42 protein-coding genes and 2 tRNA genes (1 of these 44 cut by a window edge) are annotated in these 57,671 nt (G+C 69.9%); 8 read left to right on the forward strand and 36 right to left on the reverse strand.

Features of this window, described 5'->3' with window-relative positions; translation table 11 throughout:
• Together ACFY16_RS01070 and ACFY16_RS01075 are read left to right on the forward strand one after the other, a co-directional pair.
• Nucleotides 1–3,298, forward strand: a 3,298-nt coding sequence (locus ACFY16_RS01070; protein WP_390644966.1) for a HAMP domain-containing protein, incomplete at its 5' end; no start/stop codon positions are given.
• Entirely contained in the window at nucleotides 3,295–3,870 is a 576-nt protein-coding gene (locus ACFY16_RS01075; RefSeq protein WP_390644967.1) for a two-component system response regulator, read from the forward strand. The genes ACFY16_RS01070 and ACFY16_RS01075, both read left to right, overlap by 4 nt.
• Before the next feature lie 96 nt (nucleotides 3,871–3,966).
• On the opposite strand, the gene ACFY16_RS01080 is transcribed toward ACFY16_RS01075, so the two are convergent.
• Both ACFY16_RS01080 and lepA read right to left on the reverse strand, forming a co-directional pair.
• A complete protein-coding gene (locus ACFY16_RS01080) occupies nucleotides 3,967–5,841 on the reverse strand; it encodes an AMP-dependent synthetase/ligase (protein WP_390644968.1) in 1,875 nt (624 codons plus the stop codon).
• A 278-nt stretch (nucleotides 5,842–6,119) separates the two neighbouring features.
• On the reverse strand, nucleotides 6,120–7,994 hold the full coding sequence (gene lepA, locus ACFY16_RS01085; protein ID WP_390644969.1) for a translation elongation factor 4: 1,875 nt from the start codon (nucleotides 7,992–7,994) through the stop codon (nucleotides 6,120–6,122).
• Between the two features lie 230 nt (nucleotides 7,995–8,224).
• Here lepA and rpsT point away from each other — a divergent pair, with 230 nt between their 5' ends.
• Entirely contained in the window at nucleotides 8,225–8,491 is a 267-nt protein-coding gene (gene rpsT, locus ACFY16_RS01090) for a 30S ribosomal protein S20 (RefSeq protein WP_019074070.1), read from the forward strand.
• A gap of 471 nt (nucleotides 8,492–8,962) precedes the next feature.
• Here the strand turns inward: rpsT and holA are convergent, their stop codons facing one another.
• The 8 genes from holA to leuS form a co-directional block, all read right to left on the reverse strand.
• Entirely contained in the window at nucleotides 8,963–9,952 is a 990-nt protein-coding gene (gene holA, locus ACFY16_RS01095) for a DNA polymerase III subunit delta (RefSeq protein ID WP_390644970.1), read from the reverse strand.
• Nucleotides 9,953–10,126: 174 nt separating this feature from the next.
• The gene (locus ACFY16_RS01100) at nucleotides 10,127–10,372 is read right to left on the reverse strand and encodes a hypothetical protein (protein WP_390644971.1); all 246 of its coding nucleotides are present in this window, start codon (nucleotides 10,370–10,372) and stop codon (nucleotides 10,127–10,129) included.
• The gene (locus ACFY16_RS01105) at nucleotides 10,365–10,532 is read right to left on the reverse strand and encodes an arylamine N-acetyltransferase (protein WP_390644972.1); all 168 of its coding nucleotides are present in this window, start codon (nucleotides 10,530–10,532) and stop codon (nucleotides 10,365–10,367) included. The genes ACFY16_RS01100 and ACFY16_RS01105 overlap by 8 nt, the downstream gene beginning before the upstream one ends.
• 60 nt (nucleotides 10,533–10,592) lie before the next feature.
• Nucleotides 10,593–13,190 carry a ComEC/Rec2 family competence protein gene (locus tag ACFY16_RS01110; RefSeq protein WP_390644973.1) on the reverse strand — a complete coding sequence of 866 codons (2,598 nt, stop codon included), beginning with the start codon at nucleotides 13,188–13,190 and terminating at the stop codon, nucleotides 10,593–10,595.
• Nucleotides 13,187–14,269 (reverse strand): helix-hairpin-helix domain-containing protein, encoded by a 1,083-nt coding sequence (locus ACFY16_RS01115; RefSeq protein WP_390644974.1) that lies wholly within the window; start codon nucleotides 14,267–14,269, stop codon nucleotides 13,187–13,189. The genes ACFY16_RS01110 and ACFY16_RS01115 overlap by 4 nt, the downstream gene beginning before the upstream one ends.
• A 116-nt stretch (nucleotides 14,270–14,385) precedes the next feature.
• Complete coding sequence (locus ACFY16_RS01120; protein WP_390644975.1) at nucleotides 14,386–15,231, reverse strand: DegV family protein; 846 nt, start codon at nucleotides 15,229–15,231, stop codon at nucleotides 14,386–14,388.
• Between the two features lie 72 nt (nucleotides 15,232–15,303).
• On the reverse strand, nucleotides 15,304–16,035 hold the full coding sequence (locus tag ACFY16_RS01125) for a hypothetical protein (RefSeq protein WP_390644976.1): 732 nt from the start codon (nucleotides 16,033–16,035) through the stop codon (nucleotides 15,304–15,306).
• 154 nt (nucleotides 16,036–16,189) lie between these two features.
• Nucleotides 16,190–19,072, reverse strand: coding sequence for a leucine--tRNA ligase (gene leuS, locus ACFY16_RS01130; RefSeq protein WP_390644977.1), 2,883 nt, complete (start codon nucleotides 19,070–19,072; stop codon nucleotides 16,190–16,192).
• A gap of 398 nt (nucleotides 19,073–19,470) precedes the next feature.
• Between leuS and ACFY16_RS01135 the strand changes: the two genes are divergently transcribed.
• Nucleotides 19,471–20,775, forward strand: a complete 1,305-nt coding sequence (locus ACFY16_RS01135; RefSeq protein ID WP_390644978.1) for a cytochrome b/b6 domain-containing protein — start codon at nucleotides 19,471–19,473, stop codon at nucleotides 20,773–20,775.
• On the forward strand, nucleotides 20,772–22,382 hold the full coding sequence (locus ACFY16_RS01140; protein ID WP_390644979.1) for an NADH-ubiquinone oxidoreductase-F iron-sulfur binding region domain-containing protein: 1,611 nt from the start codon (nucleotides 20,772–20,774) through the stop codon (nucleotides 22,380–22,382). The genes ACFY16_RS01135 and ACFY16_RS01140 overlap by 4 nt, the downstream gene beginning before the upstream one ends.
• A gap of 135 nt (nucleotides 22,383–22,517) precedes the next feature.
• On the opposite strand, the gene ACFY16_RS01145 is transcribed toward ACFY16_RS01140, so the two are convergent.
• Nucleotides 22,518–22,590: transfer RNA gene (locus tag ACFY16_RS01145), tRNA-Ala, on the reverse strand.
• A 182-nt stretch (nucleotides 22,591–22,772) separates the two neighbouring features.
• Between ACFY16_RS01145 and ACFY16_RS01150 the strand changes: the two genes are divergently transcribed.
• Nucleotides 22,773–23,933, forward strand: coding sequence for a glycosyltransferase 87 family protein (locus ACFY16_RS01150; protein ID WP_390646066.1), 1,161 nt, complete (start codon nucleotides 22,773–22,775; stop codon nucleotides 23,931–23,933).
• On the opposite strand, the gene ACFY16_RS01155 is transcribed toward ACFY16_RS01150, so the two are convergent.
• Both ACFY16_RS01155 and ACFY16_RS01160 read right to left on the reverse strand, forming a co-directional pair.
• The gene (locus ACFY16_RS01155; protein ID WP_003976229.1) at nucleotides 23,912–24,145 is read right to left on the reverse strand and encodes a hypothetical protein; all 234 of its coding nucleotides are present in this window, start codon (nucleotides 24,143–24,145) and stop codon (nucleotides 23,912–23,914) included. The two genes, ACFY16_RS01150 and ACFY16_RS01155, sit on opposite strands and share 22 nt — an antisense overlap.
• A 246-nt stretch (nucleotides 24,146–24,391) precedes the next feature.
• Nucleotides 24,392–25,750 carry an MFS transporter gene (locus ACFY16_RS01160; RefSeq protein WP_390644980.1) on the reverse strand — a complete coding sequence of 453 codons (1,359 nt, stop codon included), beginning with the start codon at nucleotides 25,748–25,750 and terminating at the stop codon, nucleotides 24,392–24,394.
• A 215-nt stretch (nucleotides 25,751–25,965) separates the two neighbouring features.
• On the opposite strand from ACFY16_RS01160, the gene ACFY16_RS01165 reads away from it, so the two are divergent.
• The gene (locus tag ACFY16_RS01165; RefSeq protein ID WP_390644981.1) at nucleotides 25,966–26,874 is read left to right on the forward strand and encodes a helix-turn-helix transcriptional regulator; all 909 of its coding nucleotides are present in this window, start codon (nucleotides 25,966–25,968) and stop codon (nucleotides 26,872–26,874) included.
• A gap of 54 nt (nucleotides 26,875–26,928) precedes the next feature.
• On the opposite strand, the gene ACFY16_RS01170 is transcribed toward ACFY16_RS01165, so the two are convergent.
• The 7 genes from ACFY16_RS01170 to ACFY16_RS01200 form a co-directional block, all read right to left on the reverse strand.
• Nucleotides 26,929–27,001 (reverse strand) — tRNA-Ala (locus tag ACFY16_RS01170).
• A 106-nt stretch (nucleotides 27,002–27,107) separates the two neighbouring features.
• Nucleotides 27,108–27,791, reverse strand: a complete 684-nt coding sequence (locus ACFY16_RS01175) for a histidine phosphatase family protein (protein WP_390644982.1) — start codon at nucleotides 27,789–27,791, stop codon at nucleotides 27,108–27,110.
• Nucleotides 27,788–28,234 carry a ribosome silencing factor gene (gene rsfS / locus ACFY16_RS01180; RefSeq protein WP_390644983.1) on the reverse strand — a complete coding sequence of 149 codons (447 nt, stop codon included), beginning with the start codon at nucleotides 28,232–28,234 and terminating at the stop codon, nucleotides 27,788–27,790. The genes ACFY16_RS01175 and rsfS overlap by 4 nt, the downstream gene beginning before the upstream one ends.
• 102 nt (nucleotides 28,235–28,336) lie before the next feature.
• On the reverse strand, nucleotides 28,337–30,070 hold the full coding sequence (locus ACFY16_RS01185) for a LytR C-terminal domain-containing protein (protein WP_390644984.1): 1,734 nt from the start codon (nucleotides 30,068–30,070) through the stop codon (nucleotides 28,337–28,339).
• Between the two features lie 16 nt (nucleotides 30,071–30,086).
• Nucleotides 30,087–30,833, reverse strand: a complete 747-nt coding sequence (nadD, locus tag ACFY16_RS01190; RefSeq protein ID WP_390644985.1) for a nicotinate-nucleotide adenylyltransferase — start codon at nucleotides 30,831–30,833, stop codon at nucleotides 30,087–30,089.
• An 80-nt stretch (nucleotides 30,834–30,913) separates the two neighbouring features.
• Nucleotides 30,914–31,078, reverse strand: coding sequence for a hypothetical protein (locus ACFY16_RS01195; protein ID WP_390644986.1), 165 nt, complete (start codon nucleotides 31,076–31,078; stop codon nucleotides 30,914–30,916).
• A 146-nt stretch (nucleotides 31,079–31,224) separates the two neighbouring features.
• On the reverse strand, nucleotides 31,225–31,386 hold the full coding sequence (locus ACFY16_RS01200; RefSeq protein WP_390644987.1) for a hypothetical protein: 162 nt from the start codon (nucleotides 31,384–31,386) through the stop codon (nucleotides 31,225–31,227).
• A 148-nt stretch (nucleotides 31,387–31,534) separates the two neighbouring features.
• Here ACFY16_RS01200 and ACFY16_RS01205 point away from each other — a divergent pair, with 148 nt between their 5' ends.
• A complete protein-coding gene (locus ACFY16_RS01205; RefSeq protein ID WP_390644988.1) occupies nucleotides 31,535–32,662 on the forward strand; it encodes a M48 family metallopeptidase in 1,128 nt (375 codons plus the stop codon).
• A gap of 189 nt (nucleotides 32,663–32,851) precedes the next feature.
• Here ACFY16_RS01205 and ACFY16_RS01210 read toward each other — a convergent pair whose 3' ends face one another.
• From ACFY16_RS01210 to ACFY16_RS01285, 16 genes are all read right to left on the reverse strand, one after another.
• Nucleotides 32,852–33,922: a hypothetical protein gene (locus ACFY16_RS01210; protein WP_390644989.1), complete on the reverse strand. Its 1,071-nt coding sequence runs from the start codon at nucleotides 33,920–33,922 to the stop codon at nucleotides 32,852–32,854.
• Nucleotides 33,923–34,010: 88 nt separating this feature from the next.
• Nucleotides 34,011–34,613 carry a hypothetical protein gene (locus ACFY16_RS01215; RefSeq protein WP_390644990.1) on the reverse strand — a complete coding sequence of 201 codons (603 nt, stop codon included), beginning with the start codon at nucleotides 34,611–34,613 and terminating at the stop codon, nucleotides 34,011–34,013.
• A gap of 182 nt (nucleotides 34,614–34,795) precedes the next feature.
• A complete protein-coding gene (locus ACFY16_RS01220; protein ID WP_390644991.1) occupies nucleotides 34,796–36,082 on the reverse strand; it encodes a glutamate-5-semialdehyde dehydrogenase in 1,287 nt (428 codons plus the stop codon).
• Between the two features lie 82 nt (nucleotides 36,083–36,164).
• Nucleotides 36,165–36,650, reverse strand: a complete 486-nt coding sequence (locus tag ACFY16_RS01225; RefSeq protein WP_390646067.1) for a hypothetical protein — start codon at nucleotides 36,648–36,650, stop codon at nucleotides 36,165–36,167.
• A gap of 138 nt (nucleotides 36,651–36,788) precedes the next feature.
• Nucleotides 36,789–37,895: a glutamate 5-kinase gene (gene proB / locus ACFY16_RS01230; protein WP_390644992.1), complete on the reverse strand. Its 1,107-nt coding sequence runs from the start codon at nucleotides 37,893–37,895 to the stop codon at nucleotides 36,789–36,791.
• 241 nt (nucleotides 37,896–38,136) lie between these two features.
• The gene (locus ACFY16_RS01235) at nucleotides 38,137–39,357 is read right to left on the reverse strand and encodes a glycosyltransferase family 2 protein (protein ID WP_390644993.1); all 1,221 of its coding nucleotides are present in this window, start codon (nucleotides 39,355–39,357) and stop codon (nucleotides 38,137–38,139) included.
• A 234-nt stretch (nucleotides 39,358–39,591) separates the two neighbouring features.
• Entirely contained in the window at nucleotides 39,592–41,697 is a 2,106-nt protein-coding gene (locus tag ACFY16_RS01240; RefSeq protein ID WP_390644994.1) for a hypothetical protein, read from the reverse strand.
• Nucleotides 41,698–41,886: 189 nt separating this feature from the next.
• Complete coding sequence (locus ACFY16_RS01245) at nucleotides 41,887–43,386, reverse strand: D-ribitol-5-phosphate cytidylyltransferase (RefSeq protein WP_390644995.1); 1,500 nt, start codon at nucleotides 43,384–43,386, stop codon at nucleotides 41,887–41,889.
• Nucleotides 43,387–43,611: 225 nt separating this feature from the next.
• Nucleotides 43,612–44,844, reverse strand: a complete 1,233-nt coding sequence (locus ACFY16_RS01250) for a hypothetical protein (RefSeq protein WP_390644996.1) — start codon at nucleotides 44,842–44,844, stop codon at nucleotides 43,612–43,614.
• A 105-nt stretch (nucleotides 44,845–44,949) separates the two neighbouring features.
• Entirely contained in the window at nucleotides 44,950–46,506 is a 1,557-nt protein-coding gene (locus tag ACFY16_RS01255) for an alkaline phosphatase D family protein (RefSeq protein WP_390644997.1), read from the reverse strand.
• A 236-nt stretch (nucleotides 46,507–46,742) separates the two neighbouring features.
• Entirely contained in the window at nucleotides 46,743–48,179 is a 1,437-nt protein-coding gene (obgE, locus tag ACFY16_RS01260; RefSeq protein ID WP_390644998.1) for a GTPase ObgE, read from the reverse strand.
• Nucleotides 48,180–48,294: 115 nt separating this feature from the next.
• A complete protein-coding gene (gene rpmA, locus ACFY16_RS01265; RefSeq protein WP_017944923.1) occupies nucleotides 48,295–48,549 on the reverse strand; it encodes a 50S ribosomal protein L27 in 255 nt (84 codons plus the stop codon).
• Between the two features lie 14 nt (nucleotides 48,550–48,563).
• Nucleotides 48,564–48,884 (reverse strand): 50S ribosomal protein L21, encoded by a 321-nt coding sequence (rplU, locus tag ACFY16_RS01270; RefSeq protein ID WP_007381993.1) that lies wholly within the window; start codon nucleotides 48,882–48,884, stop codon nucleotides 48,564–48,566.
• A 214-nt stretch (nucleotides 48,885–49,098) separates the two neighbouring features.
• Nucleotides 49,099–49,680 carry a hypothetical protein gene (locus tag ACFY16_RS01275; protein WP_390644999.1) on the reverse strand — a complete coding sequence of 194 codons (582 nt, stop codon included), beginning with the start codon at nucleotides 49,678–49,680 and terminating at the stop codon, nucleotides 49,099–49,101.
• A 68-nt stretch (nucleotides 49,681–49,748) separates the two neighbouring features.
• Nucleotides 49,749–56,621, reverse strand: coding sequence for a polymorphic toxin-type HINT domain-containing protein (locus ACFY16_RS01280; RefSeq protein WP_390645000.1), 6,873 nt, complete (start codon nucleotides 56,619–56,621; stop codon nucleotides 49,749–49,751).
• A gap of 146 nt (nucleotides 56,622–56,767) precedes the next feature.
• On the reverse strand, nucleotides 56,768–57,671 hold the final stretch of the coding sequence (locus ACFY16_RS01285; RefSeq protein ID WP_390645001.1) for a LamG domain-containing protein. It continues 2,714 nt past the right edge of the window; only the last 904 of its 3,618 coding nucleotides appear in the window; its start codon lies off the right edge, out of view — the gene reads right to left on this strand; the stop codon is at nucleotides 56,768–56,770.

The raw sequence follows: 57,671 nt of genomic DNA on the forward strand, positions 1-57,671 counted from the left end.
CGAGATCCTCGAACTGAAGTCGACGATCAACACGATGGTCGACCAGCTCTCCGCCTTCGCCGACGAGGTCACCCGCGTGGCCCGCGAGGTCGGCACGGAAGGCAACCTCGGCGGCCGGGCCCAGGTACGGGGCGTCTCCGGCGTCTGGAAGGACCTCACCGACAACGTCAACTTCATGGCGGACAACCTGACCTCACAGGTGCGCAACATCGCCCTCGTGTCCACCGCCGTCGCCCAGGGCGACCTCGGCAAGAAGATCACGGTCGAGGCGAAGGGCGAGATCCTCGAACTGAAGTCGACGATCAACACGATGGTCGACCAGCTCTCCGCCTTCGCCGACGAGGTCACCCGCGTGGCCCGCGAGGTCGGCACCGAGGGCAACCTCGGCGGCCAGGCCCAGGTACGGGGCGTCTCCGGCGTCTGGAAGGACCTCACCGACAACGTCAACTTCATGGCGCTGAACCTGACCTCCCAGGTCCGCAACATCGCCCAGGTGACGACGGCCGTGGCCAACGGTGACCTGTCCAAGAAGATCACCGTCGACGCGCGCGGCGAGATCCTCGAGCTCAAGGACACCGTCAACACGATGGTGGAGCAGCTGCGCGCCTTCGCCGACGAGGTCACCCGGGTGGCCCGCGAGGTCGGCACCGACGGGCGGCTGGGCGGGCGCGCGCAGGTGCTGGGCGTGTCGGGCGTGTGGCGGGACCTGACCGACAACGTCAACTACATGGCCGACAACCTCACCTCACAGGTGCGCAACATCGCCCAGGTGGCGACGGCGGTGGCGCAGGGCGACCTGTCGAAGAAGATCGACGTGGACGCGCGCGGCGAGATCCTGGAGCTGAAGACCACCATCAACACGATGGTGGACACCCTCTCCTCCTTCTCCTCCGAGGTGACCCGGGTGGCCCGCGAGGTGGGCTCCGAGGGGCAGCTGGGCGGCCAGGCGCGGGTGGAGGGCGTGTACGGCACCTGGAAGCGCCTGACGACGAACGTCAACGAACTCGCGCTGAACCTGACCACCCAGGTCCGTGCCATCGCCGAAGTGGCCTCGGCCGTGGCGCAGGGCGACATGTCCCGCTCGATCACGGTGGAGACGCAGGGCGAGGTCGCCGAGCTGAAGGACAACATCAACCTGATGGTGGCCAACCTGCGCGAGACGACCCGCGCGAAGGACTGGCTGGAGTCCAACCTGGCCCGTCTCGCGGCCCTGATGCAGGGACACCGCGACCTGATGGAGGTCGCCGATCTGATCCTGCGCGAACTGACGCCGCTGGTGAACGCCCAGTACGGCGCGTTCTACCTGGCCGATCCGGAGGACGACGCGGGCGTACGCACAACCGTTCCCGCAAAGGGCCTCGCCTTCATAGCGGGCTACGGCTCGGCGCAGGGCGCGACCGTCGAGACGGGTGGCCTTCCGGTGCACGGCCTGGTCCGCCAGGCGGCCCGCGAGAAGCAGCGGATCCTGGTGGAGGAGGCCCCACCGGACTACATCAAGATCAACAGCGGTCTGGGGGAGGCAGCGCCCACCACGATCGTCATCATCCCGATCCTCTTCGAGGACAAGCTCCTCGGCGTGATCGAGCTGGCGTCCTTCTCCCGCTTCTCGGATGTGCACCTGGCGTTCTTCGACCAGTTCGTGAACACCATCGGCGTCGCGATCAACACGATCATCGCCAACTCCCGCACGGAGTCCCTGCTCGGCGAGTCCCAGCGCCTGGCGATGCAGCTCCAGGAGCGCTCGGACGAACTTCAGAAACAACAGGCGGAGTTGCGGCGCTCGAACGCGGAACTGGAGGAGAAGGCCGCGCTCCTGGCGACGTCCTCGCAGTACAAGTCGGAGTTCCTGGCGAACATGTCGCACGAGCTGCGCACCCCGCTGAACTCCCTGCTGATCCTGGCGAGGCTGTTGTCCGACAACCCGGACGGCCGTCTCTCCGACCAGGAGGTGCAGTTCGCCTCGACGATCCACCGCTCGGGCTCGGACCTGCTCCAGCTGATCAACGACATCCTGGACCTGTCGAAGATCGAGGCCGGCCGGATGGACGTACGACCGAAGAAACTGCCGTTGATCAAGCTGCTGGACTACGTCCACGCCACCTTCCGCCCGCTCACCCTGGACCGGGGGCTCGCCTTCGAGCTCTCGGTCGGGGAGGCGGTGCCGCGCGAGATGTACTCGGACGAGCAGCGACTCCAGCAGGTCCTGCGCAACCTGCTCTCCAACGCGGTCAAGTTCACCGCGTCCGGCCGGGTGGAGCTGCGGGTCAGCCGGGTGGCGGACCCCGAGCACCGCTACGTCCAGGGCAGCGACGAGGTGATCGCGTTCGCCGTCTCCGACACCGGCATCGGCATCGCCCCCGAGAAACTCCCGGTGATCTTCGAGGCGTTCCAGCAGGCCGACGGCACGACCAACCGCAAGTACGGCGGCACGGGCCTGGGCCTGTCCATCAGCCGGGAGATCGCGCGCCTGCTCGGCGGCCGTATCGTCGCGGAGAGCGAGCCCGGCCAGGGCTCCACCTTCACCCTGTACGTCCCCGTCGCCGGCCCCGGCCACGCGGCGCCGGGCCCCGCTGCCGAGGACCCCGCCGCCGAGGGCCGCCCGACGGTGGCCGTACCCGAGCAGCCGGCCGCCGAGTCCTCCCCGGCCACGCACGACTCCGACGACTCCTGGCCGCTGCCGACCAAGCTGGAGGCATGGCAGTCGGGCCGGGCGGGCCGGGTGCTGCACGGCCGACGGGTGTTGATCGTGGACGACGACATCCGCAACGTCTTCGCGCTCACCCATGTCCTGGGCCGCGTCGGCATGCCGGTCCTCTACGCGGAGAACGGCCGCGAGGGCATCGAGACCCTGGAGCGCAACCCGGACGTCGAACTCGTCCTGATGGACATCATGATGCCGGAGATGGACGGCTACGAGACCATCGCCGCGATCCGCCGCACCCCGCGCTGGACCGGGCTGCCCATCGTCGCACTGACGGCCAAGGCGATGCCCGGCGACCGGGAGAAGTCCATCGCGCGGGGCGCCAACGACTACGTACCCAAGCCGGTGGACGTGGACCGGCTGCTGACCGTCGTCTGCGCCCTCCTGGCCCCCGAGACCGCCGACCCCACGGGGCACGACGATCCCCCGGGGCACGACGATCCCACGGAGCACCACGATCCCACGGAGCAAGCCGACCCCACGGAACAAGCGGACCACGCGGAATCCGCGGGACACGCGGAGTCTGCGGAACCCACGAAGTCGGCGGGACACACGGAGTCGGCGGGACACGCATCGAGTGAGGCACCGTCACCATGAGCGCTGAGGCAACGAGCGACGAACGCGCGGGCATACTCCTCGTCGACGACATGGAGGACAACCTGATCGCGCTGGAAGCGGTCCTGGGCTCCCTCAACGAGCCGCTCGTCCGGGCGCGTTCGGGCGAGGAGGCGATGAAGGCACTGCTGCGCCAGCGGTTCGCCCTCGTCCTGCTCGACGTCCGCATGCCGGGCATGGACGGCTTCGAGACCGCCGCCAACATCAAGCGGCTCGACCAGACCAAGGACGTCCCGATCATCTTCCTGACCGGCGCGGACGACGACTCCGGCTACGCCTTCCGCGGCTACGCGACCGGCGCCGCCGACTATCTGACAAAACCGTTCGACCCGTGGGTGCTACGGGCCAAGGTCAGCGTCTTCCTGGACCTGCACCGCAAGAACCAGCAGCTGGAGCGGCTGCTGGCCCGGGAGCAGGCCGACTTCGGACAGCTGAGCAGGTGGCTGGCGACCCTGGAGGAGCAGCTGGCCGGGGACGACCCCCCGGACCTGACGGCACTGCGCACACAGGTGAGGGAACTACGGCACCTGATAACCAGGGGACGCGTGTCCTGACCTGAAGGAGCGCGGGGCTGTGTCGATCATGCGACTCCGCCGCGTGGGCGCGACCAGCCACAACGAATGCGGCCGCGAGCAGTCCCCCGCCGGCCCCTACCCCTCGCGCGTCCCCGAGTACATCTCGTCGATCAGATGCTTGTACTCCCGCTCCACCACCGGCCGCTTCAGCTTCAGACTCGGCGTGATCTCACCGTGCTCCACATCGAGATCCCGCGGCAGCAGCCGGAACTTCTTGATGGTCTGCCACCGCTGAAGCCCCTCGTTGAGCTCCTTGACGTACCCCTCGACGAGGGCGACCGTCGCCGGCGCGGCGACGACCTCGGCGTACGACTTCCCGTCCAGCCCGTTCTCCTTCGCCCAGTCCAGGATCGCCGGCTCGTCCAGCGCGATGAGCGCCGTGCAGAAGTTCCGGTCGGCCCCGTGCACGAGGATGTTGGAGACGTACGGGCACACCGCCTTGAACTGGCCCTCGACCTCCGCGGGCGCGATGTACTTGCCGCCGGACGTCTTGATGAGGTCCTTCTTGCGGTCGGTGATCCGCAGATAGCCGTCGGCCGACAGCTCGCCGATGTCGCCGGTGTGGAACCAGCCGTCGGACTCCAGCACCTCGGCGGTCTTGTCGGGCAGCCCGTGGTAGCCCTCCATGATGCCGGGGCCGCGCAGCAGGATCTCCCCGTCGTCCGCGATGCGCACCTCCGTGCCGGGCAGCGGCTTGCCGACCGTGCCGGTGCGGTAGGCCTCACCGGGGTTGACGAAGGAGGCCGCGGAGGACTCCGTGAGCCCGTAGCCCTCGAGGATGTGGATGCCGGCGCCGGAGAAGAAGTAGCCGATCTCGGGCGCGAGCGCGGCCGACCCGGAGACGCAGGCACGCAGGTTGCCACCGAACGCCTCGCGGATCTTGGCGTAGACGAGCGCGTCGGCGACCTTGTGCTTGGCCGACAGCCCGAAGGGGGCGCCGGCGGCGCCGGTGCGGCGGAAGTTGTCCTGGCTGACCTTGGCGTACTCGCGGGCGACGTCGGCGGCCCACTGGAAGATCTTGTACTTGGCGCCGCCGCCGGCCCGGGCCTTGGCCGCGACCCCGTTGTAGACCTTCTCGAAGATGCGCGGCACGGCTGCCATGTACGTCGGCTGGACGACCGGCAGATTCTCGATGATCTTGTCGACGCGCCCGTCGACGGCGGTGACGTGCCCGACCTCGATCTGACCGGAGGTGAGCACCTTGCCGAAGACGTGCGCGAGCGGCAGCCACAGGTACTGCACGTCCTCGCCGCTGATCAGCCCGGTCGCGGCGATCGCCTTCGCCATGTAGGACCAGTTGTCGTGCGGCAGGCGCACACCCTTGGGGCGGCCGGTGGTGCCGGAGGTGTAGATGAGGGTGGCGAGCTGGTCCTTGGTGATCGCCGCGACCCGCTTCTTGATCAGGTCGGGGTGCTTCTCCAGGTACGCGGCACCGCGCTGCTCCAGCTCGGCGAGGGTGAGGACCCAGTCACCGGTCTCGACGCCGGCCGGGTCGATCACCACGACGTGGGTGAGCTCGGGCAGCTCGTCGCGCTTCTCCCGCGCCTTGGCGAGCTGGGCCGCGTCCTCGGCGATCAGCACCCGGCTCCCGGAGTCGGAGAGGATGAACGCCGACTCCTCGGCGTTGGTCTGCGGGTAGATCGTGGTCGTGGCGGCGCCGGCGCACAGGATGCCCAGGTCGGCGAGGATCCACTCGACGCGGGTCGAGGAAGCCAGGGCCACCCGCTGCTCGGGCTGCACACCCAGCTCGATCAGGCCCGCGGCGATCGCGTAGACCCGCTCGGCGGTCTGCGCCCAGCTGAGTGACTTCCACTCGTCCGGGCCCTCGCCCGAGGCCGGTGTCACCGGGTAGCGGTAGGCCTCGGCGTCCGGCGTGGCCGCCACGCGGTCCAGGAAGAGGCCCGCTACGGACGGCGGACGGTTCTCGATCAGTGTCTGTGTGTCGCTCACGACATCCTCCGGGGCCCGCGGCAGTGCGGCGGCTGGCTCAGTGCGGCTGGGGTTCACTCACGGGTCGTTGTTCGGGCTGCTGCTCGGACTGTTGTTTAACTCGCGAGTAACTATCGAGCAGAGATCAGAGTAAGACGCGACCGGCGACTACGTAAGGGCCCACGGCCTGTCACTTCATACAGAGAGCGACCACACGCATGCACAGGGGCCCGCCGCACTTTCGTACGACGAGCCCCTATTGCGCCCGTTTTGGCGATGTACCCGCGGGTAACCCGTGGTTACTTCTTGCCCTTGCCCGATCCCGCGCTGTCATCGCTGGACAGAACGGCGATGAAGGCCTCCTGCGGAACTTCCACGGAACCCACCATCTTCATCCGCTTCTTGCCCTCCTTCTGCTTCTCCAGCAGCTTCCGCTTACGGGAGATGTCACCGCCGTAGCACTTGGCGAGAACGTCCTTGCGGATGGCGCGGATGGTCTCGCGGGCGATGACGCGGGAGCCGATGGCGGCCTGGATGGGCACCTCGAAGGCCTGCCGCGGGATGAGCTCGCGCAGCTTGGCGACGAGCCGCACACCGTACGCGTACGCCGCGTCCTTGTGCGTGATCGCCGAGAAGGCGTCCACCTTGTCGCCGTGCAGCAGGATGTCGACCTTGACCAGGCTGGAGGTCTGCTCGCCGGTGGGCTCGTAGTCGAGCGAGGCGTAGCCGCGGGTCTTTGACTTCAGCTGGTCGAAGAAGTCGAAGACGATCTCGGCGAGCGGAAGGGTGTAGCGGATCTCGACCCGGTCCTCGGAGAGGTAGTCCATGCCGAGGAGGGTGCCGCGCCGGGTCTGGCACAGCTCCATGATCGAGCCGATGAACTCGGAGGGCGCGAGGATCGTGGCGCGCACGACCGGCTCGTACACCTCGCTGATCTTCCCCTCGGGGAACTCGCTCGGGTTGGTGACCGTGTGCTCGGACCCGTCCTCCATGAGGACGCGGTAGACCACGTTCGGCGCGGTGGCGATGAGGTCGAGCCCGAACTCGCGCTCCAGCCGCTCCCGGATCACATCGAGGTGCAGCAGCCCCAGGAAGCCGACGCGGAAGCCGAAACCGAGGGCCGCGGAGGTCTCCGGCTCGTAGACCAGCGCGGCATCGTTGAGCTGCAGCTTGTCGAGGGCGTCGCGGAGCTCGGGGTAGTCGGAGCCGTCCAGCGGATAGAGCCCGGAGAACACCATCGGCTTCGGGTCCTTGTACCCGCCGAGCGCCTCGGTCGCCCCCTTGTTCAGGGTGGTGATGGTGTCACCGACCTTGGACTGGCGGACGTCCTTCACACCGGTGATGAGATAGCCCACCTCACCGACGCCGAGACCGTCGGCGGGGAGCATCTCGGGCGAGTTGGTGCCGATCTCCAGCAGCTCGTGCGTCGCGCCGGTGGACATCATCCGGATCCGCTCACGCTTGTTGAGCTGCCCGTCGATGACACGCACGTACGTCACGACGCCCCGGTAGGAGTCGTACACCGAGTCGAAGATCATCGCTCGGGCGGGCGCGTCGGCGATCCCGACGGGCGCCGGCACCGTCTCGACGACCTTGTTCAGCAGCGCGTCCACACCGACACCGGTCTTCGCGGACACCCGCAGCACGTCGTCGGGGTCGCACCCGACGAGGTTGGCGAGTTCCTCCGCGAACTTCTCGGGCTGCGCGGCCGGCAGGTCGATCTTGTTCAGTACGGGGACGATGGCGAGGTCGTTCTCCATCGCCAGGTACAGGTTGGCGAGGGTCTGCGCCTCGATGCCCTGGGCGGCGTCGACGAGGAGGATGGTCCCCTCACAGGCGGCCAGCGACCGCGAGACCTCGTACGTGAAGTCGACGTGCCCCGGAGTGTCGATCATGTTGAGGATGTGCGTCGTGCCCTGGTCGGGGCCCGTGGTCGGGGCCCAGGGCAGACGCACCGCCTGGGACTTGATCGTGATGCCGCGCTCGCGCTCGATGTCCATGCGGTCGAGGTACTGGGCGCGCATCTGCCGCTGCTCGACCACACCGGTCAGCTGGAGCATCCGGTCGGCGAGCGTGGACTTGCCGTGGTCGATGTGCGCGATGATGCAGAAATTGCGGATCTGAGCCGGGTCGGTACGGCTCGGCTCGGGCACATGGCTAGGGATCGCGGGCACGCAGGGTCCTGATTCTTGAGGCGTCCGCATCGTCTGCGGTCTCGGGTCGGATCGATACGTAGCCTCCATGGTCCCACGGGCGGCGACCTGCCACCGGTTTGGGCCACTCGGAGAGCCACTGGTACTGTGGGTGGCTGTGTCTCTTGCCCTCTCAGCACGAGGCGCGACCCAAGAAAATCACCGGTACGGGACCCATGCGGCCCCGTGCCAGAACCTGTAAAGGCTCATTCGTGGCGAACATCAAGTCCCAGATCAAGCGGATCAAGACCAACGAGAAGGCTCGGCTGCGCAACAAGGCCGTCAAGTCCTCCCTGAAGACCGCGATCCGCAAGGCCCGTGAGGCTGCTGCCGCGGGTGACGTCGAGAAGGCCACCGAGTACCAGCGCGCTGCCGCGCGTCAGCTCGACAAGGCCGTCTCCAAGGGCGTCATCCACAAGAACCAGGCCGCCAACAAGAAGTCGGCGCTGGCTTCCAAGGTCACCGCTCTCAAGGGCTGAACCTCTTCTTTGATCTGACCGCCGGAAGGACCCAGAGCGGGCCCTCTCTCATCCGCTCCCGTCCGGCACCCATGGATCTGCGCGCGGCCTGCGTTCGCCACGCGGGCGCGGATCCCCCAGCGTGAACCGAAGGCCCCGGAGCCTCGCCCTTCCCCAGGGCGGGCACCGGGGCTTTTGGCGTGGACCGGGGCGGGACCCTCGACGCGGTGCGAGGGGAGGACCGTCGGCGTGGACCGGGGGCAGGGCTTTTGGCGTGGACCGGGGCGGGACCCCCGGCGGGGACCGAGGGCAGGACCGTCGGCGTGGACCGGGGGCAGGGCCTTTGGCGTGGACCGGGGGCAGGGCCTTTGGCGTGGACCGGGGCGGGACCCCCGGCGGGGACCGAGGGCAGGACCCTCGGCGTGGACCGGGGGCAGGGCCTTTGGCGTGGACCGAGGGCAGGACCCTCGGCGTGGGCTGGAGGCGGGACCTTTACGCCCGCCCCCTGGACCGCGCCGCCCGCGCGATCACCACGACGGCCTTCTCCAGGGCGTACTCGGGATCGTCCCCGCCGCCCTTGACCCCGGCGTCGGCCTCGGCCACCGCCCGCAGGGCGACCGCGACCCCGTCCGGCGTCCACCCCCGCATCTGCTGTCGCACCCGATCGATCTTCCACGGCGGCATCCCCAGCTCCCGCGCCAGATCGGCCGGTCGCCCACCGCGGGCCGAGGACAGCTTCCCGATCGCCCGCACCCCCTGCGCCAACGCGCTCGTGATCAGCACCGGTGCCACCCCGGTCGCGAGCGACCATCGGAGCGCCTCCAGCGCCTCCGCCGCCCGACCCTCCACGGCCCGATCGGCGACCGTGAAACTCGACGCCTCGGCCCGCCCGGTGTAGTACCGCCCGACGACGGCCTCGTCGATCGTCCCCTCGACATCGGCGACCAACTGCGCGACCGCCGACGCCAGCTCCCGCAGGTCGCTCCCGATGGCCTCGACGAGCGTCTGGCACGCCTCGGGCGTGGCCGACCGGCCGAGCGCGCGGAACTCGCCCCGCACGAACGCCAGCCGGTCCGCCGGCTTCGTCATCTTGGGGCAGGCAACCTCCCGCGCCCCCACCTTGCGCGCGGCGTCCAGCAGCCCCTTGCCCTTGGCCCCGCCCGCGTGCAGCAGAACGAGCGTGATCTCCTCGGCGGGCGCCCCGAGATACGCCTTCACGTCCTTGACCGTGTCGGCGGACAGATCCTGCGCATTGCGTACGACCACGACCTTGCGCTCCGCGAAGAGCGACGGACTCGTCAGCTCGGCGAGCGTGCCGGGCTGCAACTGGTCCGGGGTCAGGTCACGTACGTCCGTGTCGGCGTCGGCGGCCCTGGCGGCGGCCACCACCTCCTGCACGGCACGGTCGAGCAGAAGGTCCTCCTGGCCCACGGCAAGCGTCACCGGGGCGAGAGGGTCGTCATTCGCAGTCTTCCTGGCCATCGGGACAAGCATGGCACGGGCCACTGACAACGGGCGGCGAGGCAGTCGCCACGTGCCCCTCAGTCCGTGGGCAGTCGTGCCGCTCGGGGCGGCGGCCGGCCCCGGCCGACCGCGGCAAGGGCGGCTCGCAGGCAAGGGCCGCCCCTGTTCGCGCCGCGCCCTGGCCCCGCAGGACTACGGCTCCTCCCGCCACCCGTCCCACTCCCCGACAAACGCATCCAGCTCCCCAGGATCCAGCCGCCCCTTCTCATCCCGCAGGACGAGAAGCCACTGCGCATCCTCGGCGTCGTCCTCGCCGGCCAGCGCATCCCGCACCAGCTGCGGCTCCTCATCGAGCCCGAACCGCTCCCCGAGCGCCTCCGCCGCCTCCTCGGCGGCATCGCGGTCGGGCAGCACCAGCACATGTCTCACATCACTCACGGAGCCATTCTCCGGCACCGCGAGGCCCGACCAGTTTGTCCACCAACGACCTCTCCTCCAGCACCATCTCCGCACCGAGATCGATCGACAGGTTCTCGAACCGCACGGTCCGCAGATGGCGCAGGTGCAACCGCCGCAGGACATCAACCGTGGGACGCACGGGGCGCTCGACTCCCAGGCGGCGGAGACAGGTATCGACCTGTGCGGAATGCATGGCGCCTCAGTCTTCCGCCACCCGCAACTCCCCACCCTCACCGGCGACCGCCAACGCCCCGTCCACGTCCGTCCGCAACACCATCGCGCCCCCCGCTCGCAGGGCCGCGACCGTGCTGGGAGCGGGATGGCCATACATGTTGTCCGCACCGACCGAGATCAGCGCCAGCCGGGGCGACACCGCCCGTATGAGGTCCGGGTCCTGATAGGCCGAGCCGTGATGAGCCACCTTGAGCACGTCGACCCGGTCCAGAGACCCGGCTGCCGACGATCGCATCAACGCCTGCTGGGCCGGGGGTTCGAGATCGCCGAGCAACAGCAGTCGCAGCCCGGCCGACCGCACGAGCAGCGTGACACTGGCGTCGTTCGGACCGTCCGGGTCCGGTGCCGGTCGCGGCGCCGGCCACAGCACCTCCCAGGAGAGGTCACCGATGCGCCGCTGTTCCCCGGCGGCGGCCTCGGTGAGCGGGACACCGCGGGCCGCGGCCTCCTTCCTCACGAACTCGGCCTGGTCGGCGGGCTCTTCGAATCCCGTCGTCTCGATCGCTCCCACCGAACGTCCGCGCAGCACGCCCGGCAGTCCCGCCACATGGTCGGCGTGGAAGTGCGTCAGCACGACCAGGGGGATCCTGGTGATGCCGAGTTCGCGCAGACACCGGTCGACCAGCGTCGCATCGGGTCCGGCGTCCACGACCACACCGGCGCCCGCCCCCGCCGCCAGCACCGTCGCGTCCCCCTGCCCCACATCGCACATGGCGAACCGCCAGCCCGGTGGCGGCCACCCCGTGATCACCCTCGTCAGTGGCGGTGGCCGCACCACCACGAGCAGAAGCAGCACCGCGCAGACACCGGACAGCCACGGGCTCCGCAACAGCCGCCGGCCGACCCACACGACCATCGCCGTGACGAGAGCGAGCAACAGCGCGCCCGTCCAACTGCCGGGCCAGTCGACTCCCCCACCGGGCAGCGCCGCCCCGAACCGAGCCACGCCCGCGATCCACCCCACAGGCCAACTCGCGCACCAGGCCAGCACCTTGGCCACCGGCATCGCCACCGGCGCGGTCGCCAGCGCCGCGAAGCCCAGCACCGTGGCCGGCGCGACCGCGAACTCCGCGAGCAGATTGCACGGCACCGCCACCAGGCTCACCCTCGCCGACAGCACGGCGACAACCGGAGCGCACAGCACCTGGGCCGCACCCGCGGCGGCCAGCGCCTCGGCCAGCCGCGGCGGCACCCCGCGGCGCCGTAACGCGACGCTCCAGCGCGGCGCCAGCGTCAGCAACGCGCCCGTCGCCAGGACGGACAGCAGAAAACCGTAACTGCGGGCCAGCCACGGGTCGTACAGCACCAGCAGCAGCACCGCCGTGGCCAACGCCGGGATCAGCGATCTGCGCCGGCCCGTCGCCAGCGCGAGCAACGCGACGGCGCCACAGGCCGCCGCCCGCAGCACACTCGGATCGGGTCTGCACACGACCACGAATGCGAGGGCGAGCGCGCCACCGAGCAGAGCCGTCATGCGGAGCGGGATACCGAGGCGGGGTGCGAGACCGCGCCGCTCGACGTGCTGGGCGAGACCGGGCGGCCCCAGGAGCAGGGCGAGGAGGATCGTCAGATTGCTTCCGGAAACCGCCAGCGTGTGTGCGAGGTCGGTCTCCTTGAATGCCTCGTCCAACTCGGGCGTGATCCGCGAGGTGTCCCCGACGACGAGCCCGGGCAGCAGCGCCCGCGCGTCATCCGGCAACCCGTCGGTGGCTTCCCGCAACCCCGCGCGCAACCGCCCCGCAAACCGCTGCGCCCGCGACGGCCCACCCACCACCTCCGGTGCCGCCCGGTCCCGAACCCGCAGTACGGCCGCGATCCGGTCACCGCCCGCCATCGCCGGAGCCAGCCGCCCGGTCACCCGCAGCCGAGTCGAAGGCAGCAGCCCCAGCCAGGGCGAGCCCGCCGGCCCACCACCGGCAGCCCGCCGTCCGGCAACCTGCCCCGGCCCCGGCCCGTCCGGCCGTGGGCCCGGTGCGCCCACGTCGACGATCACCAACACCGGCGTCCGTGTCGACGCCACCGCCCCGCCCGCTTCCTCGACGCCTCGCACCTCGGCCTCGATCAGCGCGGAGACCGGGGCCGCGTGATCGCCTCTGACACGAGGCCCGGTGAGCCGGGGATCGGAGGTGACTTGGATGTCGGCGGTCACGGTGGCGTACTGCCGCGCCAGCGCCGGCACGGGGCCACGGCGCAGGTCCGCTCCGTGCAGCCCGGCCGAGGCGGCGGCCGCGGCAACGCAGAGCAGCGCGGCGGCGATCGTCGCCCGCGGCCAGGTGCCCCGTCCGCATTCACGGCGGTCGGCTCCTGCCCGTCTGCGTGCCGCCAGGAGCGCGCCGACCGCGGACAGGCAGGCGACCACGATGCCGATCACCTGGCCCGGCGGTGCGTCCAGCGTCAGCGCGGCGGTCGCCCAGGCCGCGAGCGCGGGTGGCACGAGTCGGAGATCCGTCGGTCCTTCCTGTCGTGGATGGGCGGCTCCCAGCCGTTTCCCGGAGTCGGCGTGCACGGCTCGGCGGGGGCGGGAGGCGGAGCGTCGGGAACCGGGGTCGGGGACGGCGCTCATGGCCGTACGAGATTGCGTAGATCGGCGAAGCGGCGGTCGCCGATGCCGTTGACCTCGCGCAACTCGTCCACCGAACGGAAGCCGCCGTGCTGCGCGCGATAGTCGACGATGTGCTGGGCCAGTACGGGCCCCACGCCTGGAAGGGTGTCGAGCTGGTCCACGGTAGCCGTGTTGAGCGAGACCGGAGCCGCGGGTACGCCACCACCGCCCGACCCGCCGGCGGCCGTGCCGCCCGCGCCGGTCCCGGCCGCCGAAACAGGTGCGGGACCACCGACGATCACCTGCTCACCGTCCACAAGGAACCGCGCACGGTTGAGACCGTCGGTGCTGGTTCCGGGGCGCACTCCACCGGCCGCGCGGAGCGCGTCGACGACGCGTGAACCTGCGGGCAGGCGGTGGATCCCGGGTTCACGGACCTTACCGCTGACGTCCACCACGATCTCGGGCCCGGCCGTACCCGCCGCACCCGCCGTGTTCAGCGTGTTCGGCGCACCGCCGGGGGCATCCGGTTCGCCCCGCCCACTCGGCGCCCGTTGCCCGTACGGGGCCGCTGCCCGCACCACCTCGGGCGCCCGTACGGACTGAGTACGGCCGGTCCAGAAGTGCTGCACGGCGAAGCCCGCGGCGACGACGAGCAGTACGGTGAGCGCGACCACGTTCCTGCGCTCCAGAGCGCACCTCGTCTGCAGCCACACCGGCATGCGTTCCCGCAGGGCCGACCCGGCCCGCTCCCGCCAAGCCCCCGGCCCATGAACGGAGTCGGCACCACCCCCGATGGCGACTCCGGCATACAGGGTGCCGTCGACCGTACCGGTGCCGAGGACGTCCGCGCCCCTCGCCTCGGGCCCGGATCCCGCCTCGGCCTCCTCACGCGGCGGCCCTGCCCTCGACTCCCGCCGTTCCCCCGCGTGTTCGGCGAAGAGGACTTCTGCGCGTCGGCGGAACTCCTCCGCCGACGCGTGACGGTGCCGGGAGCGGCTGCGAGCGTGAGGGCGACGGCGGGTGCGGCCGTCCGAAGCCGGGCCGCGGCCGGGGCCGCTGGTTGCGGATCCTGTGCGTGAGCGTGATCGAAGTGCCATGCGACGAGGATCGGGCACGCAGGAACTTCGCGATGATCTTGCTCAAATCCCGGGGACTACCGCCCGGTTGTGGATAACTTCGCCCCTCACACGGGTGAACCACCCGGCGCGGTCGGTCACCGCGACGAAACCACGACTCCCAGCAGTCCAGGCCCCGTATGCGCCCCGATCACCGCTCCGACCTCACTCACATGCAGGTCGGCGAGCCCGGGCACCCGGGTCCGCAAGCGGTCCGCGAGGGCGGAAGCCCGGTCGGGGGCGGCGAGATGGTGGACAGCGATGTCGACGGGAGCGCTGCCGGCCCGGTCGGCCACGAGCTCCTCCAGGCGGGCGATCGCCTTCGACGCCGTGCGTACCTTCTCCAGGGGTTCGATCCGGCCGCCGTCCAATCGCAGCAGCGGCTTCACCGCGAGCGCGGAACCCAGCAGGGCCTGTGCGGCGCCGATCCGGCCGCCGCGGCGCAGATAGTCGAGGGTGTCGACGTAGAAGTAGGCGGAGGTGCCGGCGGCCCGCTTCTCCGCGGCTGTGACGGCCTCATCCGCCGTGCTGCCCGACTCCGCCGCCTCTGCCGCGGCGAGCGCGCAGAACCCGAGCGCCATCGCGATCATGCCGGTGTCCACCACTCGCACCGGCACCGGCGCCTCGCGCGCCGCGACGACCGCCGCGTCGTACGTGCCGGACAACTCGGCGGAGAGATGGAGGGAGACGATGCCGGTGGCACCGGACTCGGCGACCTTGCGGTAGGTTTCCGCGAACTGCTGGGGGCTGGGGCGGGAGGTGGTGACGGGGCGCCGCTTCTGCAGTGCCTGAGCCAGGGAGCGGGTCGAGATCTCGGTGCCCTCTTCGAGTGCCTGGTCGCCGAGGACCACAGTGAGGGGCACCGCGGTGATGCCGTGGCGCTCCATCGTCCGCGGCGGCAGGTAGGCCGTTGAATCGGTGACGATCGCGACATGGCGGGACATGAGCTGGAGGTTACCTGGCGTAGCGTCCGGGCGGCAGCCCGGCCCCGCTCACCTGGGCCGCGTGTGGCCGGATCAGGTGGTGCTCTCGGGGCGGGGCTTCTTCTGCCAGGGGTACGTGGGGCGTCGGCCCGGCTGGGTGATGGCGGGCGGCGTCCGCTCATCTGCCGCGCGCGACCCGGGCCAGGTCTGGCTGCCCGTCGCGGCGTCGGCAGACGGCGCCGCGGGCCACGGGGCCGACGTGGGAGTAGGTGTGGGTTCCGTGGTGGTCCAGTGCCGCAGTGCGCCTGCCTCGACGTCGATCTGCGCGCTGAGCGAATCGAGGTCGTCGTCAGCGAACTGCCGTGCCCGGTCACGGGCCGCCCAGCGCAGGGAGTCCGCCGACTTGGTGATGCGCTCGGTGCGTTCACGCAGTCCGGGCAGTCGCTCGGCGAGCGTGGTTCGGTCCGGCTCGGATTCCATGCGCTTGAGTTCGTGGTCCAGTTCGCGCCCGTACGCACTGAGCCGCTCGAAGAGACCGAGGGACTCCTGGAGTGACTCGTCCTCCGCCACGCCCGCGTGGAGCGCCTCCTGGGTGGCGCGCATCGACGTGCGCAGCTGAAGCCGGAGCTGGGCGATCTCGCCCGCCGGTCCAGGCTGGGCAAAGGACTTGGCTCGCAGTGTGTGGTCCTCGACCGTGCGGCGGGCCTGGGTGATGGTGCGGTCCACTCCCCGCTTGGCGGCGCCGACCACCTTCACCGTCGCGTAGGCGCCGAGTACCACGAAGAGCAGGAAGAGCAGGGCGAAGACTGTGATCACTACTTCCACGACGCTCCTCCTCGGACTGCCGCGGCACACGCCGCGCCGCTCTTCAACGGTAACCGCAACGGGCAGGCCCGGAGTTCCGCAAGAACCCCGAACCTGCCCGTAAGGGACTACCCCGAGCCGGGACGACAGCCCCGGCGCCGACTCCTGCGCGCGCCTACGCCGGAACGATGTTCACCAGCTTCGGCGCCCGCACGATCACCTTGCGGATGCCCGCGCCGTCCAGCGCCGCGACGACCTTCTCGTCGGCCAGCGCCGCCTTCTCCAGCTCCTCCTCGGAGATGGCCGGGGAGACCTCCAGACGTGCCTTGACCTTGCCCTTGATCTGCACGACGCAGGTCACGGTCTCGTCCACGACGTACGCCGGGTCGGCGACCGGGAAGTCCTGGTGGACCACCGAGTCGGTGTGGCCCAGCCTGCGCCACAGCTCCTCGGCGACGTGCGGGGCCAGCGGCGCGATCAGCAGCACCAGCGGCTCGGCGATGGAGCGCGGCACCACGCCGCCCGCCTTGGTCAGGTGGTTGTTCAGCTCGGTGACCTTGGCGATGGCGGTGTTGAAGCGCAGCCCCTCCAGGTCCTGACGCACCCCGTCGATCGCCTTGTGCAGGGCACGCAGCGTCTCCTCGTCGGGCTCGGCGTCACTGACGGTGACCTCGCCCGTCGCCTCGTCGACGATGTTGCGCCACAGCCGCTGCAGCAGCCGGAACTGGCCCACCACCGCGCGCGTGTCCCACGGACGCGACACGTCCAGCGGGCCCATCGCCATCTCGTACAGCCGCAGCGTGTCGGCGCCGTACTCGGCGCAGATCTCGTCCGGAGTGACCGCGTTCTTCAGGGACTTGCCCATCTTGCCCAGCAGCCGGGTGACCTTCTCACCCTGGTAGAAGTACGCGCCGTCGCGCTCCTCCACCTCGGCGGCCGGCACCGCGATACCGCGGCTGTCGCGGTAGACATAGGCCTGGATCATGCCCTGGTTGAACAGCTTGTGGAACGGCTCGGCCGAGGACACGTGCCCCAGGTCGTACAGCACCTTGGACCAGAAGCGCGCGTACAGCAGGTGCAGTACTGCGTGTTCGGCGCCGCCGACGTACAGGTCGACGCCGCCGTGCGGCTGACCCTCCCGCGGACCCATCCAGTACTGCTCGATCGCCGGGTCGACCAGTTTCCGGTCGTTGTGCGGGTCCAGGTAGCGCAGCTCGTACCAGCAGGAACCGGCCCAGTTGGGCATGGTGTTGGTCTCGCGACGGTACTTCTTCGGGCCGTCGCCCAGGTCCAGCGTGACGTTGACCCAGTCCTCGTTGCGCGACAGCGGGGTCTCGGGCTGGGTGTCGGCGTCGTCCGGGTCGAAGGTGCGCGGCGAGTAGTCCTCGACCTCCGGCAGCTCCAGCGGCAGCATCGACTCGGGCAGGGCGTGAGCGACGCCGTCCTCGTCGTAGACGATCGGGAAGGGCTCGCCCCAGTAGCGCTGGCGGCTGAACAGCCAGTCGCGCAGGCGGAAGTTGACGGTGCCCTCGCCGATGCCCTTGCGCGCCAGCCACTCGGTGATACGCGCCTTGGCCTCGACGACGCCCAGGCCGTCCAGGGAGACCTGGTCGCCCGACGAGTTGACGATCTTCGCGTCATACGAGACGAAGGCGTCGTCCCACGTCGAAGGGTCCGTGCCGCGGTCGTCCGACGGCTCCACGACGCAGCGCATCGGCAGTTCGAAGGCGCGCGCGAAGGCGAAGTCGCGGCTGTCGTGCGCCGGGACGGCCATGATCGCGCCCGTGCCGTACCCCATCAGGACGTAGTCGGCGATGAAGACGGGGATCTGCTCGCCGTTGACCGGGTTGGTGGCGAACTCGCCGGTGAAGACACCGGTCTTGTCCTTGGCCTCGGCCTGCCGCTCGACGTCGGACTTCGAGGCGGCCTGCGCTCGGTAGGCGGCCACGGCCTCGGCCGGGGTCGCGTGACCGCCGGTCCACACCTCGTGGGTCCCCTCCGGCCAGGCGGCCGGGGTGAACTTGTCGACCAGCGGGTGCTCGGGCGCCAGCACCATGTAGGTCGCGCCGAACAGCGTGTCCTGGCGCGTCGTGAAGATCGTGATGTGCTCGCCGTCGATGGGGAAGTCGACGCGGGCACCCTCGGAGCGGCCGATCCAGTTGCGCTGCTGCAGCTTGATGGCCTCGGGCCAGTCCAGCGCGTCCAGGTCGTCCAGCAGTCGGTCCGCGTAGGCGGTGATGCGCATGTTCCACTGGCGCAGCTTCGCCTTGAAGACGGGGAAGTTGCCGCGCTCGGATCGGCCGTCGGCGGTGACCTCCTCGTTGGCCAGCACGGTGCCCAGTCCGGGAGACCAGTTGACCGGCGCCTCGGAGGCGTACGCCAGGCGGAACTCACTCAGGACGTCGGCACGCTCGGCGGCGGTCAGCTCGTTCCACGCGCGCGTGTGGCCCGGTACGGCACGCTCACCTGACTCGAACTGGGCGATCAGCTCGGAGATCGGGCGGGCCTTGTTCGCCTCGTCGTCGTACCAGGAGTTGAAGATCTGCAGGAAGATCCACTGGGTCCACTTGTAGTAGTCCGGGTCGATCGTGGCGAACGACCGGCGCCTGTCGTGACCCAGGCCCAGCCGGCGCAGCTGGTCCTTCATGTTCGCGATGTTGGCCTCGGTCGACACGCGCGGGTGCGTGCCGGTCTGCACGGCGTACTGCTCGGCGGGCAGGCCGAAGGCGTCGAAGCCCAGGGTGTGCAGGACGTTGTGGCCGGTCATCCGCTGGAACCGGGCGGAGACATCGGTGGCGATGTAGCCCAGGGGGTGGCCGACGTGCAGCCCCGCACCGGACGGGTACGGGAACATGTCCATGATGAATTTCTTGGGCTTGGCGACCAGCTCGGGGTCGCCGGCCAGGTCGCCCTCCGGGTTCGGCGCCGCGTAGGTGCCGTCGGCGTCCCAGAAGTCCTGCCAGCGTGCCTCGATCTCGGCGGCCATGGCCGCCGTGTAGCGGTGCGGCGCGGCCTCCGCCGGCACAGCGGCGGCAGCAGCGGGGTTCGTCTCGCTCATGATCCTCAAAGCTCCATCGATCGTCTCTGCCTGCGGAAATGAAAAAGCCCCTCGCACAGGAGGGGACGCCGCGCCGATGCCGACCACGGTCTCACCAGTGGTCGGGACTGATCAGCGCGGCTCGCTAAGCAGAAGGCGTACAGCACGCATGGCGCTAGGGTACCGCAGCCCCTGAGCAAGCCGCGACGCGCTTCCGTATGTGTCTGGACAGCAGGACGCCCGGCGAAAGCTGAACCAAGGTCAAAGATTACTTCGCGTAACAGCCACTAAAGGACATCGCAACGGACGCATTGTCCTTTGATAACAACGCAATAACTCAAACCTCGTACCCATCGGTATGGAGCCACTTAGAGTTCGGCAGCGGGACCGCTTTCCCGAAACTGCTCGGAGTTGCCCCCATGAACCCTCGTCGTAGTAACAGCTCGCTTCCCAAACCGGGCCGGTCGGCCTATGGGATCGCGTCGGCTGTCGTCCTGCTCCTCATACCCGTGATCGTGCTGGTCGGAGGCGACCAGTTCCGCGAGTTCCTGAACTTCGGCGCGGGCGTCCTGTCCCTCGTCTCGCTCAGCTGCTCGGTGATCTGGGGGCTGGTCGCCCAGGACCGGATCTTCCTCAACACGCGCCAGCGGATCATCGGGCAGGCGGTGCACCGGACGACGGCGGTCGCCTCGATCGCGTTCCTGCTGCTGCACATCACCACGAAGATCGCACTCGACCACACACAGCTGATCGCCGCCGTCATCCCGTTCTCGCTCGGCGTCACCGGAAGCGCCGGCCTGATCGGCCTCGGCTCCCTGGCAGGCCTGCTCATGATCTTCGTGGGCGTCACCGGCGCCCTGCGCAGCAACTTCGCCTCCCCGGCCCCTGTCGCGGCCCGCTGGCGTGCCATGCACATGCTGGCCTACCCGGCCTGGTGCGCCGCACTCGTCCACGGCCTGTACGCGGGCCGTCAGGCCAAGCCGATCTTCGTGATCATGTACAGCCTGTGCCTGCTCGGGGTCATCGCGGCGCTCGCTCTACGCGCGGCACCCCGCCCGGTCAAGCGCAAGGTCGCCGACCGGATCGCCGCAGTCCTGGGCACCGAGGACCGGTCGGCACGCGACGACCTGGAGGAGAGCCGGAGTCGCGTGGCGGAGACGGCGTCGGCACTGCCCGGCTACGAGGGCCGTTCGGGCCGGCCGTCGCCGGCCGACACGATGACCTCCACCCGCATGACACCCCCGTCATCACCGCTGTACGACACGCCCGCCACCCCCGAGCCCGCGAACGGCTTCGCGGCCGCCTACCGCGCCGTCTCCACGCCCGCCCGCGGACAGCAGCCCTTCGCTGCCGACCAGACCGCGCGCATGGACCTGCCCTTCGACATGCAGGCCACGGAGGCCATCCCGCGCATGGACGGCAGCGACAGCACCTCGGGCAACTGGCCGATCCCGTCTCCGCCTCCGGTCGGCGAGGCACCCCCGTCGGCCTACGACCCGCTCCAGGACACGGGATTCAACATCCCGGTCTATGGCAATTCGGGCGCCGGCGGTTACGGCGGAAGTGACGTGTACGACACCGGTGAGACGAACCCCCGGTACAACACGTACAACCCGAATGACACGTACAACAGCGGTCCCGCCAATGAACCATCGCCCGGCGCGTCGTTCGACGCACCGGGTTCGGGCGAACCTTGGAACACGCCTTCCGGAGGCTATAGGTGAACGAGGCCCTGCCCGACGTCCCAGAAGTCCGCGTGGTCGGTCTTCCCCAGCTCACGTCGGGCTTCGACCTTGTCGAAAGACTCGATCTGCCCATGCACCTGAAGGTGCACGGGCCGCTTGAACCCATGGGCGGAGAGAAGCTGGCGCAGCTCTCCGAACGCATCAACCTGAAGGGCCGCGGCGGCGCGGGCTTCCCCTTCCACAAAAAGCTTCGCTCGGTCGCCGACGCGGCGATCAAGCGCGGTGTACGGCCGGTCGTCGTCGTCAACGGAAGCGAGGACGAACCGGCCTGCCGCAAGGACACGGTGCTCATCAACCGTGCCCCCCACCTCATCCTGGACGGCGCCCTGCTGTGCGCCGAGGCCCTGGGCGCCCGCACGCTCGTGGTGGGGGTCACCCGTGAGTCCACACAGCGCTCCATGGAAGCCGCGCTGGCCGAACGCGGCCTCAGCAACGGCCGTCGCTCGGCGTTGCGCGCGAGCGTGCAGCGCAATCCCGTACGCATGGTCACCGGCGCCGCCGCGTCGCTGATCCGTTCCATCGACGGCGGCCCGGCGATCCCGCCCGGCCGCAAGGTCAGCGCGTCGCAGAACGGCGTCGGCGGCGCGCCGACCCTGCTGTCGAACGCCGAGACGTTCGCCCAGCTGGCGATCGCCGCCCGCATCGGCCCGGAGCGCTACGGCAACACCGGCCTGTACGACGAGCCCGGCACCGTCATGCTGACGGTCTCGGGTGCCGTGGCCCGCCCGATGGTGATCGAGGTCCCCACGGGCGTACCGCTGCGCTACGTGCTCCAGCTGGCGGGCGCCCCTCCCGTCCCCCAGGGCGTGCTGACCGGCGGCTACCACGGCAAGTGGATCGACGCGGCGACGGTCAACGAGGCGATCGTCTCCCGCAACTCCCTGGACGCGGTGGGCGGTGCGCTCGGCGCGGGCGCGATCCTGCCGATCACTCAGGAGACCTGCCCACTGGGCGAGTCGCTGCGGGTGGCCCAGTGGCTGGCCGAGGAGAGCGCGGGACAGTGCGGTCCCTGCTACCTCGGTCTGCCGGCCGCGGCGCGCGGCATGGAGGACATCCTCAACGGCGGCGGCCCCGCCGCCCTGGAGGCACTCAAGCAGGTCGCCAAGAACGTGAAGCGGCGCGGCGCGTGCTCGCACCCGGACGGCTCCGCGATGTTCCTGGAGTCGACCATCAAGGCGTTCACCGACGACCTGGCCGCGCACGTCCTCGGCAACGGCTGCGGGCGGCCCGTGGAGGGCGTTCTGCCGCTCTTCGAGGGCGGCAGGGCCCCGATGGGCATCCCGGGCGGCGGCGAACCCGAGGACAGCAACGAGAGCCGCCAGAAGATCTACGTCGACTGGACACTGTGCCGGGGCCACGGCCTGTGCGCGGACATCCTCCCGGAGGTCTTCCAGCTCGGCGCCGACGGCTTCCCGACGGTCGCGCAGGCGAAGGTGCCGCGCTACGCGGAGGCCAAGGCACTGCGCGCGGTACGCCGCTGCCCGGCCCTCGCCCTGCGCCTCGAGGAGGACACCCGGTCGCAGGCGCCGTCCCGCAACCTGCCGGTCCTGTCCCAGGGGCGCGGCCGTCGCGCCCTCGGCCGCTGACCGCACGCGACGGCGGCCCGCCCCGCCCGGGGTGGCCCGCCGTCGCGTCGCCGTAGCCCACGGCGTCGATGGCCATCACCCCTGACACACGTCGAAGGCGGACCACTCGATCGAGTGATCCGCCTTCGACTTCTGTGGAGCTAAGGAGAATTGAACTCCTGACCTCCTGCATGCCATGCAGGCGCTCTACCAACTGAGCTATAGCCCCTTGCGGCCACGCGGCGGAGCCGCATGTTCACCGTGTCGCCCGGTTTCCCCGGCGGCGACGCCAACATTACACGGTCACCGGGGTGCACCACCAAATCGTTTCCGTTCTGTGTGGATTCGGGCGGGATAGTGTCGATCGTTGTGACCGCGCTCACGCTCTCCACAGGCAACCACCGCGCGCCGATGGCCCTGGGGGCCTGCCTGTTCTCCTTCGCCGCGTTCTGGATCGCCCAGCGGGCCGCCCACGTCTCGATGATCGACCTGATGGTCTACCGGGCCGAGGGCGCGACCGTGCGCGCGGGAGGCGACCTGTACGCGTTGCGTACGACGGGAGCGCACCTGCCCACCACCTACCCGCCGTTCGCGGCCCTGCTGTTCACCCCGCTGACGCTGCTGGACACGGCGAGCATGCGCACCCTGGCGACTGCCGGGAACCTCGCTCTCCTGGTGGTGTTCGTCAGGCTCTCGCTGCGACTCGTGGGCCACACGCGCGTGGAGACCGTCTGGTGGGCCGCCGCGGCGGCCGTGTGGTGCGAGCCGGTGTGGACGACGCTGCGCTACGGGCAGGTCAATCTGCTGCTCGCCGTCCTGGTGCTGTGGGACCTGTCACGGCGTCCAGCGGACCGCTGGGCCGGCCTCGGCATCGGGCTCGCCGCGGCCGTGAAGCTGACGCCCGCCCTGTTCGCGGTGTTCCTGCTCGCCGCCGGTGTCACGCACCGCGTCAGGCACGGCCGCGCGGGCCACCGGCTGCGGCACGCGCGCAGGGCGGCGGCCGCCTTCGCAGGCGCCACCACGCTCGCGGCGGCGGTCCTGCCGTACGACTCCTGGCGGTTCTGGACGCGCATGGTGTTCCGGACCGGGCGGGTCGGACACGCGGAGGAGACCGCGAACCAGGCTCTGCGCGGCTTTCTGGCCCGTTTCCTGCACACGCCGGATCCCGGGGCGCCGTGGGCAGCCGCGGTCGCCGTGGTGGCCCTGGGAGGGCTCGCCGTGGCGGTCGCCGCGGAGCTGCGCGGGCTACGGGCCTGGGCGGTGGCAGCATGCGCGGTGACGGCGCTGCTCGTCAGCCCGGTGTCGTGGTCGCACCACTGGGTGTGGTGCGTGCCACTGGTGCTGCTCCTGGGCACACGGGGCCACCGGGCGGCCGCCCTGGGGACGCTGCTGGTCTTCTGCTCCTACGCCCTGTGGTGGGTGCCACACGGCCGGGGGCGGCCCGAACTGCACCAGAACGGCGTCGAGTTGACGTTGTCGGCCCTCTACGGAGGCGTCGGCCTGCTCTTCCTCGTACTCGCCGGGACCTCGCTACGAGGCCCCGGCGGGAATCAAGCGGTGACGAACGAATAGAACCGCTTGAGCGTGCAGTGCTCCTCGAGGAGCCGGCCGTAGATCGGCTCACCCTCGAGTTCGCGGTACGTCTCGATGGGGTCGCCCTTTATGATCAGCGCCCGCGCGCACTCCTCGCACCAGTACTGGTAGTCGGGATTGACCGGCTCCATGTCACGCACGATCGGCGTCCCGCTGCCGCACCAGTCGCACTTTCGCCTGTGTGCACCCATCGATCAGCTCCAGCTGTGGCCGCAGGCCGTGCACACATAGGAGATTCCGCCGTTGTCCCCCAGAACCTGGGCCACGTTCAGGGATCCGCAGGAAGGGCAGCTGAGACGGGTGATCGTATCCCGTGTCAGTGCTGCGTCGAAGAGGTCACGGACCTCTTCGAGGATGCTCGCAGGCATCACCACTCCCTCCCGTCGGGCCGCGCCCCCTTCCGGCCGTTTGATTCTGCCACGGCCGGACCAATACGGTCAGCGACGCCTTAGTACCAGTCCGGACACGGCACCCGTCGCGGCCGTCGCGGCGAGCGCGAACATGCATGCCAGAAGCGCTTTCGCAGAGGTATACGCCTCGGGGACCCCAAGTGACTCAAGCCGGTTCAAGAAGAGTGTGCCGAACGCCGCGACCCCGATGAGCTGACCGAGCTGGGTGACGGTGGCGAGCAGACCGCTGGCGTCCGCCGCGTCCTCGGGGCGCACGGTGGCCAGCGCGCGGGTGAGCGTCGGACTGAAGGCGAGCGCGAGCCCGGTTCCCACGCCGGCGTACGCCACGTACAGCCAGGCGCCGCCCTCGTCACCGCCCCGGAGCGCCAGGCCGACGCCCGCCACGGCCGCCGCGGTGAGCGCGAATCCGGCCGGGGTCAGCGCGCGCTGCCCGGAAGCCGGCCAGGAACGCCAGGTCAGGCCGACCAGACCGAAGACGACCGCGGTCGGCGCGAAGGTGAGGCCGGCGTGCAGCGCGCTGTAGCCGAGGCCGCCCTGGACGTGCAGGGTGAGCACGAACAGGAAACCGCCGTTGACGGCCATGACGGCCATGATCCGGAAGACGGCGAGGCCCATGCCGGGGTGGCGCAGCACACGCGGGGCGATCAGCGGGTCGCCTCCGCGCCGGGCCAGCCGGGACTCGAACCCGCAGAACAGTACGAAGAGGACGACGGCCGCGGCCAGCGACAGCCAGGACCACAGCGGCCAGTCCTCCTCCTGCCCGAGCACCAGCGGCACCGTCAGCAGCGAGACGGCAGTGCCCAGCAGCACCAGACCGATCAGGTCGAAGCCACGTGTCTTCTCCCCCGCGCCGTCCCGGGGCAGCACGCGCCGGCCGACGGCCAGGAGTACGGCGCCCACCGGCACGTTCACGAGGAACACCGGCCGCCAGCCGGTGCCGAACAGGTCGGCGCTGACCAGGACGCCGCCGAGCACCTGCCCGGCCGCGGCGCCGACAGCGATGACCGCCGAGTACACGCCGAGCGCCCGCATCCGGGACTCCCCGGTGAAGGTGCGCTGGATCAGACTGAGCACCTGCGGGATCATCACCGCCGAACCGGCGCCCTGCACCAGCCGGAAGACGATCAGCTCGGTGGCCCCCTGCGCCAGACCGCAGGCCAGCGAGGCGGCTGTGAAGAGCGCGAGCCCGACGAGGTGGACCCGGCCGTGACCGAGCCGGTCGCCGAGGCGGGCGCCGGTGATCAGCAGCACGGAGTACGTGATGGTGTATCCGGCGATCACCAGTTGCAGGTCGGCGCCGGAGGCGTGCAGGTCGGAACCGATGGTGGGGGCCGCGACGTTCACGATGAAGACGTCGAGCAGCGCCATGAACTGGGCCGCGAGCACGACCGCGAGCAGCCGTCGGGGCCGATTGTCAGTGCCGGGGGCTTTACTGAATGCAGGACTTGGCACGGGTGCGGGACCCGGCTCCGTCCGGGGTGTTGTCGTCATGCCGTCGAGCCTGACGACGCTTCGGTACGGGTGCCGAGAGCCCGCCGATGCTGGTACTGCCAGCACCCGGCAGGGGAGAAGTCGGGCATCGACCATGGGGGGACGTGACGATGGGGACGACACAGCGGCGGCGGCCGGAGCTGGCCGCCTTTCTGCGCGGCAGGCGGGCCCGGGTGACACCGGCCGACGTGGGCATGCCGCCCGGCCTGCGGCGCCGCACGCCGGGGCTGCGCCGCGAGGAGGTGGCCCAGCTCTCGGGTGTCGGCGTGACTTGGTACACGTGGCTGGAACAGGGCCGGCCGATCAACGCGTCCGCTCAGGTCCTGGACGCCGTGGCCCGCACGCTGCGGCTGGACCCGCCGGAGCGGGAGCATCTGTACCGCCTGGCGGAGGTTCCCTTCGAGCCGGATCCGGAGCGGCTGACCCAGACCGTCGGCCCGGAGGTGCAGGGCATCATCGACGCCCTCGACCCGCTCCCGGCGGTGGTCTACAACTCGCGCTACGACGTCCTCGCCACCAACCCGGCCTACCGCGACCTGTTCGTGGTCCCGGAGACCCTTCGGATCGGCGTGCCGAACGTGCTGTGGACGCTGTTCACGGTGTCCGAGGAGTGCTGTCCGGTGGTGCACCGGGAGCGTGAGCTGCCGGTGATGGTGGCGACGCTGCGGGGCTCGTACGGCAGACACGTCGGCGAGCCGCTCTGGGAGGACTTCATACGCGGGCTGTCGGCGGTCAGTCCGTACTTCGCCGAGGTGTGGGCCGGCGGCGAAGTCGCACCGCCGGGGCCGCGGGTGAAGACGTTCCGGCACGAGGCGGTCGGCGAGCTGAGGATGACCTCGCAGTCGCTGTCGATCGACGGGATGCCGGAGTGCCGCATCGTGGTCTACACCCCTGAGGGCGAGGAGACGCGGGGCAAGGTCGGGCTCCTCAGGGAGCACAGAGAGCGGCTGTGGCCGCCGACTGAGGAGGGGGTCGCCGAGATCATCCGGATGTGGGACACAGAAAATCCCGTCCCCTGAGGGGACGGGATCCTGATCAAACGATCTTTGACAACTCAACAGAGTGTCATTCTGTGGAGCTAAGGAGAATTGAACTCCTGACCTCCTGCATGCCATGCAGGCGCTCTACCAACTGAGCTATAGCCCCTTGCGTTCTTCCCGCTCCGCGGTGCGAACAAGAAGAACTTTAGCCTGCGACCTGCCGGAAAGTGAAATCCGGGGTATCGGGCCGCGGTGCGCACCCGAACCGGCGGTCAGTCGTCGTCGCCGAGCACCGGCTCCGGCAGGGTGCCGGCGTTGTGCTCGAGCAGGCGCCAGCCCCGGGCGCCTTCGCCGAGGACGGACCAGCAGCAGTTGGAGAGGCCGCCGAGGCTCTCCCAGTGCTGGGTCTCCAGGCCGAGGAGGCGTCCGATCGTGGTGCGGATCGTGCCGCCATGGCTGACCACGACGAGGGTGCCGTCGTCGGGGAGCTTCTCGGCGTGATCGAGGACGACGGGGGCGGCGCGGTCGGCGACCTCGCTCTCCAGTTCGCCGCCGCCGCGGCGCACCGGCTCACCGCGCTTCCACGCGGCGTACTCCTCGCCGTGCCGGGCGAGGATCTCCTCGTGCGTCAGCCCTTGCCAGACGCCTGCGTAGGTCTCGCGCAGGCCCTCGTCGTGGGTCACCTGCAGGCCGGTGAGAGCGGAGAGCTCAGCGGCCGTGTCGGCGGCCCGCTGGAGGTCGGAGGCGACGATCGCGTCGGGCCGCAGGGAGGCGAGCAGCCGGGCGGCGCGGCGGGCCTGGGCGACGCCGGTCTCGGTGAGCTCGACGTCCGTGGTGCCCTGGAAGCGGCGCTCGACGTTCCAGGAGGTCTGGCCGTGCCGCCAGAGGATGACGCGGCGGCCCCGGCCGGGCTTCGAGTCGGCCGGGGAGCCGGCCTCGGCACCCGGTGCGGTCATCGCCACTCACCGCCCGGCTCGGCCGCCTCCTCGGCTGCCTGCAGCTTGGCGTGCTCCTCGGCCTTGCCGCGGGTCGCCTGCGCGTCGGCGGGCAGCGCGAGCTCGGGGCAGTCCTTCCACAGCCGCTCCAGGGCGTAGAAGACCCGCTCCTCGCTGTGCTGGACGTGGACGACGATGTCGACGTAGTCGAGCAGGACCCAGCGGGCCTCGCGGTCGCCCTCACGGCGCACCGGCTTGGCGCCGAGCTCCTTCTGGAGCCGCTCCTCGATCTCGTCGACGATGGACTTGACCTGGCGGTCGTTGGGGGCGGAGGCCAGCAGGAAGGCGTCCGTGATCGACAGCACATCGCTGACGTCGTAGGCGATGATGTCGTGCGCGAGCTTGTCGGCGGCCGCCTGGGCGGCGCTGTTGATGAGCTCGATGGAACGGTCAGTGGCGGTCACTACATGGCTTTCCGTCGGCGGTCACTTGTCACCAAGGGTCTCACGGACCGCCGACGGCACCCCACGTGATGACCGGATCACGTGGGGGCACGGCCCCCTCGCCTAGGACGACGAGGGCTTGTAGTTCTGACCCAGGACCACCACGACGGTCGCGTTCGCGGAGATCTTGCCCTTGGTGACGGAGCTGGTGGGCAGGCCCAGGGTCTTGGCGACCTCGGTGGCGTTCTCCTTGTCGGCGGCGTCGGCGTAGGTGACCTTCGAGGTGGCCTGGGTGGTGGAGTCGGTGCCGCCGTCCAGGAAGGTGAAGCCGCCGTTGAGGAGCGCGACGCGGGCCTTCTCGGCGTTGTCCTTCGTGCCGCTGGCGTTCTGGACGGAGACGCGGACCGCGGAGCCCTGGTCGGGGCTCTTCGCGGTGCCGCCGAGCACGTCCTTGACCACGCTGTCGCTCGCCTGCGCGCTCAGCGTGCCGTCGGACTGGACGGGCAGCAGCGCCGTCTTGTAGTCGCCGCCCTTGGCGAGGTCGGCGAGCTTGGCGAGGAAGGCGCCGAGGTCGCTGTCGGTCAGCGGCGGGTCGAGGATCTGCGCCAGCGTCTGCACGGTGACCGTCGCGGCCTGCGCGTCGGAGGACACCTTGCGCAGCACGCCCTGCATGACCTGGCCGAACCGCTCCAGCTGGGCGTTCTGGGCCTCGCCGGAGGCGCGGTAGGTGGCGTAGGCGACGGCCATCTTGCCGCTGAGGGTCTGGTCGTCGCCCTTGTGGACGAGCGGGGCGGCGTTCTTCTTCTCGGCGTCGGGGTCGGGGACGTCGGTGTTGGTGTCGACCTCGATGTTGCCGACGAGATCGACGAGGTTCTGCAGGTAGGGGGTGTCCAGGCGCCAGGTGCCCTCGATGTCGGTGCCGAGGACCGTGTCCAGCGCGTCGCGCGTCCCGGAGGAGCCGTCGTCGTCGACCGACTTGGCGAGCGTCGTGGAGGAGCCGTCGTCGTCGGTCACCGCGAGGGAGTTGGGCAGCAGGACCGTGCTGCCCTGCTTGGTGGTGGTGTTGTCGACGAGCAGCGCCGTGGAGGTGCCGCCCTTCTTGGTGTTGTGCAGGTGGACGACGATCACGTCGCGGTTCTGGGCGCCCGCGGCCGTCGTGGCGCTGGACTTGGTGTCCGACTTCGGCAGGCCGGGCAGCTTTCCGGCGTACCAGAGATAGCCGACTCCGCCGACCGCGACCAGGGCCAGGACCACCACCAGGGCCACGACGCGGCTGCGGGCTCGGCGGCGGGCCTCCTCGCGGCGCTCGGTGCGGTTCTCGGTGAACGCCAGCCAGTCGATGACGTCTTCGGAGTCGCCGTCGGGCTCCTCGACGAAGGCGAACTGCTCCGTGTGGTACTCCCGTTGCGACCGGCCCGAGGCGTCCGGCGCCTCTGCCGCCGGCGCCGCGGGGTCGTCCGCCGGGCCGGGCTGCTGCGGGATGTGGGCGGTCTGCTCGGCGACACGAGGCTGCTGGCCGCTGGTGGCGGTCTGCCCGTAGGGGTCGTACGGGGCCGCGGTGCCGGCGCCGCCGTGCGTGCCCGCGCCCGGGTGCGTCCCGGTGCCGTAGGGGTCGTAAGGGGGGACCGGAGCCTGCCGGCCGGTGTCGTAGGGGTCGTACGTGGGCACGGGCTGCTGACGGCCCGTGGCGTACGGGTCGTATCCATAGCCTTGTTGCGCGTACGGGTCGTACGTCTGCCGCGGTGCCTGTGGCGCCTGTTGCGCCTGGACCTGCTGGTACACCGGCCGGCCGTACTCGTCGTAGCCGACGAGCTCGTACTGGCCGCCACCGTACTCCGCGTCGTATCGGTCGTTCACCGGTGCCCCTCTCGGCTCACTCGCCGCGGTACAGCTCGCGCTTGTCGATGTAGCGCACGACTCCGTCCGGCACCAGATACCAGACGGGGTCGCCCTTGGCGACTCTCGCACGGCAGTCTGTGGAGGAGATGGCGAGCGCGGGGACCTCTACGAGGGAGACGCCGCCCTCGGGGAGGCCGGGGTCAGTCAGCTGGTGCCCCGGTCGGGTGACCCCGACGAAGTGCGCCAGGGAGAAAAGTTCCTCGGTGTCCCGCCAGGTCAGCAGCTGGGCGAGGGCGTCGGCACCGGTGATGAAGAACAGATCGGTGTCGGGGTTGAGCGCGCGCAGGTCGCGCAGGGTGTCGACGGTGTAGGTCGGGCCGCCGCGGTCGATGTCGAGGCGGCTCACCGAGAACTGCGGGTTCTCGGCGGTCGCAATGACCGTCATCAGATAGCGGTCCTCGGCCGGGGAGACCTTGCGGTGGGTCTTCTGCCACGGCTGGCCGGTCGGAACGAACACCACCTCGTCGAGGTGGAACTGCGCGGCGACCTCGCTGGCCGCCACGAGGTGCCCGTGGTGGATCGGGTCGAAGGTGCCGCCCATGACGCCGAGGCGGCGCTTGCCCGGGCTCGACGGCCCGCTGCCCGGGCCGCCGGCCCGCATGTGCGCCGGACGGCGCTGTATCTCGCCCGCGGTGACGCGTTCCGTGTCAGCCATGTCGGCCGCCTCGGCCTTGCCGACCGTGTCGTTCGCCGGACCGGTAGGCATGTCCTGCTCTCCCATGCGTGCAGACCCTACCGGCCCGGCCTGGGGGCCTCGGCCGTCAGATCCCCCGGGCGGCCCCGGGAGGGCCCTCGCCGGATTCAGCGGTCGCGGTTGAAGCGGGTGGTGACCCACAGCAGAAGCAGCAGGATGAGGAACGCGCTGCCGCCTGTGACCAGGGGGTTGAGGCTGTTGTGGTTGCCGCCGTGCTCCTCGCCCTCGGCGGCGAGAGTGACCAACTGGGCTGCGGCGCTGTGGAAGCTCATCTTCAGCAGGACCTATCCGATGGAGGTCCCCCCGCTCGAGCGAAGTCGAGAGTGGGGGAGGGCGGGACAAAAACGTCGGCCCATCGTAAGCGGGCGGCTCGGCGGCGATCACGCCGACTCCGCCGTTGGGGAACTTTCGGATGCTGTCAGTCGTCTTTCCGCTTGTAGCCCCGCAGCAGGAACCATGCGGTGAGCACGCAGCCCAGGACCATCACGATCAGGACGACCCGGAGCAGATTGCCCGCCCCTTGCTGGTCGGCCGCGCTCGCGGCCTCGGCGAGCCAGGCGGCTGCGGGTGTGTGCTCCATGGCGTTGGACTCCTTTGCTGTACTGCCCGTCCACGGTAACTCCGCCTAGGCTGGGCTGAGCTTCGGGGGCACGCAGGGGCACCGCGCACGGTGGGATCGCACACCGTGCACCGCCCACAGGGCACTCACCACGTACATGGGGGAAGACATGTCCGACGACGGCCACCAGCACAAGGGGCACGAGCACGTGCCGAGCAGGCAGCGCAGGCGTTTCGAGGGGATCTCCTCGCGTGCGTACGAGCACCCGGCCGATCGCTCCGCCCTGGTGGCGCTGCGCAAGCTCAGCGGCTTCGACACGGTCTTCAAGGCGCTCAGCGGGCTGCTGCCCGAGCGGAGCCTGCGGCTGCTGTTCCTGTCCGACTCGGTGCGGGTGTCGGACCAGCAGTTCACGCACCTCAACGACATGCTGCGGGACGCCTGTTACACCCTGGACCTGGAGAAGGTCCCGCCGATGTACGTCAACCAGGACCCGCAGCCGAACGCGATGTGCATCGGTCTGGACGAGCCGATCATCGTGGTCACCACCGGCCTGGTCGAGCTGCTCGACGAGGAGGAGATGCGGGCGGTCATCGGCCACGAGGTGGGTCACGCCCTGTCCGGCCACTCCGTGTACCGCACGATCCTGCTGTTCCTGACCAGCCTGGCCCTGAGGGTCGCCTGGATTCCGCTGGGCAACCTCGCGATCATGGCGATCGTGACGGCGCTGCGGGAGTGGTTCCGCAAGTCGGAGTTGTCCGCCGACCGCGCGGGCCTGCTGGTGGGCCAGGATCTGCGGGCCTCGATGCGCGGTCTGATGAAGATCGCCGGCGGCAACCACCTGCACGAGATGAACGTGGACGCGTTCCTCCAGCAGGCCGAGGAGTACGAGGCCGGCGGCGACCTGCGCGACTCCGTGCTGAAGATCCTGAACGTGCTGCCCCGCTCCCACCCCTTCACCACCGTGCGCGCGGCCGAGCTGAAGAAGTGGGCCGAGTCCCGGGACTACCAGCGGATCATGGACGGCCACTACTCGCGGCGCAGCGAGGACAAGGACACCTCGGTCACGGACTCGTTCCGTGAGTCGGCCGCGAGCTACGCCGGCCATGTCAGAAGCTCCAAGGACCCGCTGATGAAGCTGGTCACCGACATCGCGGGCGGGGCGGGCGACCTGGGCGGCCGGGTGCGGCGTGGCTTCGGCGGCTTCACCAGCCCGCCTCCGCCGAAGGACCGGCCGGCGTCGGACCAGCCGCACTCGGACGAGCCGCCGACGGACACCGCTCCGCGCGACGGGGACTGAGCGAGAGACGAGGACTGAGCGGGCAGCCAAGCCCGAGCGCGCGACCAAGACCGCGCGACCAAGACTGAGCGCGCGACGAAGACTGAACGGGCCAGAAGACTGAGCTGGCCACGAGCGACCGACCGGTTCACACCGGTTCGCACCTTCGGCCGCGATCATGCTTTCGGGCCTTTCACGCTTCGGCCGCGATCACACCTTCGGCTGCGCGCTCGGTGCCAGCGCCCCGCACAGTGCCGTCGCGTTGCCCGTCGCATACGGGTCGGTGCCGGCCGGGCCGCCGCTCTTCGCGGTCTGGCCGGCGAGCAGCGGGTGCAGGTGGTTCGTGGAGTCCTCGGCGCAGGACAGCGGGCCGGCCTGGACGTAGGAGACGACGAGCTGGGCCTGGCGCAGCCGCAGGTCGTCGCGGTCGAAGCGGAAGTGCAGCTCGCGCCGGACGGTGAACAGGGACACCTCGGCCTTGTCCCCGGAACCGGTCGGCCGCAGCGCGTACACGAAGGTGTGGTCCGCGGTGACCTCGAGGGTGGAGGAGTCGGTCTCGGCGGCCGACAGCGTGCCCTGTACCCGGATCTTGCGGTCGGCCAGCTCGGCCTGGGCGGGGTCGAAGCGAACCAGCCATCCGGTGGGCGCGTGCCGTCCGTCGGCGATCGGGTGGTCGAAGCTCTGGTCGAACTGGTCGAGTTGCCCCGAGTCGACGAGGACGCGCACGGGACGGACCTGCTGTCCGGTGAGCACCTCCGGGTAGAGGGAGGAGCGGACTATGTAGTCCTTGGCGGTGGTCAGGGCGGTCACGACCTGGCTGTCCGAGAAGTGCGCGGTGCGCCGGGAGGCGGGCAGCGGTATGCCCTCGGCGCCGATGCGGAACTGCGCGGCGGGGCTGTGCGTGTACAGGTACTCGGGGTCGGCCACGCCGGGCACCTTGCCCTGCGGGGAGAGTGGGATGACGGTCATCCGCAGCGGCTCGGCGGGCTGCTGGGCCGCGGGGGTCTGGTAGGGGTTCCGTACGCCCATGTAGATCGCGGTGCCGAAGGCGACGGCGATCAGCAGGACCAAAATGAACGCCTGCCGGGACAGGCCCCGGTGCAGGGTCGGGCGGCGCCGCACGGCGGGTGTGTGGTCGGCCATGCGCTCCTGCGCGGAGTACTCCTGGATCCGGGCAGCACGGACGAACGACTCGTCGAAGACGACGGATCGGTACTCGTCCTCTCCACCTCCGGGAGCGCCCTCGGGGGTCCCCTCAGGTGGGTCTCCAGGTCCGCCCATACTTTCAGGGTAGGTCTCACGGAGCCCCGGTAAACGCCCTGGTACACGACAAGTTCTGACAGGTTCTCACCAGGACCGCCGCCGCCCTTCAGGGAGTGCGCGGGATCACCGAGACGGCTGGCTGGGAGTAGTCGGCGGATGCGGAGGGCGTGGCCGCGCTGCCCTGCTCGAGGCCGGTCGAGGCGGGCAGCGGAGCCCGGTCTCGGTTACTGGAGGAGGCGCCGCGGTAGACCGCCGTGAAGGCCAGCGCGACCATGCCGATCCCCATCACGAGGGCCAGCATCCAGGCGACGGGACGGTGCCAGCGGACCTGCCTGCCGTACGGCCCCGGGGCGCCGTAGCGGCGTTCCAGGGCATCGGGGTCGTCGGGGTCGGTCAGGTCGTCGAGGTCCGGATCATGGCCGAAATCGCCGGGTCCGTATCCGTCGTCGTACCGCTCGCCCCTGGCGTGGGCCCGGCGGGCCTCGGCCTCGGAGGCCTCCGCTCTTGCTTGCGCGGCGGCCAGGAGGCGTTCGACGGCGGTCGGCTCGTGCACCACGGCCGCCTGTACGAAGGCCTCGTCGAAGACCACGGAGGCGAACTCTTCGTCCGACACCCCGCGGTCGTGGTCGTCGTCGGGCTCCCAGCCGTCAGGGAACGGCGTGCCCCCCACGTCCTCCGGCACGGATCCAGAGTAGACCTGAGGGGTCAATTTGGGCAGACGGTATGGAAATTCGTCTGCCTGCCGATACAGCTTCGCCGCGGCACGGAGGCAGGCCGGGCGCGCTTGCAGGGCGCATATGCCCCACCCTGCGCCCCTGCTCCACCACGCTCCTCTGCCCCGGCGTGCGCCCCTGCCCCGGCGTGCGCCTCCGAGGCGGGGTACGCCCGGCCTCAGCGCCGGATGTGCCCGTCCCCGGTGACGATGTACTTGGTGCTGGTGAGCTCGGGCAGGCCCATCGGGCCACGCGCGTGCAGCTTCTGCGTGGAGATGCCGATCTCCGCGCCGAAGCCGAACTGGCCGCCGTCGGTGAAGCGGGTCGAGGCGTTGACGGCGACCGTCGTGGAGTCGACCAGTTGGGTGAAGCGGCGGGCGGCCTGCTGGGAGGTGGTGACGATGGCCTCGGTGTGCCCGGAGGTCCACAGCCGGATGTGCTCCACGGCCCGGTCGAGGGAGTCGACGACGGCGGCCGCGATGTCGTACGAGAGGTACTCGGTCTCCCAGTCCTCCGGCGTGGCCTCGACGACGTCGGCCTTGGAGTCCTTGGCGTACGCCAGTACCCGCTCGTCGGCGTGGACGGTGACCCCGGCCTCGGCGAGGGCGTCCAGGGCGCGGGGCAGGAACTCGGGGGCGATGTCCTGGTGGACCAGGAGGGTCTCGGCGGCGTTGCAGACGCTGACGCGCTGCGCCTTGGAGTTGATCAGGATGTCGATCGCCATGTCCAGGTCGGCGTGGGCGTCGACGTAGACGTGACAGTTGCCGGTGCCGGTCTCGATGACGGGGACGGTGGACTCGGCGACGACGGTCCGGATGAGGGAGGCGCCGCCGCGCGGGATGAGGACGTCGACCAGGCCGCGGGCGCGCATCAGCTCGCGGACGCTCTCGCGGCTCTCGCCCGGCACGAGCTGCACGGCGTCGGCGGGCAGCCCGGCGCCGCCGACGGCATCCCGGATGACGCGCACGAGGGCGGTGTTCGACTCGTAGGCGGAGGCCGAACCGCGCAGCAGCACCGCGTTGCCGGACTTCAGACAGAGGGCGGCGGCGTCCACGGTGACGTTCGGGCGGGCCTCGTAGATGATCCCGACGACGCCGAGCGGAACGCGGACCTGGCGCAGGTCGATGCCGTTGGGGAGGGTGGAGCCGCGGACGACCTCGCCGACCGGGTCGGGCAGGGCCACGACGTCGCGCACGTCGGAGGCGATGGCGCGCACCCGCTCCGGGGTGAGCGTGAGGCGGTCGATGATCGCCTCGCTGGTGCCGGCCTCGCGGGCCTTGGCGATGTCCTTGGCGTTGGCCTCCACGATCTCGCTCGTACGGACCTCCAGCGCGTCCGCGACGGCGAGCAGCGCGTCGTCCTTCACGGCCCGCGGCAGCGGCGCGAGGTCGGCGGCGGCGGCCTTGGCCCGGTAGGCGGCCTGGGTGACCGGTGACATGGAGTCGTACGGAGAGAGCATGGTCATGATGGCAGGGTAGTGCGCGGGGCGGGGCCGTCCAGCGGTCATCCCAAACCCCGAGACAACGCCCGAAGGGTCCGAAGGGCTCCTAAAAGGGGTGGACGCCGACCGGGGTCGCCGGGGCCGGGCCGTAGCCCTCGGCGATGCGCTGGTGATAGGTCTCGCGGTCGATGACCTCCAGGCCGACGATCTCCCAGGGCGGCAGGCCCGCGGTCTGGCGGTGCTCGCCCCACAGGCGCAGGGCGACGGCGGCGGCGTCGTGCAGGTCGCGGGCCTCTTCCCAGTAGCGGATCTCAGCGTGGTCCTGGGCGTACCGGCTGGTCAGCAGGAAGGGGTGGTCATTGGCCAGCTGTTCGAGTGCGCGCCGGACCTCCTTGATGGGGGCCGCGGCGCCGGAGAGGCTGAGGGTGATGTGCCACAGGCGGGGCAGGTCCGCGGGAGCCTCGCCCGCGTAGCGGTCGCCGGCCGCGACGCTGGTCAGGGCGCGTTCCTCGCCGGAGGCGCGGGAGGAGGCGGCACGGGTGCCACGGGCGCCTTCGGCGCCACCGCGGGACGCCGCCGCCCCAGGGCGCACTCGTCTCACGACGGCCTCCTTCACGCCTGCGCAGTGCTCCTGCGGATTGTGTCCCTCAGTCAAAGTTGAGCAGGCCGGACGGCTTCGCGTGGCGGTTTTACGGAAGGTCCCCCACCGGGAGCGGTCGTTCGACCCGGTTTACGGGTGCAGGATCACCAGGTCGTCCCTGTGTACGATCTCGCGTTCGTACGCGGGGCCCAGCTCGCGCGCCAGCTCGTGGGTCGAGCGGCCGATCAGCCGGGGGATCTCCTTCGCGTCGAAGTTGACCAGCCCGCGGGCCACCGCGTGACCCGTACCGTCGCGCAGTTCGACGGGGTCGCCGGCGGTGAACTCGCCCTCGACGGCGGCGATGCCGGCCGGCAGCAGCGACTTGCGCCGCTCGACGATCGCGCGCACCGCGCCGTCGTCGAGGGTCAGCGAGCCCTGCGGGGTGGAGGCGTGCTGGAGCCACAGCAGCCGGTCGGCGGAGCGCTTGCCGGCCGGGTGGAAGTAGGTGCCGGTGTCGCCGCCGGAGAGGGCCTCGGCGGCATGGACCGCGCTGGTGAGCACCACGGGAATGCCGGCGGCTGCCGCGATCCGGGCCGCCTCGACCTTGGTGACCATGCCGCCGGTGCCGACGCCGGCCTTGCCCGCGCTGCCGATCTCGATGCCCTCGAGGTCGGCGGGTCCGCTCACCTCCGCTATCCGTGAGGTGCCGGGCTTGCTGGGGTCTCCGTCGTACACGCCGTCGATGTCGGAGAGCAGCACGAGCAGGTCGGCGTGGACGAGGTGGGCGACGAGGGCGGCGAGGCGGTCGTTGTCGCCGAAGCGGATCTCGTCCGTGGCGACGGTGTCGTTCTCGTTGACGATCGGGAAGGCGCCCATGGCGAGGAGCTTGTCGAGGGTGCGGGAGGCGTTGCGGTGATGGGCGCGGCGGCTCATGTCGTCGGAGGTGAGCAGAATCTGGCCGACGCGGACGCCGTAGCGGGCGAAGGAGGCGGTGTAGCGGGCCACCAGCAGGCCCTGGCCTACGCTGGCGGCGGCCTGCTGGCGGGCGAGGTCCTTGGGGCGGCGGCGCAGGCCCAGCGGGGCGAGGCCGGCGGCGATGGCGCCGGAGGAGACGAGGACGATCTCCTTCTCTCCCCCGCTGCGGCTCTTGGCGAGGACGTCGACGAGCGCGTCGACCCGGTCGGCGTCCAGTCCGCCCGAGGCGGTGGTCAGCGACGAGGAACCCACCTTGACGACGATCCTGCGGGCCTCGCTCACGGCTTGCCTTGCCCTTGCCACCTTGCCGTCTGTCCCCTCGCGTCCGTTCGGCTGCCCCGCTCGGGAATCTACGGGACGGGGGCCGCGCGGCGCACATCGGTCCAGCTCCCGGACACCTGGATCCGACAAAGGTTCACCACGTCTGCCGTCCTGGCGTCGCGCACCTGACGGGTGGCGAGGTGGTCTGCGGCCGGCTTTGAGGTCACCCCCGCGGCCGGCCACTCCCTGAGCCCGAGCCCCCTCAGGCCGCCGCGGCTGTCTTCCCCGGCGTCGCCCGCGAGGTCAGCGTCCGGCGGACCTTGCGCAGGGCTCGGCGAAGGAAGGAGTCGGCCGTGCCCTCGCGCCAGCCCAGGAAGGCCTTGGCCTCGCGGGGTTCGGCGAGGTAGATCCGGTCGGGTATGCCGGCCTTCTTGGAGCGGAAGTGGGGGTAGACCAGGTAGACCCGGGTGCCCCGCTTCTCCAGGATGGCGGCGGCCTGCCGCTTGGCCCTGACGAACTCGACCACGTCCTTGAGGAGGTCGGGGCGCTGCTGGGCCACCAGGTGCAGCCGCAGTCGCTCGTGGACCTTCAGCCGGTGGGCGACGCCTTCGTTCCAGTGAGCGTCCATCAGCGGCTTGGCCAGCTCGAACTTGTTCCGCTGGATCTCCTCGCCGTCCCTGAGGAACACCGGCCCGAACTGCGGCAGCAGCGTGACCTGGAACGGACGGACCATGAGCACGTCACGCTTGGAACCGGCCGGGACCATCTCCGCTATCAGCTTCATCAGCGCCCGCGCCGAGTCGAAGCGGAGCGTGTAACTCCCGCTCTTCGTCACGTGCTTGCCGTCCTCGCGGCCCACCAGGTAATAGCAGGTGTAGTCGGCGACGACGGAGACGCCGTCGGCCCGCAGATAGGCCTCCATCGTGAACAGCGCGTCCTCGCCGGTCCACAGGGACTCGTCGAAGCGCATGCCGTGGCGTTCCAGCAGCGCGCGGCGGAAGAGCTTCTGCGCGCTGAGCGTGAACTTGATGTTGGAGGAGTAGACGTCGGTGCGCTTCAGCGTCTTGCCCCACATCGACTTGGGCGCGTTGCGGTTGACGCCCTCGACCTTGCCGAGCACGACGTCCGTGCCGTTCTCGTCGGCCATGGCGACCATACGCTCCAGCGCCTCGGGGCCGAGCCGGTCGTCGGCGTCGAGGAAGAAGACGTAGCGCCCGGCGGCCTTGCCGAGGCCGACGTTGCGCGGGCCGCTGGGGCCGCCGGAGTTCTCCTGGCGGATCACCGTGACGGGCATGGGGGCACGGGCGGCGAACTCCTCCAGATAGTCCCCGGTGCCGTCGGTGGAACCGTCGTCGACCGCGATGACCTCGATGCGTGCCGAGTCGATGGTCTGCGCCTCGACCGAGGCGAGGCACTCGACCAGATACGGCATCGCCTCGTACGCCCCGATGATCACGCTCACATCAGGCTGCGTCACGGCCACATTTCCCCCTCATCACGGAAAATTTCCCCTGAATCAGCTAATTAGCTACCCGGTAGACGGTTGAACGGGGCAAGCGGTTGCCCCACCCACCCGTATTCGTGATCCGAATCACACGAATAACTGGCAGGATTCAGGTTAGACGGGGTCGGTAAGACAAGGACGGTAAGAGCGCAAAAAAGGCTCGGCCCCCGGGGAATGTTCCCCGGGGGCCGAGCCGCTCCGTACGTGGGCCGGTCAGCCTGCCGCTGCCACACCGTCCGTCTCGCCGGCCGCCGACACCCGCTGTCCGGGCAGGGCGTTCGCCAGCTCCGCAGCGTCGAGCGCGGCGCGCGAGCGCTGCCCGACGTTGCGGGCCTCGGCCTTCAGCGCGAGGTTGGCCACCGCGGTGTTGAACTGCTCGATCGACGTCGGCTCGTCGGGCCCGAGCAGATACCGCTTGAGCTCCTTGCGGTCCTGTGCCAGCGGGTCCCCGGCCGGGTCGCGTACGGCGTCCAGCAGCTCGCCCAGCTCGGCCGCGCTGTTGGAGAGGATCACCGCGGCGCGCACCGCGGTGTTCTGCCGCTTGAACTCCTCCACGCCCAGCTCGGCGGAGTCCGTCACCGCGTACGGCTTGCCGCTGGCGATGAAGTCGGAGACCACGCTGGAGATGTCGGAGACCATCGCGTCGGAGACGTTGAAGCAGTCGTACAGGCGCGGTTCGGCGCCCGTGATGACCCGGTGCTCGGAGGAGCCGAAGGAACGCCAGTAGGCGGCGTTCCACTCGGCGCGCAGCCGGGCGGTCTCCTCGTGCCTCCTGAGGTCGGCCAGGCCGTCGCGGGCGGCCTCGGCCTCGTCGCCCCGGTCGCCACCGGGCCCGGACAGCTCGGCGAGCCGGGCCTCGATACGGGCCAGTTCCGCCTTCGCCTTGGCCTGGGCGCCCGTGTCCGCCTTGAAACGCGGGTCGGCGGCGCGCTCGGCGGCGGCCTTCTCGACCAGGGCGGTGATGCGCCGGTGCGCGGCGCCGGCCTTGGCGCTGCGGGTACCGGTGAAGGGGTGCGGCTTGTACAGGACGCGCACCGGCGGGTCGGCCGTGACCAGCTTCTTCACGATGTTCTCGCCGGCGAGCAGGATCGAGGTGTTGCCGGGGTTGTCGTCCCAGCCCTCCCAGGTCGGCGCGTACAGAACCGTCGGCATGCGATCGCCCGGCACGCCCTGCCAGGTCCGGATCGGTGCCAGCTGCGGGCGGCCGACCTCCGCGATGTCCTCGTCACGCACACCGACGTCGGCGATGGCGTACCGGTCTCGGCCCGCGCGGCCGGCGGTCCACACCTCGTCGTACACCTTGCTGAACGGGTTGACGCTGGCGAGCTTGTCGCTGTCGCCGTGGCCGATGAAGACGTGCTTCATGGTGGGCACGCGCAGCATGTGGATGTTCTTGCCGACGTTCGCCGCGTACAGCGTGACGCGCACGGTCGACAGGTCCATGTTCATCAGGTGCACCCCTCCGGGCACGCAGACGACGGGGACCGTGGTGGGCGCCAGCTTCTCGATGATGACGCGCTCGCGCAGGATGATCAGCGGCCGGGTGTCCAGCTGCTCCATGGTCTCCAGCCACATGTTGACCTGGTAGGCGGAGTCCTTGGAGCCCGAGAAGTACAGCACCGTCTCCGGCCGGTACTCGCGCAGCCAGGCGCTGAGGGCGCCCAGCACCTTGTCGGCCTTCGGCGGGATCCGCTTGCCGCGCAGGTACGGCAGCAGCGCGACGACGTACAGCGCGCCCAGGCCCAGCGTGACGCCGATGCCGATGGAGCCGGGCACGGCCGACTCGGTGACCGCGGAGACCAGCAGGCCGACGACCGCCGCGATGTCGAGGTGGAGCATCTTCTCGGCGGAGCGGTTCAGCAGGAAGCGCGGCGGGGCGTCCGGGATGCGGACGCGGGAGACGAGGTCGACGTTGCGGGTGACGACGGGCATACGGCGGCGGTTGCCGATCAGGGTCGCCAGCACGCCGTGCGGGGCCTGGAAGCCGTAGAAGGCGATGAAGCAGGCGATCGCGCCGTAGAAGATCAGGCCTTCCGTGAGGTCCAGGCGGGCGAGCAGCAGGACCAGGAGCAGCTGGCGGATCAGGAAGCGGATCGACAGACCCGCCCGCACCTTGCTCAGGCGGCTGACGAGATAGCTGCCCTTGCGGTGCAGATAGTGGTCCGCCAGGTACGTCACGGCGGCCGCGGCCGCGAAGGCGGGAACGCTCGGGACGAGCGCGGCCAGCATGAGGCAGGGGAAGCCCAGCATCATGAGGGCCGCCGCGGCCAGCTCGGCCACGCTGCCCACCCGGGCGACGCGAATAGCTGTGGATATCACGGAGGAACCTGCTCTGGGAGGGGTGCTGGTTGTCTGGGCCAATCAGAGTCCGGAAAGTTCCGGAAATTCACTTTGTGAAGGATGTGGGATTTTTAAGGATGCGAGAGTTTTACGGACTCAGGCCCCTGCGAGTGCCAGGTGAATGGGCAACCACAGAGGCCTGAATGACAGAAGGCTATTTGCCGGTGATTATGCCACGCCGTCCTGTCGGTCCAGGACACTGGCCAACGCCTGCTCGAAGCCGGAGGCCTTGCTGGCGCCCGCCGTCGGGTCCTGCTGGCGGACGTCGATGACGTGCCCGGTCAGCTCGGACAGCAGGACGTCGAGCGAGGTGCGGGCCACCGCCTCGGAGGAGAGCAGGGTGCCCGCGGGCTCCTGGCCGAAGGCCTTGGTGCGCATCGGGGTGGCGGTGCGCTCCGGGTTGACGCAGTTGACGCGGATGCCGTCACCGGCCCATTCGTCGGACAGGGCCTGGGTGAGGTTCACCATCGCGGCCTTGGTCGAGGAGTAGAGGCTGTACTCGGCACGGCCGCGGGTGTAGCTGCTGGAGGTGTACAGCAGCAACTGGCCGTTGGTCTCGGCGAGGTACTTGTACGAGGAGCGGGCGATCTGCACCGGCGCCAGGTAGTTGACCTTCAGCGCCTCCTCGATGGTGGCGTTGTCGGTCTCGGCCAGCTTGCCTATGCGCAGCACGCCCGCGGTGTTGACGACGTAGTCGATGCGCCCGGTCTCGGCGTACGCCTTGGACAGCGCGTCGTCGACCTCCTCCGGGTTCTCCACGTGGGTGCCGGTGGTGGAGCGGCCGAGCGCGTACACGTGCGCGCCGTAGGCCTCGGCGAGCTCGGCGATGTCCTTGCCGATGCCGTAGGAGCCCCCGAAGATGACGATCGTCCGGCCGGTGAGGAGCTCGCGGTAGACGTCCTCGCCCTTCTGTTCCGGCGCGGCGGTGGAGCCGAGCTGGAACAGCTTGTCGGCGATGAAGACGTCGACCGGCTGCGTCACCTTCATGTTGTACTCGTCGCCCGCGACGACGTGGATCGGCACGTCCGGCAGGTACTTGAGCACGACGGAGCAGTCGTCGGTGGCCTGGAAGTTGGGGTCGCCGGCCGCGACCTCGTAGGCCCGGCGGATGGTGGACAGCTTGAAGGCCTGCGGGGTCTGACCGCGGCGCAGCCGGGAACGGTCCGGGATCTCGGTGATGAACTCGCCGTCCTCGCCGTGCGTGCGCGTGACGATGATGGTGTCCGCGGACGGGATGGCGACGTCGACGGCCTGGTATCGCTCCAGCGCCGTCACGCAGTCGTCGATGACGCGCTGCGACAGCAACGGACGTACGGCGTCGTGGAAGAGGACGTTGGCGTCCTCGCCCTCGGCCAGGCCCTCGCCCAGGGCGGCGATCGCGCGCTCGGTGGTCTCGTTCCGCGTCGCGCCGCCCTCGATGATCCTCGAGACCTTCTTGAGGCCGGCCTTGGCGACGATCTTCTCGACGTCCGGCACGTAGCCGGGCGCCATCAGCACGATGACGTCGTCGATGGAGTCGGCGCTCTCGAAGGTGGTCAGGGTGTGCTCGATGACTGCCTTGCCGGCGATCTTCAGCAGCTGCTTGGGGATCGACAGACCCACCCGCTGACCGGTGCCACCGGCCAGGATCACTGCGGTGGTACGGGGCTTGGCTATGCGCTGGGACACAGGTGACCTACCTTGGGGCGACAGGGAACTTGGAAAGGGTCCCACTTTTGGTTACCGCTGTGCAAGGTGAGCGACCTTCGCTGCATATGTGCGCGCAACCTGTCATTCACCTTGCATCCCTGGGGATTGGTGAGGCGTAGTGAGACCTTCCACGGATCCCCTCAGAAATTGCTGTGAGTAACTCCACAGGGAGTCAGGCATTGCCGAGAGTGACACGGTGAGAGCTCAGCGCCGCCGCAGCCGCTTGAGGCAACGGTGGCCGAGCACCCGCACGAGTTCCTTCGACGATGTCTGGTGCACGGTACGCGCCTTGGCCGCCGAAGCGCTCTCCGCCGGCGCCTGGGCCACCGCCGCGAGCGCCCCGTACAGGGCCTGAGCCGCCACCTCGGGAGCGATCCGCGCCTCTGCGGGCGCCGAATCCCCGGCGGGCTTCGGCGCGAGGGACAGCAGCCCCGGGTCGCCGAGGACGCGCACACCCATCGACCCGATACGGCCCGCCATCTCCGCGCCGATCTCGGCGGCCGCCTCGACGGCCCAGAGGGGCGTCACAATCTTCACGTCCTGGGGCGTCGGACTGCACGCGTTCTTCATATGCATGACGGCGCCGTTACGGACAAGCTTCGAATACAGTTCGTCGGGCAGTCCATTGCCGCGGAATTCCTTATTGAGGTTGCGCAGCATTTCGGTCTCGGCGAGGGTCAGTGAGCGATTCGCGGTGTCCGGAACCGGCTGCAGGAGATTCTCGGGCAGCCCGAGCAGCGCCTCGAAGGTACGCAACAGACCACCGCGGTCACGGTCGTCGACCACGACGACGGTGACCCGCTCCGCGCCCACCGCCCGCACCCACCGCTCGACCAGCCGGTCGTGCCGGTGCCGTTGCCAGAAGCTGGGGTTGGGCTTCTCGTACGGGGCCTTGCGGAGCATGTGCTCCAGCCAGTCCTCGTAGCCCATGCGCAGCCCGTTCTGCACGTACTGCTGCCACTGCGAGGGCATGATCCGCGCCAGCGGGCGGAGGGTGACCAGGACATGTACCCTCCCCCGCGCTCGGCTTCGCTCGAGCGGGGGCGCCCCCGTCCCGCCGAGTTGTTCGACGATCCGCGCGACGGTCGCGTCGTCCTGGGCGTCGGCGAAGAACTCGCTGCTGACCACCGAGGTGGCCTTCCCGGTCGCCTCGACCAGCTCCAGCAGCCGCAGCCAGTGCTTGTCGGTGGGCACGGTGTCGCCCATCATCGCGGGCCGGGCACAGGCGGCGAGGGCGGCCTCCATCGGGTGCCTGCTGTGCGCCGGGAACGCGACGCCGTGTGCGGGCAGCGCGTCCTTCGCGGCGAACAGGGCGCCCTGGACGGCGGTGGTCCCGGTCTTGTGCGGGCCGATGTGCAGCAGCCGGGTACCGGCGGGCAGCGGGGCGATCGCGGCGTCGTTCACTCGGGCGTCGCCTCTCGTACAGTCCGTCTCCATGGTTAACGGACGGTAAGAGAAGTTCCTGAGGTAATGCTGAGAGGAGCCTGGGACACAGATGAGTCCCAGGCTCCCGTCACACAGGGTTCACGAAGGTGAGGCGTGTCACACGAGCCGCACGCCCGGCTTCCCCGCCTCGACCCGCAGCCGGGCCAGCGTGCTCGGCGTGGCCGTCTTCCGCAGCACCGTGTCCACCACCCTGACCTGTGCGTCGATGCGGTCGCGGCGGATGTCGAAGAGGTGGTAGCCGCGGTGGGCGTCGATCAGCTTCCAGTGCGGGTTGTCCGGCAGCTTCGCGTCCCACTCGGTGTGGAAGGCGGCCTGGTCCTGGTCGCCGCCGCTGGAGATGGAGGTGCCGACGAACTCGGCGCCGACGACCGCGGAACCCGGGTCGGCGAAGTCCTTCTTCAGATCGCTGATCATCGTGAGGTGCCGGTCGCCGCTGAGCACGACGGGGTTGCGGACCGAGGCGAACTCCCGGAGCAGCGCGTTGCGTTCCACCTGGTAGCCGTCCCAGGCGTCGTAGAACCACTGCTTGCCCTCGCCGACCAGAAGATCGGTCTCGGCCATCATGATCTGTGAGGCGATGAGGTTCCAGCGTGCCGGGGAACCGTGCAGCCCGTCGAGGAGCCACTTCTTCTGGTCGGCGCCGAGCATCGTGAGCGAGGGGCTCTGGGCGCCCTCCTGGCTGGTCGCCTGGTCGCTGCGGAACTGCCGGGTGTCCAGCACGTTGAGCCGGGCCAGGTGGCCGAAGTCCAGCCGGCGGTGCATCCGGATGTGCGGGCCGTTCGGGACGGCGCTCGCCCGCACCGGCATGTGCTCGTAGTACGCCTGGTAGGCCGCCGTCAGCCGGGCGACGAACGCGTCGTGGGACTGCTTGTCGGGGTCCTGCGGGACCTCCCCGGCGAAGTCGTTGTCGACCTCGTGGTCGTCGAAGGTGACCACCCAGGGTGCGGCGGCGTGCATCGCCTGGAGGTCGGGGTCGGTGCGGTACTGGGCGTAGCGGTTGCGGTACTGCACCAGGCTGTACGGCTCCCCGGTGCCCTCGTGCCGCCGTACGGCGGTGGCCGCCGGCGCGGACTCGTAGATGTAGTCGCCGACGAAGACGACGACGTCCGGGTCCTGCGCCAGCATGTCGGCGTACGGCGTGAAGTGGCCCTGCTGCCAGTTCTGGCAGGAGGCGAGCGCCAGGCGCAGCGGGCCGCGGCCGGTCCAGTTGGGCGCGGTGCGGGTGCGGCCGTGCGGCGAGATCTGGCCGCCGGTACGGAAGCGGTACCAGTACGTACGGTCCGGACGCAGCCCCCGTACATCCACGTGAACGCTGTGCCCGTACTCGGGCCGTGCCTGGGCGGTTCCCCGGCGCACGCTCTTGGCGAACCGCGAGTCCTCCGAGATCTCCCACTCCACCGACACCGCTTGGGCGGGCATGCCGCCGCCGTTGAGCGGGTCCGGGGCGAGCCGCGTCCACAGCACGACGCCGTCGGGGAGCGGGTCGCCGGAGGCGACACCGAGGCTGAACACCCCGTCGGGCAGCGGGCTTTCGGCCGCGCGTGCGGTGGTCGGCAGCCACAGCTGCGCGGAGGCCGCGGCGCCGAGCACGGCGGCACCGGCCGTCAACAGGCGGCGGCGGTCGGGCGATACGGGTCCGGTCACTCCGGTCATGGGACGAACTCCCCTGCCTCACTGGCCTCTTGGACAGGGGGAAGCTCCCATGGGCGGCAGGCCCACCCGCTGAACAGCGAGCCTCGCGTGCATGACAAATAGGGAGACAAGAAGGGACCCGTTGCGGGACGGAGAAGGCGAGAACAACGCGATCTTGCCGCAACGGGTCCTACAGACCGTCGGTGGACAGTCCGGGCAGTGCTGTCAGCTCACACCGGAAGGTGTGTCAGAGGGCTCTAGAAGGGCTTGAAGTCGTCGAACTCCTGGGAGGCCTCGTCCCGCTCCGCGTCCCGGTCCCGACGCCGCTGCGCCGCGGGCCTCGGTGCCTCGAAACGGTGGTCCTCACCCCGTCGGCCCAGCATCTCCGCGCCCGCGGTGACCGACGGCTCCCAGTCGAAGACGACCGCGTTGTCCTCGGGACCGATGGCGACGCCGTCGCCGGAGCGGGCGCCCGCCTTCATCAGCTCCGCCTCCACACCGAGGCGGTTGAGCCGGTCGGCGAGGTAGCCCACGGCCTCGTCGTTGTTGAAGTCGGTCTGGCGCACCCAGCGCTCGGGCTTCTCGCCCCGGACGCGGAACAGCCCGTCCTCCTCCAGGGTGACGGTGAAGCCGGCGTCGTCGACGGCCTTCGGCCGGATGACGATCCGGGTGGCCTCTTCCTTCGGCTTCGCGGCCCGCGCCTTCCCCACCAGCTCGGCGAGCGCGAACGACAGCTCCTTGAGCCCCATGTGCGCCACGGCCGACACCTCGAAGACGCGGTACCCGCGGGCCTCCAGGTCCGGGCGCACCAGCTCGGCGAGGTCCTTGCCGTCCGGTACGTCGATCTTGTTCAGGACGACCATGCGCGGCCGGTTGCCGAGCCCGCCGTACTGGCGCAGCTCCTCCTCGATGATGTCGAGGTCGGAGACGGGGTCGCGGTCGGACTCCAGGGTGGCCGTGTCCAGCACGTGCACGAGCACACTGCACCGTTCCACGTGGCGCAGGAACTCCAGACCGAGGCCCTTGCCCTGGCTGGCGCCGGGGATGAGGCCCGGGACGTCGGCGATGGTGTACACCGTGGACCCGGCGGTCACGACGCCCAGGTTCGGGACGAGGGTGGTGAACGGATAGTCGGCGATCTTCGGCTTCGCGGCGCTCAGCACGGAGATCAGCGAGGACTTTCCGGCGCTCGGGTAGCCGACCAGCGCCACGTCGGCGACGGTCTTCAGCTCCAGGACGACGTCCCCGAGGTCCCCGGGCTCGCCCAGCAGCGCGAAGCCGGGTGCCTTGCGGCGGGCGGAGGCGAGTGCCGCGTTGCCGAGGCCGCCGCGGCCGCCTTGGGCGGCCACGTACGAGGTGCCGTGTCCGACGAGGTCGGCAAGCACATTGCCCGCCTTGTCCAGCACGACCGTGCCGTCCGGCACCGGCAGGACCAGGTCCTGGCCGTCCTTGCCGGAGCGGTTGCCGCCCTCGCCGGGCTTGCCGTTGGTGGCCTTGCGGTGCGGGGAGTGGTGGTACTCGAGCAGGGTGGTCACGGACTGGTCGACGGTGAGGATGACATCCCCGCCGCGTCCGCCGTTGCCGCCGTCCGGGCCGCCGAGCGGCTTGAACTTCTCCCGGTGTACGGAGGCACAGCCGTGGCCTCCGTTACCCGCGGCGACGTGCAGTTCGACGCGGTCCACGAAGGTGGTCATGGTGGGGTGCCTCCAGCACTTCGGTAATACGTACGGTCTGTTTACTGCGTAACACGCGAAAGGCGGACCCGCCTTCCCGATCGGGAAGTGAGGTCCGCCTCGCGAAAGCTTCCGATCAGGCGACCGGAACGATGTTCACGACCTTGCGGCCACGGAACGTACCGAACTCCACCGCACCGGGCTGCAGCGCGAACAGCGTGTCGTCGCCGCCGCGGCCGACGCCCGCGCCCGGGTGGAAGTGGGTGCCGCGCTGGCGGACCAGGATCTCACCCGCGTTGACGACCTGACCGCCGAAGCGCTTCACGCCGAGCCGCTGGGCATTGGAGTCGCGACCGTTCCGGGTGGACGATGCGCCCTTCTTGTGTGCCATGTCTCCTCAGTCCCTTACTTCGCAGCCGCGGGGATCTCAGTGACCTTGATCGCCGTGTACTGCTGGCGGTGGCCCTGACGACGGCGGTAGCCGGTCTTGTTCTTGTAGCGAAGGATGTCGATCTTCACACCCTTGTGGTGGTCCACGACCTCGGCCTGGACCTTGATGCCGGCCAGCACCCACGGGTCGCTGGTCACAGCGTCGCCGTCGACAACGAGCAGGGTCGAGAGCTCGACCGTGTCGCCAACCTTGGCAGTGGAAATCTTGTCAACCTCAACGATGTCGCCGACAGCAACCTTGTGCTGGCGACCACCGCTGCGCACGATGGCGTACACGCGGATCTCACTCTCTCGCTCTGGGACGGCATCCCCGCAGTCCAGCCGCCCGGGAACGAACACGGACGGCCTCTCCCGGCCACCGGGGTGCCCGAGAGGAAGAGGTTTACGGGGATGTGGCGGGTCAGTCGACACGCCGACGGTCAAGGTTACGGGGCCCGGCTTGAGGGGTCAAACCGGGCCCCGGGAGACGACGGACGTCGGTCGAGCGGCCCTAGCCCTGCGCCGCGGCGCGGAGCTGTCCCATGAGGGACCAGTAGACGGACCGGTCCGAGTCCTCCAGATTCGAGACCTCGCCGTGTCCGCCGAGGAAAAGGGGGGCCTTGAAGCCCACGCACCGTCGCGGCGGTACGGGAACCGCGTGCTCGGCGGTCCATTCCGCGTAGAGGTCCGCTCCGAGGAACGTGTCCGGGTCCTCGACGAATTCCGCGTCGAGAAGTTCCGGCAGCCCGCAGTCGATCTCGAAAGCCTCGCCCGAGCCGACCTCGAACAGCAGGAAGGCGGCCTCGTTCGCCGTGCTGCGCACGAGATCCACCGCGTACTGGCGCCCCAGCCAGTCCTGAGCCACCGGCGCGACACGGCCGCGGAACTCGGGAAAGGCCTCCAGGATCAGCTGTGCGACCTCCTCGGCCTCGTCCGGGGTGTGCACATAGAGAATGCCGCTCCCGAAGGACGAGCCCGCACCGACTTCCAGGAGTTCGGTGTACCCGTCGAGCATGGCAAGCCGCTCATCGCGGGCGGTGACCGCGGAGGGAGCGTTGTCCGGCGGATACTCCCTGAGGAAATTCTCGTACAAAGCAACTCCTGGTCGTATGTGCGCCCGCCGTCGACCCCGGGCGTTCCGGGGCCGACGGCGGGCCTGAACTAAGTCGCGTCACAAATCGTGACGCTGCATATCCGGGTGCCCATCGGCAAGTTTTTGATCTTGCCGGCGATCTGTGACCCGAGACTGCTGTTCACACTTCCGTCGAGCGGTCCCAGATTATCGAGCGTATCCGTGCCGCCCAACTGCAGATCCTGCAGGTGGTCGCCGTGGTAGCCGTCCGGGACGTCCGTGCCGGCCTTGCGGAGCCGGCTCGCCGCAGATCCCTTCTCGATGCGCACCGACTTCGTCTTCACCAGCTTGCCCTCCTCGGCGAGCTTGTTCAGATGGGCGACCTTCGCGTCGGCTTCGGCCCGCTGCGTTTCGTCCCAGCCTTCCTTGTACTTGAGCTCGAGCGTGTCGCAGTTGTGCACGAGTACCGGCGTCGAACCGACGGACACGTAGTAGGAGTGGATCCCCGTGACCGTGAGGTCGTGGGTGCGCTGGCGCTTCTCGAAGTGGCGCACGGCCGTCAGTTCGACCGTGGCGCCGGACGGAGTGCGCAGCTGCATGCCGGGCTTGAGGTCGCCCGCCTTGATCCACGCGCCCTTCGACGCGACCCAGAACGGATGCGTCGTGGTGGCGATCAGAGCCTCTGGCTTACCAGAGGTGCCCTTGATCGTGAGGTCGGCGAAGGACTTGTCGTCCTCCGTGACGATGGTGCCCGCGACCTCGCGGACCGTCGTCTCGCCGGTCTTCGAGTCGGTGACGACTACCTTGTCGCCGAGCTTCACCTTCTCGATGGCCTTGGTGGAGCCGTCGGCCAGCAGGACCTTGGTACCGGGCAGGAAGCTGTGGCACTCGGGTTCTTCGGTCTTCTTTCGTTTCTTGAGTGCCTCCGCGGCCTTCTTCCTGACGTCCGCCAGTTTCTCCGCGGCCTTGGAGAGTCCGAGTTTCGCCCGGCCCACGGCCTTGTTGGCGTTCCACAGGCCCTTGACGCCGCCGATGAGGTCACCGACCAGGCCGGTCACCCGCTTGGCGAGCTTGATGCCCTTGGCCCACTTCCACGGGGCGCCGTACTTGGCGAGGATCTTGCCCGCGAGGCCGCCGGCGAAGCTGCCGGCGATGTTGAGCAGGGTCTCGCCGCAGGAGCCGACGTCACCACTGGAGATGCAGTCCAGGGCCGCGTCCACACCGAGGATGTCACGGGCGATCTTGACCAGCGCCTTGCCCGCGGACTTGATGCGCTGCCTGGCGGACGCCTGCTGCTGCTGCGCCGCCGCCACGTCGCCGGACGCCTTGCTGACGTCCGACTGTGCCTTCGAGACCTCCGGGTCCGTGTTGGTGACGGGAATGCCACCGCGGCACTCGATCAGGCCTTCCCGGCACTCCGGGACGATCATGCCGCTGGGATCGGCGTGCGTCACCGGCGAGTTGTTGGCGTAGGCGTAGCCGTTGATCTGCTGCGGCTGGGTGTAGTCGATGACGGGGTCGACCGAGATGAACTTGCCGATCGCCGAGTCGTACTCCCGCGCCCCCAGATGAGTGAGGCCGGCAGAGGCGTCGATCGTGCCGCCGACGTACCCCTTCTCCCCCGGCCAGACACCGGTCTTCTGGCCGCGGTCGACACCGAAGGGGTCGAAGCGACGTCGGGATATCGCCCCGGTGGCCGAGTCGATGGCCAGCTCGCCCGTGCCGAGATGGTCCGAGGCGACGAAGGAGACCTTCGCCGCGCTGCGGACCGCGACGGTCTGGCCGGCGTACTCGTAGTAGCGGGTGGCCTCCTTCTTGGTTCCGTCGGCCGACAGCTTCAGCTCGGTGCCGGGCAGGTAGACGGTCGTACCGGAGGGGTCCTTGCGCTGCACCCGGCTGCCGCCCGCGTCGTACAGGTAGCTCGTTTCCGAACCGCTCGCCTCGGTGACCTTGCTCAGCGCACCGGAGTCGTCCCAGGCGAGGACCTGCGCGTTACCGCCGATGGTGCGCTTGGTGGTGTTGCCCGTGTCGTCGTACTCGTACGTCGACTGCTTCTGCCCGGTGGGGGTCTGCTCGGTGATCTTGGTGACCTGGTGCGGTCCGTCGCCGAGGGCGCCGGCGCCGCCGTACTCGTAGCTGCGGGTGATGTTGTTCGCCGCGTTCAGGCCGGTGTCGTGGTTGATCTCGGAGACACGGTTGCCGATGGCGTCGGTCTCGTACGACTTCCAGTACGGGGCGGGACCGCCCAGCGCGGTCGAACCGGCGGCGGAGTCGCACGCCGTGGGTCCGGTGCCGTCCACCGGCGTGGTGGAGCCGCGGCTGCCGGAGCCGGCCGCGGTCGTCGCGGTGGCCGCCGGGGTCCAGGCGTCCTGAAGTCGCTGCCGGCTGTCGTAGGCGAAGCACTGCAGATCCGGTGCAGCCGAGTTCGCCGTGTCCGCGATGGACAGGACGTTGCCCGCCTGGTCGTAGGAGTAGTACGAGTCCTTCGCCGGGGCGGTCGCGCCATAGACGTCGACCAGCGACCGGGTCAGGCGGTCGGTGCCGGTCTCGTAGCCGAAGGTCTGCCAGACCTTCTTGCCGCTGCCGCCCGTGAACAGCTCCAACTGCTGGAGCTGGCTGTTCTTGTTGTAAACGGTGTCGGTGACGTACGAGTCGGTGGTGCCCGTCATCGTCTTCGGACGTTGCAGCGAGTCGTACGTGTAGGTCAGGACCTCCGCCGGCAGGTCGCCGATGGCGGGCAGACCGGTGGTCTGCAGTGTGCCGTCCCGGTTGTAGGTCTGGGTGTACACATATGTGCCGGCCAGGGACTGCTGGGATGCGGGGACCTGGTAGGCGGTCTTGAGCGGACGGTAGAACTCGTCCATCGACTGGACGGCGGTGGCGAAGTACTCCGTCGGCGAGATGTAGCTGAGCGTGCCGTAGACCTGGCCCAGCCAGCCCGCCTTGTCGTACTTCGTCTCCGTCAGCTTGGTGCCCGTGTCGGCGTCACCCAGCCAGGTCGTGGTGACGCGGCCGAGCTTGTCGTAGACCGTGGACGTCTTCTTGTTGCGGCCGTCGTACGTGACGACCGGCTGGTCCAGCTCGTCGTACTCGGTGCGCGAGGTGCCCGCGTCCGGGTCGATCGACTTGGTCTTGCGGCCCAGCTGGTCGTACTCGTAGCGCCACACGTTGTTCTTGGCGTCGGTGACCGTCTCCAGCAGACCGGCCGTGTTGTACGTGTACTTCGTCGAGTCGTACGGCACGCCCACGCCCGGCGAGGCGCCGCGGTAGTGGCGGATCTCGGAGAGGTTGCCCTGGCCGTCGGTGATCGTCGTGGTGGGCACGCCGCCGACCGGCGGGTCGACGTGCGTCAGCTCACCGTCGTACGAGGTCGTGGTGCGCCACTGCTCGGCGCCCGAGACGGCGGAGATCTGGGCAGTGGTGCGGCCCAGGCCGTCGTACTCGAGCAGGCTCTGGGAGCCGACCTGACCGTTGCTCACCAGCAGCAGCTCGTCCGAGGCGGCGCCGGAGGCGTTGTAGGTGGCGTTGGTCTTCTTGACGTTGCCCGTGCCGTCGTACCAGGTGTCGGCGACCATGCGCGTGCCGTCGACGCCCTCGGTCTGGATCTGACGGGAACGCAACAGGCTGTCATACAGCTGGTACTCGGCGCCGTAGCTACCGTCGTTCTCGATCTTCTCCGTCTTGATCGCGGTGACTTTGTCCTTGCGGACGTTGTACGAGTACTTGATGCTCGGCGTCTGGGTCGACGCCCGGTCCGCCAGCCATACGGAGGTCAGACGGCCCAGCGCGTCATAGGCGAGGTCGGTCCGCTTGCCGTTCGGGTCGGTCTGCCCCGCCGACATGCCCCAGGCGGGGGCGTAGTCGGTAATGGTGTTGTGACCGAGGGCGTTGGTGACGGTCGTCCTGGTCAGCAGGCCGTTCGTCTCGACGTAGACGGTCTTCGTCTGGTCGGACGTCCCGTACTGCTTGGCGTCCTTCTGGGTGAGCGGACGGCCGTAGGTGTCGTAGGTCGTGGCGCCGGTGACCTGGTACGTCGCCGTGGTGCCGTCGTGCGCGGTCAGCCGCTCGGTCTTGGTCGCGTCACCCTTGGTGGGCGCCGCGCCGAACGCGCCGTTGTCGTACGACACGCGCTCGTCCCCGAGGACCTGCGTCTTGCGGTCGGGTGTGGTGGCGCACTTGACCGACACGACCTCGCTGCGCGCGGGCAGCGAGAGGATGTTCTTCGCCGTGTTGTCCGCGTAGGTGGTGCGGGTGCAGGTGTCGTCCTTGGTGGTGGAGACGTCACCCTGGTCGTCGACGGTCAGGACCCGGCCGGTGCCGTTCGCCGTGTCGTACGTCGTCGTGGACTTCGTCTCGCTCCAGGTGCCGTCGGACTTCAGGCTGAAGCCGCGGCCGGTCTGGGTGCGCACGATCGCCGCACGGGTGGTGCCCCAACTGCGTGCCTGGGTGGCGGTGTAGTACTTCCAGGGCGTGCTGATGGTCTTGGCGACCAGCTTGGCGCCGTCGTAGGTGGCGACCTCCAGCTCCTGGCCGGTGAACTCCTCCTCGTCGGTGTACGAGGCTCCCGTGGAGTCCTTGACCGTCACCGAGCGGGTGTTCCCCGCCGAGTCCTTGTCGCCGTCCATGCCCTGCAGGAACGTGTGGTCGACGCGGGTCTTCTGCTGGTCGGCGGTGCCACTGGTGACCGTGACCTTGCCGTAGCCCTGCCAGCCGCCCCAGGTCAGGTACTTGTCGTCGGTGATGCCGTCCGGCTTGGCCTTACGCCAGGCCGCGTCGCCCTGGTAGTCGTAGCGGGTGACCATGCCGTCGCTGCCGCCGGTGCGGTCGGTCTCGATGACCGCCGACACGACGTACTTGTGGAACCAGTCCGTGATCGGGTCGGTGTAGCCCGGCGGGGCCCACTTCACCGGGTAGCAGCGCTTGGTGGACTCGCCCGGCTTGGGGAGCGTGGCCTTGGTGCAGTCGGTGGGTGCGTAATTGACGTCGAGCTGGGCGCCGGTCTCGCTGAGCACCATCGACAGGCGGAAGCGGTAGAACGGCGCGATGTTGTCGCCGATCGCGTCGACGCGGTTGGCGAGCTGCTCGCCGAAGAGGTCGACGGAAGGCAGCTTGACCGCCGTGCCGACCCGGCCCTCATTCTCGATCTTGGACAGCCACAGCGTCTTGGAGTCGTCGCCGTTGTCGGTGAACAGGTGTGTGAAGGTCCAGGCGTCCACGTCCTGGTAGTTCGTGGCGTCCTTGCGCATCTGCGTGACGACCGACGACAGCCGCTTCGTGGTGAAGAAGGTCGGCACGGGCGAGGTGCACTTGGTGGCGGACTTGCACTCCTGGTCGACCGGGACGTCCGGCCAGTAGGAGGCGTTCGCCTTGGTGCGCTTGCTCTCCGCGCAGTCGAAGTCGGCCGTGGTCAGGCAGCGTTCGGCGGTGTTGAAAACGATACGGGCCGGGGCCTTCGCCGCGTAGACCTTGGTGTCCTGCTGGCCGTAGTCGATGCGCTTGAGGTAACCGCCGCGGTGGTACGCGGTGCCGTTGACGTCCGTCTTGCCGTTGAGCGCGTAGTAGTTCGTCTCGCGGTCGTAGAAGTAGGACATCACGTTGCCGTGCGTGTCCTTGACGTAGTCCAGGCTCCAGCGCCACGCCTGCTGGCAGTACGCGCTGGTGAAGGTGGCGTTGTAGCAGGGCTCGCCGGAGTCGTCGCCGAAGACCGGAGCGGTCCAGACGGAGTTCGTCTCCTCGTTCCCGGTGGCCCAGCCCGGCAGGCGGTTCTGGCCGAAGTAGTACTCCGTGCCGTCCGACGTGGTGATACGCCAGTACTCGCCGTCGTTGTCGCCGTTCGTCGCACCGGTCAGCTTCTCGACCTTGCTGCCGTCGTCGGACGACATGTGCCACGCACCGGTGGTGTCGTCCTTGACCAGCTCGCCGGAGGAGCCGTTGAGCATGACCGTGGCGTTCTCGAACGCCCAGCACTGCTCGGCGGAGCTGTCGTGGCCGTCCTCGGAACAGGGCTTGTAGCGGCGCTCGATGTAGCCGGGATCGTAGGAGAAGCCCTCGCCGATCCACGAGCCCTGGTTGTTGGTGGCCGAGGTGCGGCCGTCCGCCGACTGGGAGGAGTAGCCGAGGCCCACCGTGGGGACCAGGCCACCCGGGGTCGGCACCGTACGCAGCGGGTAGTTCCAGTTGAACGCGCCCGAGGAGGTGGCGACGCTCCAGCTGGCCGACGGGGCCAGCGCGGTCGCCTTGTACGTGCCCTGCGCGCTCGACGGCCCCGCGGCCACGGCCACGAGGGAGGTCGCGGTGCCCGCCATGGTGGAGACGCCCTCGGCGGGAGCCGGGGCGGCCGTCACGTCGGCGGAGACGGTGCCGGTCTTCACGTCGTTCACCGTGGGCAGCACCTTGGGCTGCTCGGGGCAGTCCTTGCTGCCGGGGGTGGCGACGGTGGCACACGCGGGGAGCTGGACCAGCTGAAGGCGGGAGGCGTAGGAGCCGCCGAAGCCCTCGGCGAACTCCGAGTAGTCGACGGTCAGCCGGACCTTGGCGGCCTGGTCGGAGCCGTCGGCGCGTTCGACGCCGAGGAGGACCCCGGCGCCGAGCTTCGCGGCGCGCTGGGGGTCGAGTACGTCGACGCGCACCTTGTCGGCGACCTTCGCGGCCTTGGCCCGCGCCTTGCCGACCTTGACCGGCAGACCGCCGGCCTCCGCGGTGGCCCCGAGCTTCACCACGGCGCCGCCCTGCTTGGGCCACACCGCCTTGTCCAGCCCCTTGACCGCGGCCTTACGCGCCGGATCAGAAGGGCGGGACTTCGCTTTCGCGTCGGACCCCTTGGCGGGATCACCGTCGTCCTGGACGCCGGGGCGGCTGGTGCGGCCCCGGGCTCCGTCGTCGAGCGCCAATGCCTGGACCGACGACGCCGACAGCGCGAGCGTGAGCCCGAGCACTGTCGCGACAACCGTCGATCTGGGCATGCGGCGGCTCAGTGAGCGGCCACGGAAAAACATTCGGCAACTTCCTGATCGTAGGAGAACGTCATGAATCGGAAGGGGAAGGAAGAGGGGGAGGACAGGTGTGCCGGGCCCTCAATGGACCCGGCACACTCAGACGTGACGTCTCGTCACATGTCCGGCAACGCCGTCAGCGCGGCCATCTGCTGCACCGCGATCTGGTCGGCGGCGCCGCTGTAGACACGGACCTCGTCGATCGCGCCGGCGAAGTACTCGCTCGCCCCGCGCAGCGACCGGCCCACCTGCAGACCGCCGGTGGCGGACCACAGGGTGTCGTCCGTGCCGTAGGCGCCGGCGACCAGCTGACCCTCCACATACAGGCGGATCGAGTTGGCGAAGGCGTCGTAGACGACCGCCAGGTGCTGGCCGGAGCCGCCGGTGTCGGGCAGTTCCTGGTCGTCGGTGAAGGTGACGACCGCCGGCGCGGCCACGTCCGTCTTGGCCACGGCCAGTTCCCACTGCCCGGTGGTCGCCTGGTAACGGACCTGGAGGCGGTTGGCGTTCGTACCCGGAAGCGACAGCACCGTCTGCGACTTCTCCGGGTCCAGCGAGGTGAGCTGGGCGCGGGCGGTCACGGTGAAGCTGGTGTTGCCGGTGACCGGGGCGGTGGCGGTGGACGCGTAGTCCCCGTCGCCGTCCAGGACCAGGTTGCCGTCGCCGACCAGGGCGGCCGTGTCGAACAGCGGGTCGGCGGGGCGGTAGATGGAGGCGTTGCCCGCCAGGGTCAGCGCCTGGCCGCCGCCGGTCTCGGCGGCGGCACCGCTGGTGGCGTCGTCGAGCTGCCAGTAGGCCTTGCGCTCCGGCTTGATGGTCATCAGCTCGGAGACCTCGGCCGCCGAGAGAACCCGGTCGAAGACCCGGACCTCGGCCAGATCACCCGTGAAGTTGTCGCGGTAGCCGCTCTTGGCCGTCGCCCGGCCGATCTGCAGCGGCCCGTACGACTTCCAGGTGGACCGGCGCGTGGCGGAGCCCTTCAGGTCCTTGTTGACGTAGAGCTGGAGCTGTGGTCCGCCG

The sequence above is a fragment of the Streptomyces sp. NPDC001315 genome (assembly GCF_042896175.1).
In the GTDB taxonomy this organism is placed as follows: Bacteria; Actinomycetota; Actinomycetes; order Streptomycetales; family Streptomycetaceae; genus Streptomyces.

What these genes read in the sequence shown, in the direction of transcription:
- nadD (WP_390644985.1), bottom strand. Translation starts at nt 30,833, where the DNA reads ATGGGAGAGCAGGACATGCCTACCGGTCCGGCGAACGACACGGTCGGC.
- ACFY16_RS01155 (WP_003976229.1), bottom strand. Translation starts at nt 24,145, where the DNA reads ATGGGTGCACACAGGCGAAAGTGCGACTGGTGCGGCAGCGGGACGCCG.
- ACFY16_RS01075 (WP_390644967.1), top strand. Translation starts at nt 3,295, where the DNA reads ATGAGCGCTGAGGCAACGAGCGACGAACGCGCGGGCATACTCCTCGTC.
- ACFY16_RS01220 (WP_390644991.1), bottom strand. Translation starts at nt 36,082, where the DNA reads ATGACCATGCTCTCTCCGTACGACTCCATGTCACCGGTCACCCAGGCC.
- ACFY16_RS01115 (WP_390644974.1), bottom strand. Translation starts at nt 14,269, where the DNA reads ATGGCACTTCGATCACGCTCACGCACAGGATCCGCAACCAGCGGCCCC.
- ACFY16_RS01200 (WP_390644987.1), bottom strand. Translation starts at nt 31,386, where the DNA reads ATGGAGCACACACCCGCAGCCGCCTGGCTCGCCGAGGCCGCGAGCGCG.
- ACFY16_RS01165 (WP_390644981.1), top strand. Translation starts at nt 25,966, where the DNA reads ATGGGGACGACACAGCGGCGGCGGCCGGAGCTGGCCGCCTTTCTGCGC.
- rpmA (WP_017944923.1), bottom strand. Translation starts at nt 48,549, where the DNA reads ATGGCACACAAGAAGGGCGCATCGTCCACCCGGAACGGTCGCGACTCC.
- ACFY16_RS01210 (WP_390644989.1), bottom strand. Translation starts at nt 33,922, where the DNA reads ATGGGCGGACCTGGAGACCCACCTGAGGGGACCCCCGAGGGCGCTCCC.
- ACFY16_RS01280 (WP_390645000.1), bottom strand. Translation starts at nt 56,621, where the DNA reads ATGCCCAGATCGACGGTTGTCGCGACAGTGCTCGGGCTCACGCTCGCG.
- ACFY16_RS01250 (WP_390644996.1), bottom strand. Translation starts at nt 44,844, where the DNA reads ATGGAGACGGACTGTACGAGAGGCGACGCCCGAGTGAACGACGCCGCG.
- holA (WP_390644970.1), bottom strand. Translation starts at nt 9,952, where the DNA reads ATGGCCAGGAAGACTGCGAATGACGACCCTCTCGCCCCGGTGACGCTT.
- ACFY16_RS01205 (WP_390644988.1), top strand. Translation starts at nt 31,535, where the DNA reads ATGTCCGACGACGGCCACCAGCACAAGGGGCACGAGCACGTGCCGAGC.
- obgE (WP_390644998.1), bottom strand. Translation starts at nt 48,179, where the DNA reads ATGACCACCTTCGTGGACCGCGTCGAACTGCACGTCGCCGCGGGTAAC.
- ACFY16_RS01120 (WP_390644975.1), bottom strand. Translation starts at nt 15,231, where the DNA reads ATGTCCCGCCATGTCGCGATCGTCACCGATTCAACGGCCTACCTGCCG.
- ACFY16_RS01135 (WP_390644978.1), top strand. Translation starts at nt 19,471, where the DNA reads ATGAACCCTCGTCGTAGTAACAGCTCGCTTCCCAAACCGGGCCGGTCG.
- ACFY16_RS01150 (WP_390646066.1), top strand. Translation starts at nt 22,773, where the DNA reads ATGGCCCTGGGGGCCTGCCTGTTCTCCTTCGCCGCGTTCTGGATCGCC.
- ACFY16_RS01175 (WP_390644982.1), bottom strand. Translation starts at nt 27,791, where the DNA reads ATGACCGCACCGGGTGCCGAGGCCGGCTCCCCGGCCGACTCGAAGCCC.
- ACFY16_RS01110 (WP_390644973.1), bottom strand. Translation starts at nt 13,190, where the DNA reads ATGAGCGCCGTCCCCGACCCCGGTTCCCGACGCTCCGCCTCCCGCCCC.
- ACFY16_RS01195 (WP_390644986.1), bottom strand. Translation starts at nt 31,078, where the DNA reads ATGAGCTTCCACAGCGCCGCAGCCCAGTTGGTCACTCTCGCCGCCGAG.
- ACFY16_RS01255 (WP_390644997.1), bottom strand. Translation starts at nt 46,506, where the DNA reads ATGACCGGAGTGACCGGACCCGTATCGCCCGACCGCCGCCGCCTGTTG.
- leuS (WP_390644977.1), bottom strand. Translation starts at nt 19,072, where the DNA reads ATGAGCGAGACGAACCCCGCTGCTGCCGCCGCTGTGCCGGCGGAGGCC.